Consider the following 57,671-nt stretch of genomic DNA (forward strand, 5'->3'; position numbering starts at 1 on the left):
CATCATCACCATCGCGGCCCGCCTGGCCCGACCCCAACGCAGGCCCATCTTGCACCTACCAACGCACTGGCCGTGGGCACAGCAGTGGCTCACATTGTGGCGCAACACCATCGGCTACAGCCCACCCCCGACCACCACCACCTGACCACCCGCCGCAAGGGCCCGACCGGAGCACACAGGAAAAGCTGGACAGACCAGCGGTTACAGGCTGCACACACCCGCAAGCCCGGCAAAATCACCCCCGAAACACCTCAACAAGGTCGATCCACGGATTGAGGCTAACGGCCATCGACGCGCCGCTCACCCGCACCCGGGTGTTGGCGATCGGCGACTTGCTGCGCCTACAAATAAATCGGTGGGTCTGCAGGCACGCAGACCCACCGATCCCGACCTCTCCCGGTCAGTCGAACTCGGGCTGCTCGGTGCGGGTGCGCTTGAGCTCCCAGAAATGCGGATACGACGCGAAGGTCAACGAGGCATCCCAGAGCTTGCCGGCCTCTTCGCCGCGCGGGATCTTCGAGAGCACCGGACCGAAGAACGCGACGCCGTTGACATGGATGGTCGGGGTGCCGACGTCTTCTCCAACGGCGTCCATGCCCGCGTGATGGCTCTTGCGGAGTGCCTCGTCGTACTTGTCGGTGGTGGCCGCCTCCGCCAGCTCGGCGGGCAGGCCGACTTCTTCGAGCGACTCCTTGATGACCGCGTCGAAATCCTTGTTGTCCTGGTTGTGGATCCGGGTGCCCATCGCGGTGTAGAGCGGGGCGAGGATCTCCGGGCCCTTGAGTTGTTCGGCGGCGATGGCTACGCGGACCGGGCCCCAGGCCTTCTTCATCAGCTCGACGTAGTTCTCGGGAAGGTCGCGTCCTTCGTTGAGGACGGCCAGGCTCATCACGTGGAACTGCACGTCGATGTCACGGACCTTCTCCACCTCGAGAATCCAGCGGGAGGTGATCCAGCACCACGGGCACAGCGGATCGAACCAGAATCCTGCAACATCCTTCTGAGTCATCAATGCGTCCTCTCGATGGTCCGGGCCAGAACTCCGTTCAGCTCAACTGTGCGCCCACAGCGAGATGTTCCGGCACGCGGGTAACCATCTCGCCGTGCTTCGCGATAAGCATGTCGACGTCACGGAAGTGGCACAGGAAACGCATAGTGTGCAGATTTTTATCGAACCGTGTTGTCCCTGTGACTCTGGTAAACCACTGTTTCCCAAGTGAGTAGGGCGCTGCAAGTGCCCTGCGTGACAGCTGAGGAGCTGAAATTATGGCCGCACGTGCTTTCCTGACGACCGTGAGCGTCGTCGCTGCCGGCCTCGCGCTAGCGGTGCCCGCGCAGGCCGACACGAACGACTCCTCGTTCTTGAACGCCCTGAACAACGCCGGCATCGGTTACAACGACCCGGGCTCGGCCGTCCAGTTGGGACAGCAGGTGTGCCCGATGCTCGTCGAGCCAGGCAAGAACTTCGCGTCGGTGGCCTCGCAGATGCGCGGCAACAACAACGGCATCTCCCCTGAGATGGCGTCGTTCTTCACTGGCATCGCCATCCAGATGTACTGCCCGCAGATGATGTCGTCGATCAGTGACGGCTCGATCCTGAACAATCTGGGCGGTCTGAACGACAATCTGGGCGGTCTGAACGCGCTGAGCGGGATCGCAGGCCTCCCCGGCTTGGGGCAGTAGCCCGGACCGACCTGGCGGCCAGCCGATAGGTTGGACGGGTGGCTCTTCCCAATCTCACCCGCGACCAGGCCGTCGAGCGCGCCGCGCTGGTCACCGTCGACAAGTACCGCATCGAGCTCGACCTCACCGACGGTGAGGGCCGGCCCGGCGAAAGGACCTTTCGGTCCACCACGACGGTGGAGTTCGACGCGCTTGCCGGCGCCGACACCTACATCGACATCGCCGCCGAGGACATTCGCAGCGCGACGCTCAATGGCGTCACGCTCGACACCTCCGCCTACGACGAATCCACCGGCATCGCTCTGCCGGGTTTGGCCGCGCACAACGTGCTCGTCATCGACGCGGACTGCCTGTACTCCAACACCGGTGAGGGTTTGCACCGCTTCGTCGACCCCGTCGACAACGAGGTGTACCTCTACTCGCAATTCGAAACCGCCGATGCCAAGCGGATGTTCGCATGCTTCGACCAGCCGGACCTCAAGGCAACCTTCGACGTCCGGGTCACCGCCCCGCCGCACTGGGAGGTGATCTCCAACGGGGCGACGGTTTCCGTCGAACCTTCCGCAGGCGGAACCGTCCACATCTTCGCGACCACTCCGAAGATGAGCACCTATCTGGTGGCACTGATCGCCGGGCCGTACGCGGTGTGGCGCGACGCCTACTCCGACGATCACGGCACGATCCCGCTCGGGCTGTTCTGCCGTAAGTCGCTGGCCGAGTTCATGGATGCCGAGCGGCTCTTCACCCAGACCAAGCAGGGTTTCGGCTTCTACCACAAAAACTTCGGCACGCCGTACGTGTTCGGCAAGTACGACCAGTTGTTCGTTCCGGAGTTCAACGCAGGCGCCATGGAAAACGCCGGCGCGGTGACCTTCCTCGAGGACTACGTGTTCCGCTCCAAGGTCACCCGGGCCTCCTACGAACGCCGCGCGGAGACCGTCCTGCACGAGATGGCCCACATGTGGTTCGGCGATCTGGTCACCATGCAGTGGTGGGATGACCTGTGGCTCAATGAATCTTTCGCGACGTTCGCCTCGGTGCTCTGCCAGGCGGACGCGACGGAGTACACGCAAGCCTGGACGACGTTCGCCAACGTCGAGAAGTCGTGGGCCTACCGGCAGGACCAGCTGCCGTCGACGCATCCCGTGGCGGCCGACATCCCCGACCTGGCTGCCGTCGAGGTCAACTTCGACGGCATCACCTACGCCAAGGGCGCATCGGTGCTCAAGCAGCTGGTCGCCTACGTAGGGCTGGAACAGTTCCTGGCCGGCCTGCGGGACTACTTCCGCGACCACGCGTTCTCCAATGCCACCTTCGAGGATCTGCTCGGTGCGCTGGAGAAGTCCTCGGGGCGTGACCTGTCGGGCTGGGGGCGGCAGTGGCTGCGGACAACGGGTTTGAACACGCTGCGTGCCGATTTCGACGTCGACGCGGACGGTGCGTTCACCCGGTTCGCCGTCACCCAGTCGGGCGCCGCCCCAGGAGCCGGTGAGACGCGCGTGCACCGCCTGGCTATCGGCATCTACGACGACAGCGGCTCCGGCAGGCTGACCCGCGTGCACCGCGTCGAACTCGACATCGCCGGTCCGGTTACAGAAGTCCCCGAGCTGGTCGGGATTTCGCGCGGCAAGCTGATCCTGGTCAATGACGACGACCTGACCTACTGCTCGCTGCGGCTGGATCCGGAATCGCTCGCCACGGTGCTGACCCGCATCGCCGACATCGCCGAGCCGCTCCCCCGGACGCTGGCCTGGTCGGCGGCCTGGGAGATGACCCGTGAGGCTGAGATGAAGGCTCGCGATTTCGTGGCCCTGGTGTCCGGCGGCGTCCATGCCGAAACCGAGGTCGGTGTGGCGCAGCGACTCCTGGTGCAGGCGCAGACCGCCCTGGGCTCCTATGCCGATCCGGAATGGGCGACGGCCGAGGGCTGGCCCGCATTCGCCGAACGATTGCTGGAACTGGCCCGCGGCGCCGAGCCAGGATCCGACCATCAGTTGGCCTACGTCAACGCCCTGTGCACGTCGGTGCTCTCCACCCAGCAGACTGTGCTGCTGGCCGATCTGCTCGACAAAGATCCCGCATCGCTCGGACTGGCCGGTTTGCAGATCGACACCGATCTGCGCTGGCGAATCATCACGGCGCTGGCACGCTCCGGACAGATCGACGCCGAGGGATCCGAGACGCCCTTCATCGACGCCGAGGCCCAACGCGACCCGACGGCCGCAGGCAAGCGTCAGGCCGCCGCCGCGTCGGCCGCCCGCCCGCAGGACGTCGTGAAGACCACCGCCTGGGAGGACGTGATCGAGAACGACACCCTGCCCAACATCACCACCCGCGCGATCGTCGGCGGTTTCGTTCAACCGGGCCAGGCCGAACTGCTCACGCCATTCACCACGCGCTACTTCGCGGCGATTTCCGGGATATGGGAGCGCCGGTCGAGCGAGGTCGCCCAGACCGTGGTCGTCGGCCTGTACCCGTCCTGGGACATCAGCCAGAACGGGTTGGACGCAGCGGACACGTTCCTGTCCGACCCGGAGGTGCCGCCCGCGCTGCGTCGTCTGGTGTTGGAAGGCCGCGCCGGCGTGGAGCGCTCACTGCGCGCCCGCGCTTTCGACGGCGCCTAACTAGTCACCGCGAGCGTGCGGGTCTGCCGGCCGACACACCGTCACTGGCCGACAGTCTCCGCACGCTCGCGGTGTTGGGCTGCCGGATAACGCCCTACACACTGCCCTACAACGCAGAAGTCCCGGTATCGAAACTATGGTCTCGATACCGGGACTTCACGCACGAGCGTGCGCGCAATGCTGCTACTCAACGGCGCGTCGGGCAGCAGACCCGCACGTTCGCGGTGGAAAAGGTCAGGCGGGGGAAACGCCGGCCGACAGCACGCGCACAGCGCTGATCAGCCCGTCGATCAGGTTGCCTTCCTTGAACGAGGCAGCGGCTGCGGAGATACCCAGGGGTGCGGCCGCCTCGATGCCCCGGCCCTTCACGTCGGCGCCGTAGACCACCTCGATCGCATGCTGGTCGGGCGACACCGCCAGCAGCACTGCGTTGTCCGGCGTCGGGACCTTGGCGAGGATCTCGCGGGCCGTGGCCGCAGTGTCGGAACCGAGTCCGCCGATGTAAACCGCAAACCGAGCCTTGGCCGCCCGCGACCCGTACTTCAGGGCGTCGTCGAGTACGACGAGGTCCATCGTCGGGAACGGGTAGTGCACCGAGAGCTCGCCGGGTTCGGTGACACCAGAGATCCGTCCGCTGGACGTGATCGCGTAGCCGTAAGGCAGGTCGAGCTCACCGGGCGCGACAGTCGCGACTGCACCTGTTTGGCTACCACTTGCCACTTGCGCCTCCTCCGATGGTGACTCCATGCGAATCGTGACCGCCGTGCCCGTGGTCGCTCGGCTCTTCCGACGCCCACAAGATCGGCTCGTGCGTCCACCTATCCGACATCCTGTAGGTGGCCGGGTGCGGTCCCTTGCGGGTCAGGAAGATCAGCGCCAGGATCACGAACAACAACAGCGGAACCCCTCCGAGGAGGGAATGGGTAAGTGCTGTGCTCACGCGCAAACCGTATCAGCCGCGCCCGCTCGGCGTGGGAACTGTGGGCACTCCACTATGCCGCGCCCTCGCCCAGGTAGCGGACCCACGCCGGGTCGAGCTCCTTGATGGTCGACAACAACCGCCAATGCTGGCCTTTCGGAGGCATCGGCACAGCGCGCAGCGTCCAGCCCAGCTCGGCCAGCAGCTTGTCGGCCTTGCGGTGATTGCATGCCGCACAGGCGGCCACGCAGTTCTCCCACGAGTGCTCGCCACCCCGGCTACGGGGCACCACGTGGTCGACGGTGTCAGCCCGGCCCCCGCAATAAGCGCAGCGGAAGCGGTCACGGTGCATCAGCGCGGCGCGGGTCATCGGGATCCGGGCCCGGTACGGCACCCGCACGAATGTGCGCAGCCGGATCACCGACGGTGCGGCGATGATGCGGGTCGCCGAATGGATCACGGGACCCGAGGGGTCGGCGTGCACGACGTCAGCCTTCCCGCATATGAGCATGACCACCGCCCGGCGCAGCGGCAGCGCCGTCAGCGGTTCGTAGGTCGAGTTGAGCAGCAGCACCCGGCGGCGTCCCCAGACCGAGGCATCCGGAATCGCGGTCGCCAGCGTCTCGACGCTGTGCAGGGAGCGGTTCGGCGCGTGGGGTCCCGATGGGCCGGATACGTGACCGGTCCGTCGTGTATGGCTTTTTTTGCTGTGCGCCATGGAGCCTCCGAGCACACAGTTCACCACGGATCGGGTGCAATAGCACGATAAATTTGAGTGAGTTCACCGGTCGAACCGGTGAACGGCGCGTGACGACGCGGTCAGGCGAGCTAAGCGCAGTCGGTTGTCAGCGGGCCGCCCGCACGGCTGCGGGCGGAGCGTGACCTTGAGTTTGTCGGGCCGCCGGCGGTTCGTGGCGCTGGATCTGCACAATGGAGGGCGTGACGCAGGCGCAACGAACCTTCTACGACGAGGTCGGCGGCCACGACACCTTCCACACCATCGTGTCGCGGTTCTATCAGCTGGTACGCGAGGACGAGATCCTGCTGCCGATGTACCCCGAGGACGACATCGACGGCGCCGAGGAACGACTGCGAATGTTCCTCGAGCAGTACTGGGGTGGGCCGGGCACGTATTCAGACCTGCGCGGCCACCCGCGCCTACGGATGCGGCACGCACGGTTCCGGATCGGCTTGCTCGAACGCGACGCCTGGCTGCGGTGCATGCACACCGCGGTGGCCTCGATCGACTCTGCGACGCTGGATGACCGCCATCGCAACGCGTTGCTGGAGTATCTGAACATGGCCGCAGACGCGATGGTCAACTCGGCGTTCTGATGGCGCCGTGGTGGGAACGCGCGGTCTTCTACCAGGTCTACCCGCGCTCGTTCCGGGACAGCGGTGGTGACGGCGTCGGCGATCTGGACGGGGTGATCGCCGGGCTCGACTATCTGACGACGCTCGGCGTCAACGCGCTGTGGCTCAACCCGGTGATGCTCTCGCCGATGGCCGACCACGGTTACGACGTCGCCGACCCCCGCGACGTGGACCCACTGTTCGGTGGGATCGACGCGCTCGACCGGCTGCTGGATGCTGCCCACGCGCGCGGTATCCGGATCACCATGGATCTGGTGCCCAACCACACCAGTTCTGCACATCCGTGGTTCGTCGAGGCGCTGGCCAATCCCGCCCGGCGTGACCGCTACATCTTCCGCGACGGCACCGGCCCCGGTGGTGCGGCGGCACCGAACAACTGGATCTCCGTGTTTGGCGGTCCGGCGTGGACGCGGATACCCGACGGTCAGTGGTATCTGCACCTGTTCGACCCCGCCCAACCCGATCTCAACTGGGACAACCCCGAGGTGTTCGACGATCTGGAGAAGACGCTGCGGTTCTGGCTGGACCGTGGGGTCGACGGGTTCCGCATCGACGTGGCGCACGGGATGGCCAAACCGCCCGGCCTGCCCGACATGACAGTCACCGACACCGCACTGCTGCGCAACAAAGACGACGATCCGCGGTTCGACAACGAAGGTGTACACGGCATCCACCGGTTCATCCGCACCGTGTTCGACGACTATCCCGATGCAGTGGCCGTCGGGGAGGTGTGGGTGCGGGGCAATGAGCGGTTTGCGAAGTATCTGCGCCCCGACGAACTGCACCTCGGCTTCAATTTCCGCCTGGTGCAAGCGGATTACGACGCCGACGAGATCCGCGACGCGATCGACAATGCCCTGGCCGCCGCTGCGCTGGCCGGCGCGACCCCGACCTGGACCCTGTCCAACCACGATGTCGAGCGCGAGGTCACCCGCTACGGCGGTGGCGCCCGCGGAGTGGCCCGGGCCCGCGCGATGGCCCTGGTGATGCTGGCCCTGCCGGGCGCTGCGTTCGTCTACAACGGCGAGGAACTCGGCCTACCCAACGTCGACCTGCCCGATACCGTGCTGCAGGACCCGGTATGGGAACGCTCCGGGCACACTGAACGCGGACGCGACGGCTGTCGTGTGCCGATGCCGTGGTCAGGCGCCGGGCCGCCGTTCGGCTTCTCCGCCAATCCCGACACGTGGTTGCCGATGCCCGCCGATTGGGCCGCGCTGACAGTCGCCCGCCAGGAAGACGATCCAGATTCGACGTTGGCGTTCTACCGGCAGGCAATTCAGTTGCGGGGCAGCCGAAGTGAATTCAGCGGGAACCGGATCGACTGGCTCGACGAGCTGACTTTCCGGCGGCCCGGCGGGCTGATTTGTGCGCTCAACGTCGGCGCCGCTCCCCTACCGCTACCGGCCGGCGAGGTGCTGTTGACCAGCGGCCCCCTCGTCGACGGCGCACTGCCTCCCGATACCGCCGTCTGGCTGGTCTAGTTTCCACACGAACAGACACGAGAGTTCGCGACACGCCGCGTTTTCGGTACCCACACGTCTGCTCGCGAGAGGAAGTCAGCCCAGGACTAGCGCCGGGGCTCCACGCCGACGGTACACCGAGCCGAACCGAGCATCGATGCGCAACCACGCGGCGTGTGCGCGCACCCGTACGATCTCCTCGGCGCTCGGCACTTCTCCCGACGATGGCAGGAAACCCATTGCCGTCAAAGCGAATACGCACCGCATCGGGATGCCGACGGTCAACTCGTCGGCGCTGACGACCAGGACATCTTGATCCAGCAGCGACGGCGGCGGACCGTGCGCACCACTGTGCTCACGAGCCAGTGCGGTGCCCTGCTGCACCAGATCGAGCATCACCCGCGCCGGGACGTCGTCGACATGGACGAACCCGGCCTCGGGTGGCAGTCCGCCACGCCACGCCGAGTCCATCGGCAGACCGGTGTCGACGTAGCCAGTGTGCGACATCGACAGGCCTGCGCTCAGCGCATCGGCCCCCGCGGAGAGGTCGCCCGGACGTACCCACCCGGAGAACACCCGGCAGGCCAGAACGTCGAATCCGGTTGTGACCCAAGCCACGACCTGACCGGTATCGGTTTCCCCCTCGCTACGCCCGCGGGACCGCAACCGCACCACCGCCGCATCGTCGAGCCGGAGCGCCCGGTCGATGAACGTCGCAAGGTCTTGCCGCTGCTGCGGGTCGTCGACCCACAGGCCGCGCTCCGAGCCGGTCATCGCAGATAGTGCTCCAGATACGCCCGTTGCTCGACTGAAAGCCGTTGCAGCCGTTGCTCTTCAATGTGAACGGCAGCCAATTGCGTCTCGGCGATCACCGACGGCCTGCAGTCGGGATCGGCGTTGACCGGCCGTACCTCATAGCCGATGGTGAAATCCACCGCACGCACGCGCTTGGACCACATCGTTACCTGCAGCGGTGAATCCACCAACCGCAACTGTCCCTTGTAAACGATGTTCACCTCGGCGATCAGCAAACCGATCGTGGTGATCTGGGCACCGAACGGCTCGCGTAGGAACGGGATTCGGGCCTCTTCGAGGATCGTCACCATGGTGGCGTGATTGATGTGCTGGTACATGTCGATGTCCGACCAGCGCACGTGCACCGGCGTCGTGAACCCTGCGCTGTCGTCTCCTTGCGCAGGCGCTCGTCGGTGCCTCACCCGGCTGCCCCCGTCCCACTCGTTCGCGTCATGCTACGGATTTGACGTGCCGCCACCGATAGCGTCGCCAGGTCCTGCAGTTCACCCTGATAGATCTCGGCCAGCGTCCGACGGGCGCGGGTAACTCGGGAGCTGTTGGTCAACTCCCATTCGGCGATCTTCTGCTCACCATTCTCATGCGGCTCGCCGACCGCCATGACATCGAAGCACAAAGCCCGCAGTGATCCGTAGATGTCATCGCGAATGGCCAACCGCGCCAACGAATGCCACCGGTCATCACGCCCGAGCATCGACACCGCCGTGAGCAGTCCGTCGACTCCCAGGTGGGCTATCAACGCGAAGTAGGTGTCGGCGACCTCGACCGGATCCCGCTCTACGATGTCAGCGATGTCGATCACATCGAGCAAGCCGTACTGATACAGACCGGTAGCCACCGTGTACGCCAACTCCGCCGAGACACCGTTCGACACGTACTCGCCCGCCTCCTGGCTGACGATTGCTTTGTCGGCGCCCCGCAGCCACTCGCCCATCCGCGGGGTCAGCTTCGCGACCTTGTCAGCGAACCGGTTGATCTCGGCGCCCACGGCCAGCGGCTGCGGCCGGTAGTTGAGCAGCCATCTGCCCGCCCGGTCGACCAGTCGGCGCAGATCCAGCGTCATCCGATCGGTGATCGCAACTGACACGCCCTGCTCACCTGCCACACGAATCTGCCGCCACACGTCGCCGATCCGGAAGATCGCGCTGGTGGCCACATAGCTGCGGGCAGCGTCCACCGGACCGACGCCCAGGTCCTCGGTGATGCGGTAGGCATAGCTGATGCCGCTGGTGTCGACAAGATCGTTGACCAGCATGGTGGTGATGATCTCCCGGCGCAGCTGGTGCGACCGGATCTCGGTATGGAACTCGTCGCGCAACCTGGCCGGGAAGTAGTACGGCAGGCGGGAGGCGAACACCTCCTGATCGGGCAGATCGCTGGCGAGCACATCCTCTTTGAGGGCCAGCTTCACATGGGCCATCAGCGTGGCCAATTCCGGTGAGGTGAGGCCGAGTCCAGCTTCGGTGCGGCGCCGGATCTCCTTCTCCGACGGCAGCGCCTCCAACTCGCGATTGAGTCCGCGGTCGGTGACGAAGTCCTTGATCATGCGGGCGTGCACCGACAGCATGCTCGCGGCGTTGGCGCGGCTGGTGCCCATCAGATCGTTCTGGTCGCGGTTGTCGGTGAGCACCAACTCGCCGACCTCGTCGGTCATCGACAACAGCAGATCCGTGCGTTGACTGGGCTCGATTCTGCCCGCGGTGACCAACGAGTCGATGAGGATCTTGATGTTGACTTCGTGGTCGGAGCAGTCGACACCGGCGGAGTTGTCCAGCGCATCGGTGTTGATCCGGCCGCCGGCCAGATCGAACTCGATGCGGCCCAACGACGTCACCCCGAGGTTGCCACCCTCCCCGATCACCTTGGCCCGCACCTGGTTTCCGCAGACCCTGATCTGATCGTTGGCCCGGTCACCGACATCGGCGTCGGCCTCACTCTCGGCCTTGACGTAGGTGCCGATACCACCATTCCAGAGCAGATCCACCGGGGCCTTGAGGATGGCCTTCATCAGCGCCGGCGGGGTCAGTTCATCGACATCGCCCTCGATGCCCAGCGCGGTACGGACCTCGGCGCTGATCGGGATCGATTTCTGCTCACGGCTGTAGACGCCGCCGCCCTCGCTGATGAGCGACTTGTTGTAGTCCTCCCAGCTCGACCGCGGCAGCTCGAACATCCGGCTGCGCTCCACCCACGACGCCGCGGCATCCGGATTGGGATCGAGGAAGATGTGCCGGTGGTCGAATGCGGCGATCAACCGAATGTGTTTGGAGAGCAGCATTCCGTTGCCGAACACGTCGCCGCTCATGTCGCCGATACCGACGACGGTGAAGTCCTGGGTCTGGGTGTCGACTCCCATCTCCCGGAAGTGGCGTTTGACCGATTCCCAGGCTCCCTTGGCGGTGATGCCCATTTCCTTGTGGTCATAGCCGATGGATCCGCCCGATGCGAACGCGTCGCCGAGCCAGAATCCGTAGGACTTGGCGACCTCGTTGGCGATGTCGGAGAACGTCGCAGTGCCCTTGTCGGCCGCCACCACCAGGTAGGCATCCTCACCGTCGCGGCGCACCACGTCCGGCGGGGTCACGACGGCCCCGGTTGCCTTATCTACATTGTCGGTGACGTCGAGCAGACCAGAGATGAAGAGCTGGTAGCAGGCAATGCCTTCGGCGCGGGTCGCGTCGCGGTCGACTGCGGCGTCGCCGGTGGGTTCCGGCGGATGTTTGACGACGAACCCACCTTTGGCGCCAACCGGGACGATGACGGCGTTCTTGACTGCCTGCGCCTTGACCAAGCCGAGGATCTCGGTCCGGAAGTCCTCCCGGCGATCCGACCAGCGCAGCCCCCCGCGGGCGACGAACCCGAACCGCAGATGCACGCCCTCAACCCGTGGCGAGTACACGAAGATCTCGAACTTCGGCCGAGGCAACGGTAATTCGTCGATCATCCCAGGGTTCAACTTCATCGCCAGCACACCACGCTGACGTGCCGAATCCGACTCTCGCACAAAGTAATTAGTTCGCAGGGTGGCCTGGATCAGGCCCGCGAACGCCCGCAGCACCCGGTCGGTATCGAGGCTGACCAGAGCATCGATATCCTCTGCCACCGCCGCGGCCGCGCTTTGCGCGTCGCGCGCGGGCACCGTGTCGACAGCCGGGTCGAACAGCGCTTCAAACAGCTCGACCAGCGAGCGCGCCGTGTGCGGATTGTCGTTGAGCACCGACTCGATGTGGTTCTGGCTGTACGGGAATCCGGCCTGGCGCAGGTATTTCGCGTACGCCCGCAGGATCACCACCTGCTGCCAGGTCAGCCCGGCGCGCAGCACCAGCTCGTTGAATCGGTCGATCTCGGCTTGCCCCTGCCAGATCGCGGTCACGGCATCGGCGAACCGCTGCGCAGTGGCAGCCTGAGCGGCGGCATCGTGCGCATCGGGCATATTGCGCTGTCGCGAGACCTTGAACTGGTAGATCCAGACCGGCAGACCGTCCGGTCGGGTGACGGTGTATGGCCGTTCCTCAAGCACCACGACGCCCATCGACTGCAGCATCGGCAGCAACTCGCTCAGCGATGCCGAATGCCCACCGAGATACCAGGTGAGCTGCGCAACGCGGCCGGCGCCCTCGGTGAACACCAGCTTAACCGAATTGTCTTGCAGCTGTTCGATGATCGCGATGTCACCGGTGGCATCGGCCGGTGCGAACGCCTGCCTGTAATCCTCCGGGAAGGCGGTGGCGTAGTGCTCGACAGCGGCCGGGTTGAGGCCCTTGGCCGCGCCGATCAGCCGGTCGCCCCAGCTGCGGGTGGCCTCGGTCAGCAGATCCTGGATCCGGGATTCGTTCTCCAACGAGGTGTCCACGGTGTGCGCACGGGTACCGCCGGGCAGCCGCACGGTGAAATGCACTACAGCCCAAGGAGATTCACTGATCCGGGCGGAGTAGTCGATGCCCACCCCGCCGAGTTCGCGAACCAGGATGTTCTGCATCTCCAGGCGCACCGCGGTGGTGTAACGATCACGCGGCAGATACACCAGGCACGACACGAAATGCGCGAGCTGATCGGCACGCAGGAACAGCAGGGTCCGCCGTCGCGAGCCCAGATCCACCACCGCCATGGCCATTTCGAGCAGCTCTTTGGAACTGAGCGCGAACAGCTCCGGCCGCGGAATGGTCTGGATGATGTCCCGGAGCAGCTGCCCGGGGTGGCTCGGGTCGCGCTGCGCCATCGCCAGCGCTTCCTCCGCGCGTCGCGCGATCAGCGGGATCTCCAGCACATTGGCGTTCATCGCCGCGATGGTGAACAGACCGACGAAGCGGTGCTCGATCGCACCGGAGGGGCCGCCGTTTTCGCGGACCGCGACGAGATATGGGTAGGCACCGTAGCGCAGATAGCTCGGGATCGTCGCCTGGGCCAGCACCAGCAGATCGTCGGGACTGGTCAGCGGCGGCAGCACATCGAGGCGCAACCGCAGCATTCCGAGCCGGCTCGACGGATCGACCACGGCCTGTCCGTCGCCCACCGCGCACTGCTGGTAACCCAGTAGCACGAAGTGCCCGTCGGCCAGCCAGCGCAGCAGTGCCGCCACGTCCTTGCGGTCGGCGCTGGGAAAATGCCCTTCGACGTCGGTGGCCAGATCGTTGGCCAGTCCGTGCAGGGCTGCGGCCATCGCCCCGGTGTCCAATCCGATCTGGCGCGCGTCGGCAAGGATGCCGGGTATCAGCCGAGTCGCCTCGGTGAGGGCGCCGCCGTCGGCCGCACCGGTCACTGGGACGAGAATCCAGCACTCGTCGATGCCTTCTCCCGGCGCCGCGTCAGCCACCGGCCGGATATCCAGCAGCTTCCCTTCGACGTCGCGGCGGACCCGGAACACCGGGTTCATCATGGCGCTGTAGGCGATGCCGAGCCGGTGCAGCAGCACCGTCACCGAATCGACCAGCATCGGGGCCTGATCGGTGACGATCTGCAGTGCGGGTCCGGTCTCGGCGTCACCGGGGTACACCGCGACATTGGTCTCGCCGGCGGTGCGCCGAGCGCCCAACCGGTAGTGGGCCGCCACAGCGCCATCCGAGACGGGCTGTTCGGGCGCGGCCACAGCGATCGGACCGGTCGTGATCGCGCCCGGCGCGTCGACCTGCGGTCCCCGATAGGTGGACAGGAACACAGCGGCAAGCCGTTGGGTCATGTCGGGCGTTGGCTCCAGACCTCCTGAGACACCGCTTTCGTGTTGCCCCTGAGATTGTGGTGCCGTCATACCGAACACTCCTGACTCACGCCCACGCACCGGCGCTGGTGCGTAGGAGCGACCTTAGTCGTAGCCCGACTCGTTGGGCCTGATGCCCGCCAAGTCTTGCGCGTAGCGGTCAGTCACGGGTGAGGCGTCGGTGTGTCACCCGGTGTGGGCGCGCCGCCTCGGCGCCCAGACGCTCGATCTTGTTCTCCTCGTAGGCACCGAAGTTACCCTCGAACCAGAACCATTTGGCATCATTGTCGACGTCGCCTTCCCACGCGAGGATGTGGGTGCAGGTGCGGTCGAGGAACCACCTGTCGTGAGAGATGACCACCGCGCAGCCGGGGAAGTTCTCCAGCGCATTCTCCAGCGACGACAGGGTTTCCACATCGAGGTCGTTGGTGGGCTCGTCGAGCAGGATCAGGTTGCCACCCTCCTTGAGGGTCAGCGCGAGATTCAGCCGGTTGCGCTCTCCACCCGAGAGCACACCGGCCGGCTTTTGCTGATCGGGCCCCTTGAAGCCGAACGCAGACACATAAGCCCGGGACGGAATCTCGTTCTGGCCGACCTCGATGTAGTCGAGTTTGTCGGAGACGACTTCCCACACCGTCTTCTTCGGGTCGATACCCGCACGGCTCTGGTCGACGTAGGACAGCTTGACCGTGTCGCCGACCTTGACCGTGCCGCTGTCCGGTTCTTCCAGACCGACGATCGTCTTGAACAGTGTGGTCTTACCGACGCCGTTGGGCCCGATGACGCCGACGATGCCGTTACGCGGCAGGCTGAACGACAAATCCTTGATCAGCTGCCGACCGTCGAAGCCCTTATCCAGGTGCTCGACCTCCACCACCACATTGCCCAGCCGTGGTGGCGTCGGGATCTGGATCTCCTCGAAGTCGAGCTTCCGCGACTTCTCGGCTTCGGCGACCATCTCCTCGTACCGGCCGAGACGTGCCTTGTTCTTGGCCTGCCGCGCCTTGGCGCCCGAGCGAACCCAGGCCAGTTCGTCCTTGAGCCGCTTCTGCAGCTTCTGGTCCTTCTTGCCTTGGACCTCGAGCCGCTCGGCCTTCTTCTCCAGGTAGGTCGAGTAGTTGCCCTCGTACGGGTAGGCGCGGCCCCGGTCGAGTTCGAGGATCCACTCGGCAACGTTGTCCAGGAAGTACCGGTCGTGGGTGACAGCCAGGATCGCGCCCTTGTACGCGGCCAGGTGCTGCTCCAGCCACAGCACGCTCTCGGCGTCGAGGTGGTTGGTGGGCTCGTCGAGCAGCAGCAGGTCCGGCTTGGACAGCAGCAGCTTGCACAGGGCGACGCGGCGACGCTCGCCGCCGGACAGGTGGGTAACCGGCTCGTCGGGCGGCGGGCAGCGCAGGGCATCCATGGCCTGCTCAAGCTGGGAGTCGATGTCCCAGGCGTCGGCGGCGTCCAGCTCCTCCTGCAGATGGCCCATCTCTTCCATGAGCTCATCGGTGTAATCGGTGGCCATGAGCTCGGCCACCTCGTTGTACCGGTTGAGCTTGGCCTTGATGGCCACACCGTCTTCGACGTTCTCGCGCACGGTCTTGGTTTCGTCGAGCTGCGGCTCTTGCATCAGGATGCCGACGGTGGCCCCGGGGGCCAACATCGCGTCGCCGTTGTTCGCGTGGTCGAGCCCGGCCATGATCCGCAACACGCTCGACTTGCCGGCCCCGTTGGGGCCGACAACGCCGATCTTCGCGCCCGGAAGGAAGTTCAGCGTGACGTCGTCGAGGATGACCTTGTCGCCGTGCGCCTTGCGGACCTTCCGCATCGTGTAGATGAATTCGGCCATGCCGTGATGTGCCTTTCTGAAGCTGTCCAGTCTTTCTGACGAGCGCTTGCGCGAGGAGCACAAGCACCTGACGAGCGCTTGCGCGAGGAGCACAAGCACCTGACGAGGCCCGCGCGGGGGAAGCACAAGTCCTGTCACTCGCGGCCCATCCTAGGCGTGACCGAGTGACGTCAAGCCGACAGTGGCAGCACCCCGGGATCCAGCACCGCTACCCCTTGCTCATCGCCTTCGTCGTCGGCGGTGTCGGAACGCTCGTCGTCCAACGCCGCCGACTGGTCCGTGTTGGGTGCGGTACCGGCACCGCCCGGCTTGGGCAGCAACTCGACCTTGGCGATGCACCGTGACAGGTCGGGCCCGACGGCGGTCGCCCGGACCTCGACCGATGACCGCCGCACACCGTCTTTATCCTCGTACTCGCTGGTATAGAGATGCCCGACGACAACCACGGCGTCACCCCGGCCGAGCGAGGCGCTGACGCCGCGAGCCAGGTTTCCCCAGCAGTTGACCGTCACGTACAACGAGTTTCCGGGCTCCCAGGTTCCACTGGCGCTCCGCCGGCGGGAGTTGCTCGCGACCCGGAACTTGAACAGCTCCTGGTCTCCGAACCGGAGCCGGACCGGATGGGTGACGATGTTGCCGACCACGGTGAACGGTGTCTCGAACATGGCTGATTCCCTTTCGCTGGTGATGTGGGCGCCGGGCCGGAAAGCCGCGATGCCTGACACCGCCATTGACCGCCGCGGCACCGACAACGACGGCCCACGGCAGCGGATGGATGGGAAGGCTGTGGATGAAATCCAGGTTGGGGATGAGTTCTCAGGCCGACGGCTTGTCGCGGCGGGCCATCTCGGCGAGCATCGCGTTGTACGCAGCCAGCTCGGCATTGTCGTCGCGATCGGCGGCGCGGTCGAGGCGTTTGGCGGTGCGCTGATCGCTGCGCCGCCACTGGATCAACAGCGCGAGCATCACGATGACGAGCGGGACTTCCCCTGCCGCCCAAGCGATTCCACCACCAAGGTGCTGATCGCCGAGCAGATCGGTATGCCAGGGCAGCTGCAACGACCGGTAGAAGGCCCCACCCAGCACGGTCTGCATGCCCATCATCACCACACCGAAGAACGCGTGCAGTGGCAGCGACGCGAACACCATCCCGACCTTGGCCAGATGCGGGATCGGCCGCGGGGTCGGATCTACGCCGATCACCACCCAGTAGAACAGGTAGCCCGACAACAGGAAGTGGACGTTCATCAGCAGGTGCGCGGCGTGATTGCTCACGGCCGCGTCGAAGATGCCACCGAAGTAGAGGCCGTAGAACCCGGCCACGAACAACACGGTCGCCACCACCGGCTGGGTGAGGAACTTCGACACCGGCGAATGCAGAGCGGCGAGCAACCATTCGCGCGGACCCGGCGGAGTCCCGCGGCCCGCGGCGGGTAGCGCCCGCAACGCCAAGGTGACCGGTCCGCCAAGGACCAACAGGACCGGCACCAGCATCGACAGCAGCATGTGGGCGATCATGTGCATGCTGAACATCGCAGGCATGTACCTGCCGAGACCCGAGGACGTGGTGAACAGCAGCACCGCGCAGCCGAGCAGCCACGCCACCGTCCGGCCCATCGGCCAGGCGTCGCCGCGGATGCGCAGCCGGCGCACGGCCAGCAGGTACACGACCGCCACGATGATCGCGGTGGTGCCGAAGATCAGATCGAAGCGCCAGTCGAACAACACGCGGGTGACCGTCGGCGGTCCGGCCAAGTTGTACCCGATGGCCACCTCGGTGGCGCTTGGCACCTTGGTGTCCAGCGGCGGCGGAGTGCGGCCCAGCCCCACGGCGATCCCAAAGGTCGCCCCGAACAGCGCAGCCTCACCAAGTGCCAGCCGAATCAGGGGGCGCCGTGCATCCGGGTTGGCCTGCAGCGCGGCCACCCCGCTGCGACGCTGCGCCCAGCCGAACACTCCGAGCAACCCGAGAGCCACCATCTTGGCGACGACCAGCCGGCCGTAGGGCGTGCGCACGAGATCGGCCGGTTCGATGCGCACCAGCGCGTTGATCACGCCGCTGAACGCCATTGCCACGTAACACCACAGCGCCAGCGCCGAGAACCGCCGGGCGGCCAGTGCGGTGTGCCCCCCGAGCTGCCCGCGCAGCGCGTGCACCAGCAATGCCAGCAGGCCGCCCGCCCACAGCGCAGCGGCCATGAGATGGATGAACAGACTGTTGGTGGCCAGATCGTGGGCGCCGCCCGCAGATGAGTGACCGGTCAGCGCCAGCGGCACCAGCGTCAGCATCGATCCGGCCAGCAGCGCCGGGGTCCAACCCCAACGCAGCACAGGCAGGCTCCCGACCGTCACCACGGCGGCGAGAACAGCCGTCCACCGCCATGCCCCGGCCGTATCGATCAGGCTGGCCACCGACCACACGTCGGCAGGATTGAGGTGATCAAGCAGCGGTTGCCCGGACACGTCGGACACGGTCAACGGAACGAGCAACGCGGCGCACAACGTCCATACCGCCGAGGCCACCGACCCCAGCCGCAGGGCCCGGTAGCCGGACACATCGAGTACGCCGTTGGCCTGCGGCGGCACCAGGAACGCCGCGAACAGGAACGCGCCGACCGCGACCACCGCGGCGATCTCGCCGGCCGCCCGCACGAACGGCAGACCGTAGGTGGTGATTGGGCCGGGGTCGGGCAGACCGGTGGCGGTGAGGGCGTCGACCAGCGCGAGCGCACCGATACCGGCGGCGACGATCCCCGCCAGCAGCCCGACACCGACGAGCACGGGCCACACAGCGCTGGTGCGCATGCCTGCGGCGGCCCGCACGTCGGATGAAGTCATGTTTCCAGCGTATGGCGCGGCGCGGCGCACGCTTCGTGGACTAGGGCGACTCGGTGCTCTGCCGATGTCGCAGCCGCTCCTCGACGAAGAAGCGGTCCCGCGCGATCTGTTCGACCTGGGTCATATCGGCCACGATGCCGCGGATCTCGCGCAGGAAAGCCTTACGGCGCGCCGCGAGGTCCGCAGCCGGCGTCAGCAGGTTCTGGTCGGCGGCGACTTGGCGTGCCGTGGCGAACAACAATGTCGACACTGCCTCGTTGCTCTGCACGCGCCCCTGGGCGACTTGCTGAGTGCCGAGCCCGAGCGCCCGCGTGGTCAGATCCTTGTCCGAAATCTCGGCGGGTGCGTCCCTCAGCACGTCCGCGACGATCTGATCGGCCTCGAAGAACGGCCGCAGCATGGCACCCGCGATCAAGGGCCGCTTGGCCCGCAGCAGTTGGAAGATCTCCTCACCGCCGGCCGAGACGTGCGCTTCCCAGCCCGATTCTTCTTGTCCTCCTCGCGTGCGGGGCTCCTCTTGTCCTCCTCGCGTGCGGGGCTCCTCTTGTCCTCCTCGCGTGCGGGGCTCCTCTTGTCCTCCTCGCGTGCGGGGCTCCTCTTGTCCTCCTCGCGTGCGGGTGTGCCACGACATCTCCTCAGCGATGTTCTCGCGGAACGCCGCCGAATCGGCGAAGTAGAAGTCGAACTTGAGCAAGTCGCGCAGCCGCATGGCCTGATCCCAGAACGCCCGCAGCGGATCGTCGGCGGCATGCGCGGCATGAGCCAGGGCGAGCTCGACGATCGACGTCTCCAGGAACGCATGGATCAGGGAGTTGCGGTAGAACGCCGCTTCCAGTTCGTCCTCGGGCGCGATCCGCCACACCGGCTCCCCCCCCCCGTCGACGCGTGTCACCGGATGTCCGTTGGACAGCGCGTCCACCGCCGACCGCACCCCCTCCAGCGTCCGCAGCCGCAACGCGCTGTTGGTGATCGGGGTGTTCTTACGCTCCAGATAGTCCAATGAGTCCTGCAGGGTGTGGTGCAGCTGATCGAGCGTTAACGCGATGCCCTTGGTGGTGAGCAGCAGTGCCGAGACCAACCCGGTCGCGTTGACCGGCGTGACGCGCAGTATCCGCCAGGCCACCTCGAAGGCCATCTTCTGCATGGCCAGCCGCTTGGCGGCTTCGTCCGCCACCATCGGCCCGTGCGGCTCGCCGAGGTACTGGCGCATCGAAACCGCTTCGGGGAACCGCACATAGATCTTGCCGTAGTTGCGCTCGCCCTGAGCCTTGATGAAGTTGTACAGCCAGCTGAAGCTCTCGGGCCGCTTTTCCCCGCCACGGGCGTATGCCGCGTATTCGGCGGTCTCGTGGAGCTGGTCGAAACTGATCGACACGGGCTGCAGCAGGATGTCGTCGGCGCGGCCGTCCAAATAGGCGTCGGCGACGTACGCGAGGAGACCGAGCTTGGGCGGCAACATCTTTCCGGTACGTGAGCGGGTGCCCTCGATGGCCCAGCTGAGGTTGAACCGCTTTTCGACGATATAGCCGACAAACTGACGAAGCACGTATTTGTAGAGCGGGTCGTCAAGTTTGCGGCGCAGGAAGATGACCCCTGAGTGGCGCATCAGCGGACCCATGATCCCGAAGGACAGGTTGATCCCGGCGAAGGTGTGCACCGGTGGCAGCCGGTTTTCCTGCATGGCCAACGGCACAATGCCGCCGTCGATGTAGGACCGATGGGAGAACAGCAACACGGCCGGATGGGTTTCCAGGTTGCGCCGCATCTTCTCGACCTGTTCGCGGTCGTAGTCGATGCGCGGATCGAATCCACGACTGAACAGCCGGCCCAGCGCTGGAATCAGGTCAACCGAAAACCGGCTCCACCCGGTGGACAGCTCGTCGAGCATCTCGCCGGCCTTTTCCACGGTGGCGCCGGGAATTTGCTCCAGCCCTTCCTGGAATCGCGCCGAGGCCAATATCTCCGGCTTGATCAGCCGCGGCGACTTGTACTCGGGCCCCAGCAGCCGCAGCTCCACCCGCTCGATCGCCAGCGCGGCCCGCCGCAACACGAAACGCGCGAATTCCCTTGGACTTTCGGCCGTCGTCTGCTCACTCCACTGCTGGCGCAGCTCGGAGACCTTGGCCGGCTCACCGGCCACCACCCGCGCGCGGGACGCGTCTTTGCGCAAGATTCGCCGCTGCAGGATCTCCGGTGGCCGGTAGGTGTCCCGACCGGAGATCAATCCGACCACCTTGAGCCGGGTGGGCAGTCCGGCCGGCACCCAGAACACCCGCACCGGCACCACGAGCCGGTCCTCGTCGGCCTCCAGCTCCTCGACCAGACTGGCCAGCACGCCGGGTGCGGGTTCGTCGGTGGCGGGGAGTTGCAACACGTCGATCTTGGAATCGGGATAGTCACGCCGATGTGTCCGCAGCCAGTCGTTGAGCAGTTCGAGTTCTGCCGGCGAGGACACCGACGCCAGCACCAAGGCATCGTCGGTGGTGCTGAAGCTGGCGAAGTAGTCCACGGGGGCCGTCACGGCCGACCCTTCATGGTCCGGCCGGCGCCTGAATTCGTCCCTGTCGCATCGGTATTGTTCGGCACACTGCGGATTTTCGGCTTGGGCGATCTGGGCCGGCTGTAGATCGGGAAGGTCGGGAGTTCGTCGTCGGGCCATGACTTGAGCGTGTCGAGGTAGATCTGGCGCACCTCGGCGATCCGTTCGGGCAGTTCCTCCAGCGTCCAGTCGTCCACCGGGATCGGCGGATACACTGCGACGTCCACCGTCCCGGGATTGAACGTGCTGGAGTCGCGGGCCGCGATCACCTCCGCGTTACGGATGACGATCGGCACGATGGGGACGCCTGCGGCCATGGCGATACGAAACGCACCCTTCTTGAACGGACCTACCTCAGTGGTGTCCAGCCGGGTGCCCTCCGGCGCAATGAGCACCGAAAGGCCCTTGCGGGCAAGCTCTTCGATCTTGTGCAGACTCTCGACCGCCTTCTCCGGGTTGTCCCGGTCGATGAACGCGGTGTCCATGACCTTGCCGAGAGTGCCCACCAGCGGATCGTTGGCGAGTTCCTTCTTGCCCACGCCGGTGAAGTTGTCGCTGACCAATGTTCCGGCGATCACCGGATCGGCCTGGTTGCGGTGGTTGAAGATGAAGACCGCGGGCCGCTCGGCCGTCAGGTTCTGCTTTCCCAGCACGTCAAGGCTGACGCCCGTGGCGCCCAACAGCACTCGGCCCATCCACGACGTGAACAGGTTGACCCCGCTCCGTTTGTTGCGGTTGAGCAGACCCCAGCCGATGGCACCCGCGGCCAAGGGCATCATCGAGGCGTAGCCGGCGGCCGTTCGCAACTGCGACACCGGACTGCTGCCGCTGCGGCTACTGAACCGCAGGATCGGCCAGCCGCGTTTGGCGGCGACCGCGGCCAGCTTGCCGGCCGGGTTGGTGGGGCGTGGATTGCCCACGAGGTACATCAGTGCGACGTCCTCGTCACCGTCGGCGTAAAAGTAGCTCTTCGCGAGGTCGACACCGTTCTCGGTCGAAAACTCCTGCACCGCATGAGCTTTGCCGGGACCCCAGATGACCGGCGTCTGCACCTCACCGGTGATCAGGCTGTCATCGTCGGTTTCGAACTTGTTGCACAACACATTGTCGATACCGAGGAACCGCGCAACGGGATGCACCTGAACCGTCAACGCCGACGAGCTGAGCACGACCGTGTGGCCGCGATCCATGTGGGCGCGCACCATGGCCCGCATCTCGGGGTAGATCCGGTCGCGCACGTGCTGGAGGAACAACCGCTCCCCCAGCTCGTCGAGATCGCTCATCGAATTCCCGCGCAGCATGCGGGCACCCTTGCCGATCAGATCCTCGAATTCGGACCGACCGAGCTGATGGTTCAGTCCCGCCTGCACCATCCCGATGAACTCGCCGACACCCATCTGCCCACGCCGCAGCCGATCCTGGGTCATCAGCACCCCGGTGAACCCCGCCACCAGAGTGCCGTCGAGATCGAAGAATGCCCCGACCTCGGTGCCTTCGGGGCTCGCCTCGATTTCGGCCAGCGAGCCCGGCAGCCGCTGCTTCGACTTTTCTGACCGCCCTGGTGACGTCACTGTGCTCCGCTCCCATTCGACGCGGACTCGGCCGAAGCAGGCGCCTCGGCAGTGAACGTCGCCGGAGCCGCGCGGCCGTCGCCTCCTAGCGCGAGGACCTCGTTGAAGCCATCGAGCAAGCATTGCGCGAACAGCGGTTCGTTGGTGATCGAGGCGCGGTCGTACCGGGTCGTGACGGTGACATGACCTCCCCGGGAAATCAGCACGGCCATGATCGCCACCCCGGGGAGCGGTCCAATGCCGTAGTGCCGCACGATCGTCGCGCCTACGATGAATGTCTCGCCCGGATACATCGCCACGTTGCTGGCCTGCACGTCGGAGTGCACCACGTTGCCGGCCACCGATGCCAGGAAGGTGTCCGGCAGGAAGCTGAGCACCGGAGCGATGGCACCGACCATATCGATGGCCCGCTCTTCACGTTTGCTCGTCATCTGTGCCCGCACGGCCTTCATGCGGTGCTCCGGATCGACGATGCCGACGGGCGCGGCAATGTTGACCCCGGCGAACCGGTTGCCGCCGGCCGGGTCATCCTCGGAGCGCAGATTGACCGGCACCGCCATCGGCAGGTTCTGGATCGGAATGCCCATCGTCTCGTGGTAGATCCGCAGCGCGCCGCACAGTCCGGCCAGGTAGGCGTCGTTGATAGAGCAGCCGGCGGCCTTGGACGCCCGGTGCAGATCGCTGAACTTGATGTCGATCGCTTCGGTGCGCGACGACAGGCTACGTCGACGCAGCAGCGGCGACGGGTCGGCGGCCGGGCCCATCACCCGCGCGCCCGACATGGCGTAATCCACGACGCCGCTGATCGCTGAAACCGGGTCACGCACCGCCCGGGTCGCGGCACGTACCCCCGCGCCCAGCGCACCGAGCACGCCGCCGGCAATGGTGCCGGGAAGCCGGTTGAACCCCTGGCGCATCAGGTCATTGGGCGATAGATCCTGTGGGATCGGCAGTGGCGGTGCCGGGCTGGGTGCGGGATCGCGTTCCAGGTCATAGATGCTCGCGAACATCTCGATACTGCCGACACCGTCGGTCACCGCGTGGCTCAGGTGCAAGATGGTCGCGGCGCGGCCGCCTTCCAGACCTTCCACGAGCGTCGCGCTCCACAACGGCCGGGAGATGTCCAGCGGTGATTGCATCGCAACCTCGGCCATGTCGAAGAGCTCACGCAACGTTCCCGGCGCCGGCACCCGCAGCCGCCGCACGTGGTAGTCCAGGTTGAAATCGGGATCCACCACCCAGCGTGGCGCCACCGTGGGCAACGACGGCATGACCACTTTCTGCCGTAACCGCAGTACCTTGCGCGACGCGTTCTCGAAGCGCGTGCGGAACCGCTCCCAGTCCGGGGTGGTGTCGAGAATCTCGACTCCCATGATCCCCGACCGGGTGCGAGGATTTGCCTCCCCGCGGTGCAGGAGCTGGTCGACGGCACTCAGTTCCTCGGGCAATCCCGCCGCATCCAACTCCGGCACGTTACTCATAACGCGATCCTCTTCCTCCCCGGCTGCCAAGTGCAGCGTCCACGCTAGTCCGCCGCTGATGGCCGCGGGCCAGCTTTGCCGGGTGTCACGATTGGCAGTCCACCCGGGCAGGGAAGATACACTTCAGCCTCGTTGCCTCCGTAGCTCAGCGGATAGAGCAGCCGCCTTCTAAGCGGTTGGTCGCAGGTTCGATCCCTGCCGGGGGCGCAACCTGTCTTCGCAGCTGAAACCAGCTGCCTGGGCGCACTCACAGCGTGTCGGTTCGCGGAATTGTCCCGGCCGTGACCCGCGGCGGAGCATCGGCTCGGCAGTACCGAAAAGATCACCGGCCCAGCCGCTTTCAACACGGGCGATATCCGAGCGCCGCGCCGCCGGGTAAGTCCGGCCGCGCCGGTGGGACCGCGGTGCGCAGGCCGGCGGCGCGAGCCCAGCTCGCCTTGTCCGAAGACCGATGTGCACCGGCCTTACAGACGTTAGTGTCCTGCTTGTTCACGCAAACCGACAGCTCGGAGACACCATGAGCACAGGCGGCAAGCGAGACGAGGTCAGCCGGCGGCTCGCGCAGCGCTACCGGCAACTCGCCGATCTTCGCAGCAAGGGACTGCCTGCGGCCGTGGCATCCCGGTTCAGCGAGATCGAGGGCGGCACGCTCGGGACGCTCGTCTCCGTCCAGCTGTTCACCACGGTCATTCCGTTGATCATCATAGGATTCGACTATTTCTCGGGTTTCGCCGAGAACGCCAGTCCCGGCCTGCTTTTCAGTCGGGAGGTCGGCCTCGTCAGCCCACTGACCGACCGGGTGCGCGCTGCATTCGGAGAATCTTCGGCATTCCGGTCGAGTTGGACGTTCATCGGAGTCGCCGGCTTCCTCGTGTGGGGAATCCCCATGTCGATCACCATCGCCGGAATCTTCGCCAAGGCCTGGCGTCGGGAACAGTTCGGGCTGGGTCAGCGGCTGCTGCGCGGTGTCACGTGGTTCGTGCTGTACCTGATCATGCTCGCCACTCGTGAACTGATAGCAATCGACCACGACCACCCTGGTTCGTTCCGACCACTGCTGTTCCTGGTCGCCCTGGTGCCGGTGTGGATCTTCTGGTCGCTCACCCCGGTACTTCTCGTGCGCGATGGCGGCCGAGGCCTCAGATACCTCATGCTGGCCGGACTCGCCGGTGTGGTCATCAACGGGGTCGCGCTCCCGCTCGCAGCCCGGATCGCGTTCCCACCCTTGCTCCGCGGTTGGGAAGGCTTCGGCCCGATCGGGGTGGCAATGGCTTTGATGACTTGGTGCGGGGTGAGTGGCATCGGGTGGGTCTTGACAGCATGTGTAGGCGCGGTGCTGTGGGAGCGCGCCGCTCCACCCGACACTGTCATCGGGGCAGAAGCCGACCTGGACCCGGAGCTGACGGAAGACGCGTAGCGCCAACGCCCCCAATCGGGCTGGCGTACCGCCACGTGCAGCGTGTCGACAAGGTCGGCATCGCGGAACCGGCGATGGTCCGAGAACTCATCGCGAACGGCGCACGGAGTACCTCACCGGAAGGTGAGTTTGAGATGGGCAACCAGAGTAGCGGCATCGACCCGCCCGCGAGACGCGTAACCCACGTAGCCGTCCGGCCGGACGACGTACACCGTCGGGTCCGCCGCTGCGTAGGCCCGCGCGAAATCCCCTGTGCTGTCGCAGATCAGCGGCAGAACCGTGGTACGCCAAGCCGCATCGGGGTGCGCGATCAGGTACGTGTCGACGAGTCCGTGGCAGGTTTCTACCGCCTCGGCGACCACCTGCTCGATCGCCGCGATGACATCGTCGTCGCACCGCGGCCCGACGTAACAGAGCAACGTGTGCCGGCACCCGGCCAGCAGAGTGAACAGTCGTTGGGCCGGTACGACCGCGTCGCGGGTCAGTCCGCGTGCATCCGGAGCCCGAGTACCGGGTCGCGGCGCCGAGGCGTCGACGCCGGTGCCGATGATCGGGCTGCCGCCGTAGTCGATCAGCAACTGCGCCTCACGACGCATGACCTGCTCGGGATCGGTGGCGCCCGCACCGATGCCATGCCGGGCGTGGCGGACGGTGCGGCCCACCACGTCCTCCCCCACCGGACGACGTTCGGCGTCATAACTGTCCAACAATCCGTCGGCCGCAACGCCTGACACCGCCAGCGCGAGCTTCCACGCCAGGTTCTGGGCATCCTGGATCCCGGTGTTCATGCCCTGCGCTCCGGTCGGCGGATGGATGTGCGCCGCATCGCCTGCCACGAACACCCGGCCGCGACCGTAGGAGTCGACGATGCGGTGGCTGATGCGGAACACCGAGGACCATCGCAGATTCTTCGCGGTGGTGGGCTCCGGCGCGAGCCGGTCCAACACCGCCTGGATGTGGGCCAGCTCCGGCGTGCGCTGCCCCTGAAATCCGTGCTGCACATCGCCATTCGGCACCACGGTGAGTTCGTCGGGTACCAGCATCGACATCCGGTAACGCTTGCGGCCCGGCAGTGGAATACAGACCAGCAGATCGTCGGTCTGCCCAGCTGTCTGGTGCATGGCCCGCACGGTGTAACCGGGTGGCAACGACCAGTCCACCTCGACATCGCCGAGCATGTACTGTTCGTCGAACGTCGCCCCCTCGAACGACAGGCCGAGTGCCTTGCGCACCAGCGAATGTGCGCCGTCCGCACCGATCAGATACCGCGCCCGAGCAGTCTGCTGCGTCCCGTCGGCGTCGGTCAGCGTCATGGTGACCCCGTCGACGTCCTGCGCGAACCCGGTCAGTCGCCGACCGCTCTCAATCGCGACGCCGCGAGCCGTCAACTCCTCGCGCAGAATGCGTTCGGCCGCGTACTGCGGCAGCCCGACGAAGTGGAAAGGTACGTCGTCGGGCAGCGCCAGATCCAACCGCCCGACCTGCTCGCCATTGACGTAGGCGAGCTGACCGCGCAGCGGAACCGATGCATCGAGCACCTGCCGCAACACACCCATCCGTTCAAACAGTTCGAGCGTGCGGGGCTGAATGCCGACGGCCTTCGCATACTGCGGAGGTTCCAGTAGGGGGTCGACGATTCGACATCCGATGCCGTTGCGGGCCAGTTCGATCGCGGCGGTCAGACCGATCGGCCCGGCACCAGCGATGAGCACGTCCGTGTCGGTCACGCGGAGATTATGCGCCCGCATCAGCGACGTGTCGGCGGTTACCAGATTTCTGCCGTCACAACAGCGCGCGCTGCGGCTGACCGCTGTACTCGCTCAGTGGCCGGATCAGGGCGTTGGAGCCCGCCTGCTCGATGATGTGGGCGGTCCAGCCGGTGATCCTGCTCATCACGAAGATCGGCGTGAAGCTGGGAATATCGAATCCCATGAGGTGATATGCGGGTCCGGTCGGGAAGTCCAGATTGGGCTGAATTCCGGTCGCTGCCCGCATGCTCTGTTCCAGCCGGTCGTAGATTTCGAGCCATCGCTGCCCGTCACGAACGGCAGCCACCTGCTGCAGGGCAGCCTTCATGGTCGGTACCCGGGAATCACCGTTGCGGTACACCCGATGGCCGAAGCCCATCACCTTCTCTTTGCGGGAAAGCTTGCCGTGCAACCATTCCGCGGCGTGGTCAGCCGAGCCGATCTCGATCATGTCGCGCATGACAGCTTCGTTGGCCCCGCCGTGCAGGGAACCCTTGAGCGCCCCGATCGCCGCAGTCACCGCGCTGTAGATGTCGGACTGCGTCGAGGTGACGACGCGTGCCGCGAACGTCGACGCGTTGAAGCTGTGCTCGGCGTAGAGGATCATCGATTGCTCGAATGCCTTGACGATAACGGGATCCGGCACCTCACCGAAGCACATGTTCAGAAAGTTCTGGGAGTAACCCAGGTGCGCATGCGGTCCGATCGGATCGAGCCCGCGCCGCCGGCGCATGTCCGCCGCGACGATGGTGGGCAACACCGCGAACATCCGCAGCGCTTTGGCGTAGTTGGCAGCGGCACTGCTGTCGTCCTCGTCGGGATCCTCGGCACCCAGGTAGCTGATCGCGGTCCGCACCACATCCATCGGATGGCAGTTGTCCGGCAGCTTGTCCAGCAGCGACAGCAGCGACCGGTTCAGCCGACGCGACGCCCGTTCGCGCTGCTGGAACAGCGCCAACTCCTGATCGGTCGGCAGCTCGCCGTACCACAGCAGGTAGGCGACCTGCTCGAAGCTGCACCGCTCGGCGAGATCCTGCACGGGGTACCCCCGGTAGGTCAGCGTGTTGGTTTCCGACACCACCTTGGAGATGGCGGTGGTATCGACCACCACTCCCGCCAGCCCCTTGTGGATGCGGGGAGTTCCCGTATTCTCCTGCGTCGAGGTTGTCATGACCGTTCCCCCTGTACGACGAAGTTGTAGACGTCGGAATCGAATTGGCTGTAATCCGAGTAGCGGAGGAGCTCGTAGAGCCTGCTGCGGTGTTGCATGCGGTCCAGCAGCCCGGATTGCGTCCCGGCGGTGTCAATTTCGCGAAGGCCCACCTCGACGGCGTGCATCGCCAGGCGCAACGTGGTGACCGGGTAGATGACGACGTTGTAGCCGATATCGGCGAGCTGCCGTGCGGTGAGCAGATCGGACTTGCCGAACTCGGTCATATTGGCCAGCAGAGGCGTGTCGACCGCCGAGCGGAACTGCTCGAATTCGGCAGGTGTGCGGAGCGCTTCGGTGAAGATCAGGTCGGCTCCGGCATCGGCATAGGCCCTGGCCCGGTCGATGGCCGCGGAAATCCCTTCGATTCCCGCAGCATCGGTGCGCGCACAGATCACGAAGTTCGGATCGCGCCGCGCAGCGACGGCTGCACGCAGCCGCTTGACCATTTCCGCTGTCTCGACGACGGCCTTGCCGTCGAGGTGACCGCACCGCTTCGGATTGACCTGATCCTCCAGGTGAAGTCCGGCCAGGCCGCTGTCTTCGAGCTGCGTAACAGTGCGCGCAGCGCTCATCGGCTCACCGAAGCCGGTGTCGGCGTCAATCAGGGTGGGCAGATCCGTGACCGACGCGATCTGCGCCCCGCGCGTGGTGACCTCGGTGAGGGTGGTCAAGCCGATGTCGGGCAACCCCAGATCAGCCGAGAGCACCGCGCCCGAGACATACACACCCTCGAATCCGATTTCGGCGACGAGTTTGGCGACCAGTGGCGAGAATGCGCCCGGGAAGCGTTGTAATGTGCCGGATTCCAATCCCGCACGGAAACGTTCCCGTTTCTCGGCCGCCGAACTCGCCGACGCCAGCAGCCCGCTCATCTCAATCCCTCTCTCTTCGCGCAAGCGCTCATCTCAATCCCTCTCTCTTCGCGCAAGCGCTCATCGGAAAATCCCCGCGGGGACCACCGGAGCCTTGTCCAGCACCCGCGCGTCGACTCGCACGTTCAGCGCCCGCAGCCCGCCTGGCGTGATGTCGGCGACGCCAGCGACAGCGTCTAGGAATCGTTGCTGCTCTTCGGCTTCCACGACTCCGTCGGCGAGTTCGGTGAACTTCGCCACGTACTGTTCGCGTTCGAACGGCCGGGCGCCCAGCGGATGGGCGTCGGCGACGGCGAGCTCGTCGACGATCGTGTCACCGTTCTTCAATGTCACCACGGCCCGAGCCCCGAATGCTCTTTCGGCGGGGTCGGTGGAGTGATAGCGACGGGTCCACTCCGGATCTTCGACAGTGCTGATCTTGCGCCACAATTCGACGGTGTCGGGCCGATGCGCCCGCTCGTGGGCATAGGACCGCTCGTGGTGCCAGATGCCGTCCTGCAGCGCGACGGCGAAGATGTACATCACCGAGTGGTCCAGGGTCTCCCGGGATGCGTCGGGATCGAACTTCTGCGGATCGCCCGATCCGGTCCCGATCACCACATGGGTGTGGTGGCTGGTATGCAGTGTGATGCTGGCGACCTGGTCGAGATCGCCTCCCAAACCGAGCAAGCGCTCACGCATCCGGCGGGCCAGGTCGATCGGTGCCTGGCTCTGATACTCCGCCGAATGCTCCTTGGTGTAGGTGTCCAGGATGGCGCGCTTCGGTTCGCCCGGGCCGGGTAATGGCACGTGGTAGACGTGTTCCGGGCCGGACAGCAGCCACGCGATCACACCGTCTTCGCCCTCCCAGATCGGTGCCGGCGAGCCCTCGCCGCGCATCGCCCGGTCGACGGCTTCGATGGCGACCTTGCCTGCCCACGCCGGCGCGTAGGCCTTCCAGCTGGAGATCAGTCCCTTGCGGGACTGGCGGGTAGCGGTGGTCAGATGCAGTGCCTGGCCGATGGCCGCATAGATCGTCTCCGGGTCCAGGCGCAGCATGGTGCCCAAACCTGCAGCCACCGACGGTCCGAGGTGGGCAACGTGGTCGATCTTGTGTTCGTGCAGGCAGATTCCCTTGGCCAAGTCGACCTGCACCTCGTAAGCCGTCACGATGCCACGGATCAGGTCCGCACCACGCACTCCGAGCTGCTGCGCCACAGCGACCAGCGCGGGGATGTTGTCACCGGGATGGGAATACTCGGCGGCCAGGAAGGTGTCGTGGAAATCCAGCTCGCGCACCGCGACGCCGTTCGCCCAGGCGGCCCACTCCGCCGAGACCGTGCCGTCGACACCGAACACCGAGGCACCCTGGCGGGTCCTGTGGGCGAGAGCCTGGACGCGGGCGACCGTGACCGGGTGGCGGATGACCGATGCGGCCGATACCGCCGCGTTGTCGATGATGCGGTTGATCACCATCGCCTCGGTCTCCGACGGCACGGCAACCGGGTCCGCAGCTACCTCGGCAATCTTCCAGGCCAGGTGTTCATTGCGGGGGAAGTCTTCGGCGCTGCGCCGGGTTCGGACGTCGTGAACAAGCATAATTCGCACGGTACACAGAGCCAATGAAGGACGAAAGTACCTGTAAATGCGTAATTTTGCATCCTTTACCGGCTCAGCTTGCGAATCTTGTGTAACGCATAGGCGGTAGACTGAGCGAGGTGGCGAAGACATTCGCGGGCGCGCGACTGAGACGGCTCCGCGACGAGAAGGGCCTCACGCAGGTCGCGCTCGCGCGTGCTCTCGGACTGTCCACCAGTTACGTGAACCAGCTGGAGAACGACCAGCGTCCGATCACTGTCCCGGTGCTGCTCGCGCTCTCCGAACGATTCGATCTGCCCACGCACTACTTCGCGCCTGATGCCGACGCCCGGCTGGTCTCCGACCTCCGCGAGATCCTCACCGACGCGACTGCCGCACAGATCGAAGAGCTGGTCGCCCGGATGCCCGAAGCCGCTCAGACCGTGGTGAACCTGCATCGCCGCCTGCATGACGCGACGGCCGAATTGGAGACTGTGCACGGGAGGGCCAATCTCGACGTCCAGATCGGCACCCAGCAGCCCATGCCCTTCGAGGAAGTGCGCGATTTCTTCTACGACCGCCGCAATCACATCGACGTACTCGACCGCGCCGCCGAAGAGTTGTTCGCCGAGCACCGTCTGCGGATCGGCGGCCTCGACAGCCAGTTGGCCGAGCTGCTGTCAGCCGAATTCGGCGTCACCGTGGTCGTCGACGATGAGAACAGCCTGGGCCCCAACATAAAACGTCAGTACGATGCCGAGACCCGCACGATCTACCTCGCACGATGGTTGCTGCCCGGCCAGCGAGCATTCCAGCTGGCCACCCAGATCGCGTTGCTGTCCCATTCCGACCTTATCGACGCCGTCGTCGCCACCGACGACCAATTGAGTTCAGAGGCAAGGGATGTGGCACGGATCGGGTTGGCGAATTATTTTGCCGGCGCGCTACTGCTGCCGTACCGGATGGTGCTGTCGGCCGCCGAAGAGTTGCGTTACGACATCGATCAGCTCGCGCGACGATTCGAGGTCGGCTTTGAAACCGTCTGCCATCGCCTCTCGACACTGCAGCGCTCGGACGCGCGGGGCATTCCATTCATCTTCGTCCGCACCGACAGCGCAGGGAACATCTCAAAGCGACAGTCCGCCACGGCGTTCCACTTCTCACGAGTCGGAGGAAACTGTCCGCTGTGGGTCGTGCACCACGCCTTCTCGCGCCCCGGCGAGTACCTGACGCAGGTGGCCCAGATGCCCGACGGACGCAGTTACTTCTGGATCGCCAAGACCTCGACGTCGGCACCGAGCCGATACCTCGTTACCCGCAAGAGTTTCGCCATCGGCCTTGGCTGCGATCTCGCGCACGCCGACAAGCTCGTGTACTCGGTGGGTATCGATCTCGGCGATCCAGAGGCGACGGTGCCAATCGGCGCCGGTTGTCGAGTCTGCGACCGGCCGGCATGCCCCCAGCGCGCCTTCCCGTATGTGGGCAGGCCCGTTCAGGCCGACCCGCAGACCAGCAGCAACTTGCCTTACTCGGGTACCCTCTAGGGGCAGCTGGTTTGCTGGTGTGCCTCTTGGCTTCGAGCGGGACACCGGTATCGAGTGCGGCGACCACAAGGACGTGGCACGAGAGGGAACCCGGTGGAATTCCGGGACTGTCCCGCAGCGGTATGCAGGAACGACCGCCGTCAACGGCACTGGCCTCCGGGCCGGGAAGCGACGGCCACTAGGAGCACGTGAGTGCACGCCTGCGAGTCCGAAGACCTGCCAGCTGTACCGGGCGCGCCGCGTCCGGTGGTTCATCGCCTCGTGGAATGGGCAACGACCGAAGCGCAGCGTTCCTTTGAGGCAGGCTGCTGCATTTGGTTATGTCCGCCGGTGGTGGCCGTTCCGTCGCACCAAAGGACGTCGTCGTGAATCGCCTTGTGAAGCCGACTCTCAACACCATCGCGCTCGAGCTGGTCGCCGCGAACGTCGAGCGTGGCGTCGACTATGCGATGCATGAGGCGCACAAAGTGCTGCAGCTCTCCAAGGATTCCGGAATCGAAGGCCGCATCGGTCACATCATGATTCCCGGGATGATCGAGGAGGACGACGGCCGTCCTGTCGAGATGAAACCCAAATTCGACGTGCTCGACTACTGGTCGATGCTGCAACCGGAGTTGCCCGGCATTCGCGGGTTGTGCACGCAGGTGACGTCCTTCCTGGACAAACCAGCACTGCAGGCGCGGCTGACCGAGCTCATGGACGCTGGATTCGAGGGAATCACGTTCGTCGGGGTACCGCGGTCGATGAGCGACGGGGAGGGCGGGGGTGTTGCTCCGACCGATGCGCTGGCCCTCTACAGCGACCTGGTGCAGCATCGTGGCGCAATCTTGATTCCGACGCGGGACGGCGAGCAGGGTCGGTTCCGGTTCAAATGCGACCAGGGCGCCACCTACGCCATGACGCAACTGCTGTACTCGACTGCGATCGTTGACTTCTTGACCGAGTTCGCGCGTACCTGTGACCACCGGCCGGAGATCCTGCTGTCGTTCGGGTTCGTGCCGTCGATCGAAGCCAAAGTCGGACTGGTCAATTGGCTCATCCAAGACGCCGGCAACGCCACGGTCGCCGACGAACAGGAGTTTGTCCGGCGCCTCGCAGGCACCGAATCAGCACGTCGGCGGATGTTGATGCTCGATCTGTACAAGCGGGTGATAGACGGAGTCGCGGACCTCGGATTCCCGTTGAGCGTGCATTTCGAGGCCACTTATGGTCCATCAGCGCCAGCATTCGAGATGTTCGCCGCGATGCTCGATTACTGGGCGCCGGACCGCGTTTAGTTTCGCCAAACTCAACGCCCGCCCGTCGTGCCGCCGGTGACCCCTCCCACCGGCGGCACGCGGCAACCGCCCGCGGGTTAGTTAGAGCGCACCGCGGCCGCGGCGGCGACCAGATGCTGCAGTGAGGCAGTCACCTCAGGTGTGGTCCGCGTCTTCAGGCCGCAATCCGGATTCACCCAGAGCCTTTCGGCCGGAACGGATTTCAGCGCCTCACGCAGCGACGCGGTGATCTCGTCGACTCCCGGCACACGTGGTGAGTGGATGTCGTAGACGCCGGGCCCGACGCTGTTGGCGAAGCCGACATCGTTGAGGTCGGCGAGCACCTCCATGTGTGAACGCGCGGCCTCGATCGACGTCACATCGGCATCCAGGTCGGCAATCGCTCCGATCACCTCGCCGAACTCCGAATAGCACAGGTGGGTGTGGATCTGGGTCGAGTCGGCCACCCCGGAGGTCGACAGCCGGAACGCTTCGACCGCCCACCGCAGATATGCCCTCTTGTCCTTGGATCGCAATGGCAGCAGCTCACGCAGTGCCGGCTCGTCGACCTGGATGATCGCGATGCCTGCGGACTGTAGGTCGACCGTCTCGTCCCGGATCGCGAGCGCGACCTGGTCCGCAGTCTCGGCCAGTGGCTGATCGTCGCGGACGAAGGACCACGCCAGGATCGTCACGGGACCGGTGAGCATGCCCTTGACCGGCTTGTCGGTCAAGGACTGTGCGTAGGTGATCCACTCGACCGTCATCGGCTTGGGCCGAACCACGTCGCCGTACAGGATCGGCGGGCGCACGCACCGGCTGCCGTAGGACTGCACCCAACCGTTCTGGGTCGCGAAGAATCCGTCGAGCTGCTCGGCGAAGTACTGCACCATGTCGTTGCGCTCCGGTTCACCGTGCACCAGCACGTCCAGACCCAGTTGCTCCTGCAGCTTGACGACGTCGGCGATCTCGGCCTTCATCCGCCGCTCGTACTCCGCCGCATCGATCTTGCCGGCCCGCAGGTCGGCGCGCGCAACCCGAATGGCAGAGGTCTGCGGATAGGACCCGATCGTGGTGGTGGGCAGGGTGGGCAGCTTGAGCCGATCCTGCTGCGCCGCCCGACGCTGCTCGGCCGGCCCGCGCTTGGCACCCGAGGCAAGGATGGCCGAGATACGCGCACGGACCTGCTCATTGTTGAGCCGTGGATCGGACTTCCGCGATGCAATGGCCTCGTTGGACGCCGCGATCTCAGCCGAGATGGCCTCACGGCCGTCGTTCAGCCCGCGGGCCAAGGTCACCACCTCGGTGACCTTCTCGAAGCCGAATGCCAGCCAACTGCGCAGCGCCGCGTCGAGGCCTTCCTCGGCATCGAGGGTGTATGGCACGTGCAGCGTCGAGCACGAGGTAGAGACAGCGACGGCACCCGCAGACCCGGACAATGCGGCCAGTTTGCCCAGCGCACCTTCAAGATCTGTGCGCCAGATGTTACGGCCGTCCACCACGCCTGCGACCACGAGCTTGTCGGCGAGCTCGGGCACGGCCGCCAACGCCGTCGCCGAACCTGCGACCAGATCGATGCCGATGGCCTCGATCGGGGTGCGGGCCAGCGCGGGCAACGCATCCGTGAGCTCACCGAAGTAAGTAGCGACGAACACCGACGGCCGCTTGGTCAGCGCGCCGAGCCGGGCGTAGGTACGTTCGGCCAGCTCGGCTGCGTTGTCGAGAATGTCGGTCACCAGCACGGGCTCATCGAGCTGCACCCACGTGACACCCTTGTCGGCGAGCAATTCAAGCAGCTCCGCGTACACGTCGACGAGTTCGTCGAGCCGGGCGATCGGGGCACCTGCCCCCTGGACCGCCTTCGACAGAGCCAAGAAGGTGATCGGTCCGACGATCACCGGTCGCGCCGGGATACCCTGGGCGGCAGACTCTTCCAGCTCGCCCAGCACCTTGGCCGGGTTGAGGGCGAACGAGGTGCTAGGACCGATCTCGGGCACGATGTAGTGGTAGTTGGTGTCGAACCACTTCGTCATCTCAAGCGGCGCGATCTCGTCGTTGCCGCGCGCCGCCGCGAAGTAGCGGTCCAGCTCGTCAGTCACACCGGCCACCCGAGGTGGTAGCGCACCCACCAGTACCGCGGTGTCGAGCACCTGATCGTAGTAGGAGAAGGTGTTGACCGGGACCGAGTCCAACCCGGCCGCGCCGAGCGATGCCCAGGTGTCTCGGCGCAGAGTGGCGGCGACGGATTCCAGTTCGGCGCGGTCGATACGGCCGGCCCAGTACTTTTCGACTGCGCGTTTGAGTTCCCGATTCGGGCCGATGCGGGGGGACCCGAGGATGGTGGCGGTGAAAGGTACAGCGGTTGTGCTCATGACGACGTCCTCAACGTGCGACGGGAGGGTCACCGCCAGGAGGCGTCGAGCCGAGCGCGATCACCCGCCACGAGTGAACCGCATTCGGCCACTGCCCATTCCGCGAGGCGATGAACCACCGGGCGCGGCGCGCCCGGTACAGCTGGCAGGTCTTCGGACTCGCAGGCCCGCACGGGAGTTCGTGCACCTAATGGCCGTCGCTTCCCAGCGGCAGTTGCCTGCATGCCAGTGCTGATGACGGCGGTCGTTCCTGCATACCGCTGCGGGACAGTCCCGGATTCCCACCGGGTTCCCTCTCACGTCGCACCTGTGTGAGCGTGCGGCGTTCGATGTCGACACGGGCCTGGACCAGTGCCGACAAACCAGCTGCGTGACTCAGACTACCCGTTGCCGGGTCGCGAGCACCGATCACCGAGGCATCGCGGCCTCGATCTTGTCGACGATGTCGGCGGCCTGGGTAACCGACGAGCCTTCCGGTTTGCAGGCCTGAACGTCCATGACCAAGTTGGCGGCGACCGCCAGTGCACGCTGGCAGGCCCGGGTCTGGTCGCCGTTGACGCGGGTGAACGGCATGCTGAGCTCGGAGTCGGTCTTGGTGAGGTCACCGCTCGTCCACCTCGGCAGCGGTTGACCGTTGAGGGTGATGTTCACGTGGTGGTTGGTGCACTTCGACCAGCGGTCCGCCGACTGATCCAGGAAATCGGTGGCATCCTGCGCCGAGGGGAAGATGACCACCGACTGCACCACCAGGTTGTTCCAGTCGTCGCCGTCGGGCGCACGCAGCAGCACCTGCCGCATGGCGGTCCACCTGGTGCCGTAGATGGCGGACTCGTCGACCTGCCAGGCGCCGAGGCAGTTCAGATTGGGCAGTAGGTTGCGGTGGTCGCCCATTTCGGTGACCGGCGGGTGCGCCGTCATGTCGGTGGTCCCCATCAGGGCATTGACTTGATCGGTCGTGAGCAGCAGCCCCTCGAGCGCAGACTTGGGCACGTCCTTCGGCGGCCCCTGGGACTTGTCGCCGTTGCCGGCACAGGCAGTTGCCAGCAGCACAAGCATGAGCAACGAAATCGCAAGCCGGATCACGGTTGTCCTTACCGAAGGCGCGCCCGAGCGCGCTGAGTGAGCAAATGTCGAACATGGCGAATGCCGGCGGTGAAGCGGGTGTCGGATGAACTCCGTCAGGCGTGCGTGCCCGCGGCAGCGCAGGCCATCTGCGCGTTACTGGCATCGTTGTTGAGTTGCGTGGCCGTGTCATTCAGCGATTGGCCACCGGTGCGCAGTCCCATTTTCAGCAGAAGCTTGGTGGCCCCGAAGGACCATGACCGCATCGGGTTGGCGATGTCCGGCGAAAGTCCCGGTGTGCCGGCCGCATTCATCGCCGTTCCGGCGGCTTCCCGCAGCGCGGTGCGACCGCTGGTGTTGGTGGTGCTGATGGTCGGGTCCCCGTAGTCGGGGCGCTCCAGGCCTTCGATCGAATCCGCGAAGTCGCCGTAGTACGTCGATGCGGAATCCAAGGCGTTGGCGAACTGCGAACAGGCCGTGACCGCCGGGGCGCCAGGGTCATCCGTGGTGTCGACCGGCATGGACACCGGACCCGCGGCTGGTGCACCCGCGGTGACCGGAGGCAAGTCGGGAACGGCAGGGGCCGCCGGTCCCGGGGCACTCGACGCGTCCCCAGGGTCCGCGACCGCAGCGGGCATGCCTGCCAACCCGATGCCGAATGCGATGAGCAGCGACGCAAATCCCCGCTCGTACATCTGTGACGACCTCAACGATTCCTCCGTCTATACGTTCACAATTGGACGCCTGACGTCCCACACAGTTGATCGTTGACATGTCTGAAAAGTGAACGTTCGAACAATCGATCACATCCGTATGTCATCCGTCCCGTGTTCCTGCGAACTTCCTGTGAGCTTCCTTCAGATACGTTATGTGCCAATGGAAGTGACAATCCGCGCGGATGCCAAGTGGATGGAATTGAGGCCCGAACCGTTGGCCGCTCGTTTACGGCCCGGAAACTCGACCCGTCCATGATTCGACGCGACAAATCCCCGGCATCACGGAGGATCACAAGTTCGACGTCGATCCCCGGTTTCAACCACGAGAGGCGCAATAACCCGCATGTCGAATCGTTTAGCCATCCTGGCTGCTGCCTGCATGTTGGCCCCCGTAGCGGTGGCACCCCTCGCGTCGGCCGACCCACCGCCTGACCCCGCCGCTGCGGCGGCCGATGCTGCTGCCGCGCCTGCGCTGCCTGCCCCGCCCCCACCGGACACCGGCGCCGTTCCTTCCTCGCCTCCCGGAGTGCTCGACACCCCGGACGGCTGGCATGTAGCGGTGGCCGGGTCCAATGAGAGTCTGCTGCCCGTGGCACCGCTGACCACCGCGGTGTCGTCGCGCGAGTACCTCGTCGGAGGCACTTTCACCGGAAACGTCACGGGCGGCGGCAAGACGAAGCTCACCGGCGGAACGCTGGAAGCCGGAACCCAAATCGGTTGCGGCATCATCAGCGACGAGACGGAAATCAACCCGAGCCTCAGCTTCACGCCCGGTATCAAGATTCCGTTCACCGGCGCTGGGGGCGACGTCAACGCCGGTACCGGCATCAGCTTGCAAGGCAAGGTCTACCTCAAGCCGGGCACGGTCACCATCGTCCCGATCGACAAGAAGTCGTTCAAGGGCACGGGAACCCGCGTGACCATCACGGGCGTCCGTATCAAGTTCGATCAGTGCGCCGGTCAGTCGTTCATCCGTACCTACGCAACGCTGACAAGTTCCACGGACAACACCGACGACGTTGTCACGTATCTCGGCGTGACCAAGGCCGTCTGACCGCGGCCCGGAAACGACACCGCCGATGATTCGCCACGACATCGATCGCTCGGATTCGCTACCCACGAGAGGCACAAGTTCCCGCATGTTGAATCGTTTTGCCACCCTGGCTGCTATCTGCATGTTAGCCCCGGTAGCGGTGGCTCCCCTCGCGGCGGCCGATCCGCCGCCGCCACCGCCTGACCCGGCGGCTCCGGCCGACGCCGGCCCCCCGCCGGACAACGGACTGGTCGCCTCCGCCGAACCGGGCATCGTCACGACTCCCGACGGGTGGAAGCTCACGGTGGCCGCGACCAACGAGAGCCAACTGCCGGTGGCGCCGCTGACCACCGCTGTGTCCTCTCGCGAATACCTTGTGGCGGGCACGTTTACCGGCACCGTCACCGGCGGCGGATCCACTTCGCTGACCGGCGGCACTTTGGACACCGGCTACCAGATCGGTTGCGGTATCGAGCTGGGTCAGGTCCGTCTCATCGGATCGATCGGCCTGAGCACCTCGGGTTCGACGCTGGCCGGCATCATTCCGACCGGTGTCAGCATGCCGCTGTCGGGCACGCTGGAGATCCATCCCAAGCCCGGTACCGTCACCAACGTCTCGGTGGACAAGAAGTCGTTCAAGGCTGCGCCGGTGCGCGTCACGCTGAAGGACGTCCACATCAAGATCGACGGGTGCATGGGACAGTCCTTCCTGCGCTCCTACGCCACCCTGACGAGTTCCACCACCGACACTGATGACGTCGTCGCGTACTACGGCGTCACCAAAGCAGTCTGACGGTCAACTGTGAAGGCGAAACACCAAGGCGCGAGGGCAAACTCCGGGCAAGCATCAGCGGTCAGGAATGCGACCGCCGCCCTCACCGCAGTCGGGCTGTTCGCGTTCGGGGCAGCGGTTGCCTGTTCGGCAACCGCTGCCGCCGACCCCGGACCGCCTCCTGACGTCCCAGGTTCTCCGGGTGCCCCCGTCGCGGCCGCCCCGGTCCCGGAACCGCCTCCGCCCGGCCCGACGATCCCGGTCGTCGGCGCGCCACTCGGACCGACGGGACTATCGGTTCTGGCCCAAACCGGTGACGAATCTGCGCCGGGCAAGTTGGGCGTTCCCAACGGAATCGACCTGAGTCCGGGCGGTCTGCTCGGGCAAAACTCGGCACCGTCGGCGCCGGGCGGGCCACCACCGGCCGACGCTCCGAACCTCAGGGCATTCAACAACGGCAACTTCTTCCCGCAGAACGAGAAGCCGTCGGCACCCGGTGAGGGCACCGTGGTCGGCGTCCCCCCGGGTGAGGAGAACTCCGACATCTCCGGGCTCAACTGGCTTCGGCAGATCCGCACGCTCTACCGCAATGGCAACCTGCACGGCGGGATGCTCGGGCAGGTCCCCAAAGAGCAATTGGGCGAACCGCTTCCGGGTACCGCACCCCCGCCGGGTACGAATATTCCACCGGGACTCGTCGAGAATCTGCCGGACCCGGCGAGTCCTGCCGGACCGCCACCAGCGCCGGGGCCGGGAGCACCGGTCATCCCGCCGCCACCTGGCACACCACCGGCACCGTGAGGCGTTCGGGCAGTGTTTCGGGGTTTTCCCCTGACGCTGCCCGAAACGCTTATGCTGGATACCGCGTACGCAGTCCAGCTCCCGGGAGGCCGCGATGTCGCTCGGACCGAGACGTCTCATCCTGACGGTGGTCGCTGCCGCCGTTGGCGTATCGCTGGGCTACGCGATCGCCGCCGCCGATCCCAGGGCAGGCACTCAATCGGCCGCCGACATCGTCGACGACCTCACCGCCCAGGGATACCAGGTCCAGATCAACTGGGTCAGCGGCGTCAGCTCCGAGCCACTTTCACGCTGCAAGGTCACCGCAATTCACAATCCCGACCGTTCACCGGGCACCACACCGGCCAATACCACTGTGTACGTGGATGTCTCGTGCCCCAACGAGGCCGACGATTCGTCGGTGTCCGGCGGCATCGGGATCGGATTCGGCTGACCGACTGTCCGAAGCTGGCGTCAGAACGCGCCCGCGTTGGGCGCCGTAGTGGTCTGATACGGATTGGACATGGTGGTCGTCCCGGGAGCCGTGGTCGTGGCCGGCTGCTCCCGCTCTTCCTCCGAAGACGTAGACGGTGCCTGAACCGACGGAGGCGGGGCATCAGACGTGGTGACAACGCTGGTGGAGATCGAATACGAAGCGGTGGTGGAGCTCGTGGACGGCGTAGTCGGGATGGTCGTCGTGGTCGAGGCAGGCAGATCGCCGGGCGCGAACGACCCGCTGGATTGATGTGTGGTGATGACGACTGCCACCACCAATGCCACTAACGCGACAATCCCGCCGATCCCGGCCAAGAACACCGCCGTCGGGCGTTCGTGCCACGGCACCGATTCCAACGCTTCGTTGTGATGATCTGTGTCCAACACCGGTCAGAAAATCCCATCCGCGCCGCGGACACCGTTGTCGGCCAACATCATTTCATTATCGGATACGCACCCGAGGCGTGCAGCACGCGGGTACCGAACCCTATGGTTTCCTCGCCACCCGAGGTCGCTGCGAAGCACGGATAACGAGATCTACAGGTCCAGCAGCGCCAGCTCGGGTGCCTCGATGAGGTTCCGCAGCTCGACCAGAAAGGCGGCGACCTGCGCCCCGTCGGCGATCCGATGGTCGAACGCACAGGTCAATGCCATGGTCGGACGGGCCGTCACGGTCCCATCGACCACCACGGCCCGCGGCTTGAGCGCTCCCATACCGAGAATCGCCGCCTCCGGGTAGTTGATCACCGGCACGCCGTCGTCGAGGCCGAGCGCACCGTAGTTCGACACCGTGAATGTCGAGCCCGTGAGTTGCTGCGGCTGCAACGATCCGGCCCGCGCACTGTCGATGAGCCGCGAAACCGTCTGGGCAAGTTGGCGCGTGGTGAGGTCGTGGGCATTGCCGACGACCGGTACCAGCAGGCCCCGCGGTGCGGCCACCCCGAACCCGAGGTGCACAGCGGCATGCTGATGGATGCGGGGATGCTCGTCGGTGACCACCCACGTCGAGTTCAGGATCGGATGACGACGCAGCGCGATGACAAGCATCCGCAACGTCAACACGAACGGGGTGACGGGCGGTGCGTCGTCCGCGGCCGCGAGCCTGTCCCGTAGCGCAAGCAGCGCCGCGCAATCCACCTCGACGCGCGCATGCGCGTCGGGTATCTCACTGTGGGCCAATGTCATCCGACGAGCCATTTCGGCCTGCACGCCCCGCACGTCGAGGAGTTCCGCGCCACCGGCGGCAGCCAGTACGTCGTCGCGGGTGATGATCCCCTCGGGACCGGATCCGGGTGCCAGCGCAGTGAGGTCGACGTGCAGTTCGGCAGCGAGCTTGCGCACCGGTGGTTTGGTCCGCGGCCGTTCGGATTCCGGTGCAGACGCACGACGCCGGCTGGAATCCATGGTGTCGTCGGCACCATAGCCGACCAGGACCGGTTTGCGTGTCGTGCTGGTGCCGTTCGTCGCCGCGGCCACCGGCGCGGATTCACTGGTCTCGATCCGCGCCAGCAGAGCCCCGACGGCGAGCGTGTCCCCTGCGGCACCACCGAGTTCGAGGACCTGTCCCGCATAAGGGCTGGGGATCTCGACCTCGGCTTTGTTGGTTTCGACGGTGCACAGTGTCTGGTTCAACTCGACGGTATCGCCGATGGACACATTCCAACTGGTGATGGTGGCGTCCTGCAGCCCCTCACCGAGATCGGGAACCAGGAATTCCCGGTTCACGGCTGCCCCATTGCACGCTCGACGCAATCGAGTAGCCGGTCCACGCCCGGCAACCACAGCTTCTCCAGCCGCGCCGGCGGATACGGCGTGTCAAAACCTGTGGCGCGCAACACCGGCGCTTCGAGGTCGTAGAACAGTTCCTCGGCGATGCGCGCAGCCAGCTCGGAGCCGAACCCGAGCGTGCGCGGACCCTCGTGCATCACCACCGCACGTCCGGTGCGGCGGACCGAGGCGGCTACCGTGTCGAAATCCAGTGGGTTGAGCGTGCGTAGATCAATGATCTCCAGGCTCCAGCCACGTTCGGCGGCCAGATCCGCGGCGTTCAGTGCCGTCGCGACGAGTCCGCCGTAGGTGATCACGGTGACGTCGGTTCCGGTGCGCCGCACCGCTGCCCGCCCGAGTGGCAGCCCCGGGGTGGCGGTATCGACGGCTTCGCGCGCCCAGTACCGACGCTTCGGTTCCAGGTAGATCACCGGGTCCGGACAGGAGATCGAGTGTCGCAGCAGCCAGTACGCGTCCGACGGCGTGGCGGGCACCACCACCTTGAGCCCAGCGGTGTGCAGCCAGTAGCTCTCGGTGGATTCGGAGTGATGCTCGACAGCACCGATCCCGCCGAACGACGGAATGCGTACCGTCACACCCAGACTGACATCACCATGGGTGCGAGTCCGGTATTTGGCCAAATGGCTGACGATCTGATCGAAGGCCGGGTAGCTGAACCCGTCGAACTGGATCTCCGGTACCGGAGTGAACCCGCGGATCGCCATTCCGACCGCGATACCGATGATGGCCGACTCGGCCAGCGGTGTGTTGAAACACCTTTCAACGCCGAAGGTGTCGCTCAAGCCCTCGGTGACCCGGAACACCCCGCCCAGCGTTGCGACATCCTCACCGAACACGAGCACGCGGTCGTCGGCAGCCATCGCATCATGCAAGGCTCGGCTGATCGCCTGCACCATCGTGAGTTCGGTGGTGGCCGGGACCGGCCTCAGGATAGGTTCCCAGGGCTCCGGCGAATCACCCTGCGCGGCGGGCCGGTCGATGATTTGTGTCATCACGCCTCCTTCGCCAACTCAGCCAGCAGCTCATCGCGTTGGCGCGCCAGCTCCGGCGTGATCTCGGCATAGACGGTGTCGAACAACTCGGCAGGATCGTGATCCGGTCCGCCCACGATCGCCTCGCGCAGTTCAGCGCACAAACGATGCGATCGTGCGGCGACCCGCTCCTGCAAGCGCTCGGTGTACACCCCGACGGATTCCAGATATGTGCGGTAGCGGGCGATCGGATCACGGGCCGCCCAGTCCTGCACGTCGTCGGCGGACCGATAGCGGGTGGGGTCGTCGGATGTGGTGTGCGGACCCATCCGGTAGGTGATCGCCTCGATCAGCGTGGGTCCGCCACCGTGGCGGGCACGTTCGGCGGCCTCGGCCATCACCGCGTAACAGGCCAACACGTCGTTGCCGTCGACACGGATGCCAGGCATGCCGTATCCGATGGCCCGGTGTGCGATGGACGGTCCGGCCATCTGCTGACAGACCGGCACCGAGATGGCCCACTGGTTGTTCTGAACGAAGAACACGCACGGCGCCTTGAACACCGACGCGAGGTTGAACGCCTCGTGCGCGTCGCCCTCGCTGGTCGCGCCATCACCCATGAAGGCGACCGTCACCGAGTCCTCGCCGAGCCGCTGAGCGGCCATCGCTGCACCCACCGCGTGTAGACCGTGGGTGCCGATCGCGATCGCGATCGGGGCGACGCAATGGTTGGTGAATTCGAGGCCACCGTGCCAGGCGCCGCGCCACACCGCACCGACTTGCCCCGGGGTGATACCGCGCAGCAGGAAGGCGCCGATCTCCCGGTACTGCGGGAACAACCAATCGGTTTTGCGCAGGCAGGCCGCTGCGCCGATCTGCGCAGCCTCCTGGCCGCGGCACGACGCGTACAGCGCGAGTTCGCCCTGGCGTTGCAGGTTGATGAACTCGGTGTCCAGGTCGCGGGTGACGACCATCGACTCGTAGAGCCAACCCAGCGTTTCGGGCGGCAGATCACGGCTGTAGCGCGTCTCAGATGTTGGTGACCCGTCAGCCTCAACCAGCCGCACCGGGTCCAGATCGACGCTCTGCGGCGTCGCATATGGCTCAGCCATACCGCCTCCTGTTCGGTGACGGCATGTTCCGCCGTCAGTCCGCGAGGTGCTCAGCGCAGCGGCGGTACGAACAAGACCCCTGGTGAGGGGCCGCCGGCTAGCCACCTGGGTATGGCGCTAGCTGGACGATCCGCTCGGACGTCGCAGCGCTGGGGCATCACCGCCATTATGCGCCCGATTTGAATACGGCCGCTGTCAACGCTGATAACAGATTGGCGGCGTGTCGACAACAGCAAGCCCCGCGAGCAGGCGCAGAGTCGCACGTTTTCGACCGAAAACGTGCGACTCTGCGCCTGCTCGGCAAGGGAACTAGGGAGCCAGGGCGACGATGCGCTCAGCACGCCGCAGCACGGGCGCATCCACCATCAGGCCGTCGTGCTGGAACACACCACGCTCACCTGCCACCCGATCGAGCACTGCTCGCGCCCACACGATCTGCTCGGCAGTCGGGATATACCCCGACCGGATAACCGCCACCTGGGACGGATGAATGGCCACCTTGGCATCGAATCCAACGGCCACCGCGTCGTCGACCTCCGCGCGCAGCCCGTCGAGATCTTTGATGTCCAGATACACCGAATCGAGTGCCACTTTGCCGTACGCCTTGGCCGCCAACAAGGTTTGCGAGCGCACGTGCTGGGCCACGTCGCGATAGCTGCCGTCGGGCCGGCGGTTGGCGGTGCCGCCAGTCACGGCGAACAGATCCTCCGCACCCCACATCACCGCGAATGTGTTGTCGGGTTGCACGAGGTCAACCACGTTGAGGGCGGCCAGCGGGGTCTCGACAAGGACCACCACGTCCAACGGTGCGAGCGCCCGGACCTGGTCGGGATGCTCGGATTTGGCCAGCATCACCGTGGTGTAGTCGGTCGCTGCCACGGCTTTGAGATCGCGGGCGTGATCGGCGGTGTTGGTCGGGTTGACCCGCACCACGGTACGGGCCGGATCGAGACGTGTGTCGATCAGCGCCTGCCGAGCTGCCTCGCGGTCCTTGTCCGCCACCCCGTCCTCGAGATCGAGGATCACCACGTCGGCTGCCGCTGCGGCCTTCTCGAATCGCTCGGGCCGGTCGGCCGGGCAGAACAGCCAGCCCGGTCCGGCTGCTGAGAGTGTCACCTATGCCTCCCCCTCTACCGGACGCATCCGGACCATGGTCTTACGTGACGCCGTCGCGACGACGTCGCCGTGCTGGTTGCGTCCGGTGTGCGCAAAGGTGACGATGCCCTCCCCCGGGCGGCTCTTGGAGGCGCGCTTCTCGGTGATCTCGGTTTCGGCGTAGAGCGTGTCACCGTGGAAAAGTGGTTTGGGGAAGGAGATTTCGGAGAATCCGAGGTTGCCGACGATGGTGCCCTGGGTCAGCTGCGCGACCGACAGGCCGACGAGCGTCGACAGCGTGAACATCGAGTTGACCAGGCGGGCGTGGAACGGCGGAAGGGCATCGGAGAAGGCCGCGTCCAGATGCAGCGCCTGGGTGTTCATCGTCAGCGTGGTGAACAGGACGTTGTCGGCCTCGGTGATGGTGCGGCCCGGCCGGTGCAGGTAGCGCACGCCGATCTCGAACTCCTCGAACCAGAGGCCGCGCTGCTCTATTGTCTTCTTTTCGCTCACAGACCGGCCTCCCGCGCGATCAGCATGAGTTGTACTTCGGTTGTCCCTTCCCCGATTTCGAGGATCTTGCTGTCGCGGTAGTGCCGGGCGACCGGATATTCGTTCATGAAACCGTAGCCGCCGAACACCTGCGTGGCGTCGCGGGCATTGTCCATCGCGGCCTCACTGGCGACCAGCTTTGCCACGGCTGCGGCCTTCTTGAACGGCTTGCCGGCCAGCATCAACGCGGCCGCGTCATAGTAGGCCGTGCGGGCGGTATACGCACGCGCCTCCATCCGCGCGATCTTGAAGGCGATGGCCTGGTAGGTGCCGATGGCCGCCCCGAAGGCCTGGCGTTCCTTGGCGTATCTGACACATTCGTCCACGCAGCCCTGCGCGACGCCGACCGACAGCGCGGCGATGGCGATGCGGCCCTCGTCGAGGATGCGCAGGAAGTTGGCGTAGCCGCGGCCCCGCTCACCGAGCAGGTTCTCGGCGGGCACCTGGACATCGTCGAAGCTCAGCGGGTGGGTGTCCGAGGCATTCCAGCCGACCTTGTTGTAGGCCGGTTCAGCGGTGAAACCTTCGGTCGGCACAGGCACCAGGATCGCCGAGATCTCCTTACCTCGGGGCGTCTCCCCCGTCACCGCGGTGACAGTCACGAGCTTGGTGATATCGGTGCCGGAGTTGGTGATGAACTGCTTGGAACCGTTGATAATCCAAGATGGTCCTTCCAGTTTCGCGGTGGTCTTGGTGGCCCCGGCGTCGCTGCCACCGCCGGCTTCGGTCAGGCCGAACGCGCCCAGCGCCTTACCGCTGGCCAACAACGGCAACCATTGCTGCTTCTGTGCGTCGTTGCCGAAGCGGTACACCGGCATCGCGCCCAGCGACACCCCGGCCTCCAGCGTGATGGCCACGCTCTGATCAACCTTGCCGAGTTCCTCAAGTGCCAGGCACAACGCGAAGTAGTCCCCGCCCATACCGCCGTATTCCTCGGGGAACGGCAGGCCGAACAGGCCCATATCGGCCATGCCCGCGACGACCTCGTACGGGAACGAGTGCTCCTCGTCGTGCTTGGCGCTGACCGGCGCGACCACGCTCTGGGCGAAGTCGCGGACCGTCTTGGCCAGCTGCTCGTAGTGATCGGGCAGGGTTCCGGTGGACAAGAAGTCGCTCATGATTGGGTCTCCTCGGTTGCAGCGGTGATTCGGGCCAGCGGCTGACCCACTTTGACCTGGTCGCCGACGGCGACGAGTAGTTCCACGGTGCCGTCGACCGGGGCGGTCAGTGCGTGTTCCATCTTCATGGCCTCGACCGTGACCACCATGGTGCCCGCAGCGACCGCGTCGCTGTGGTTCACGCCGACGGCGACGACCGAACCCGGCATCGGGCTGGTCAACTCGGCGTCTCCGCTGTGCTCGTCATCGGGTCGCACCGGCGCCTCACGTACCTCTTCGACCTCCCACACGCGACCGCCCCCGGTCAGCCACAACCGGCCGTCGGTGGCGGCGACCAGATACTCGGTGCGCAGGCCATCCAATGTGACGGCCAGCAGCCCATCATCGAAAGCCGCGCTGACAGTGTGGTTTCCACCGTTCTCGACGGTCGCCGTGGCACGGTCCGGGGTTCCGGTGAGATACACGTGATCGGTGCGGCCGACGGCCTGCAGCCGGAACGCCGCGGGAGCCCGTCCGCCGACACGCCATCCGGACGGCAACTGCCAGAGGCTGTCCCCCGCCTCCGCCCAGTGCCGCAGCCACCGGTATGCCGCGGCCGCGATCATTTGTTCGTCACCCACGGCGGCCGGAACGAAATCGGGTGCGCGACGGTCGAGCAGTCCGGTGTCGAGCCGCCCGGCGGCGACATCGGGGTCGGCCAGCAGGAACCGCAGAAACTCGATGTTGGTGGTGACGCCCAGGACCGCGGTGTCGGCCAGCGCCCGATCGAGTGCGTGCAGTGCTGCGGTCCGATCGTCGCCGTGGGCAATGACTTTGGCGAGCATCGGATCGTAGTCACTGCTGACTATGGCGCCGGCCGCCAGACCCGAGTCGACGCGGATGCCCGCCCCGACGGGTTCGCTGAGTCCGAGCACCGGTCCGCCGGTCGGCAGGAAGCCGTTGGCAGGATCCTCCGCGTAGACCCGTGCCTCGACGGCGTGCCCGGTCATCACGATGTCGTCCTGACTCAAGGCCAGTTTCTCACCGGCCGCGATCCGGATCTGTTGCTCGACCAGGTCGATACCGGTGACCATCTCGGTGACCGGGTGTTCGACCTGCAACCGGGTGTTCATCTCCATGAAGAAGAACTCGTCGGGCCGGTCGGCGGAAACGATGAACTCCACCGTGCCCGCGCCGGTGTAGTCGACGCTGCGGGCGGTATCGCATGCGGCGGCGCCGATCCGGGCCCGGGTGGCGGCATCCAGCAGAGGCGACGGCGCCTCCTCGATGACCTTCTGGTGACGGCGCTGTAGGCTGCATTCGCGCTCGCCAAGGTGGATCACGTTGCCGTGGCCGTCGGCGAGTACCTGAACCTCGATATGGCGGGGCCGCAACACAAACCGCTCGAGAAACAGCGTGTCGTCGCCGAACGCGGCAGCGGCCTCGCGGCGCGCGGACGCCAGCGCAGCCGGCAACTCAGCGGCCTCGTGTACCACCCGCATGCCCTTGCCACCGCCACCGGCGGACGGCTTCACCAGTACCGGGAAGCCGACCTCAGGGGCACCGCTAATCAGGTCGTCGTCAGTGAGTCCCGGGCTTTCGCCTTTGGTCCTCCTCGTGTGCGGGACAATGCCAGGCACGACAGGAACTCCGAAGGCCGACACCGCGGCCTTGGCCGCGATCTTGTCTCCCATGGTCGCGATCGCGGTCGCGGTCGGCCCGATGAACACGATGCCGGCGTCCTGCAGTGCGGTGGCGAATTCTGCGTTCTCGGAAAGGAATCCGTAACCGGGGTGCACGGCTTGGGCTCCCGTGCGGCGTGCGGCGCCGACGATGGCCTCGATATTGAGGTAGCTCTGCCGCGCCGCCGCCGGGCCGATGCACACCGCGACATCGGCTTCCATGACATGCCGAGCACCGGCATCAGCGTCGCTGAACACGGCGACCGAGCGGATCCCCATCTCGTGCAAGGTGCGGATGACCCGTACCGCGATTTCCCCGCGGTTGGCGACGAGGACTGTGTCGAAACTCGTCATCTTTGCCTCACATCCGGAAAACGCCGTAGGAGACCGGCTCCAGAGGAGCCTGGCCGACAACCGAAAGAGCCAGTCCCAGGACGGTTCTGGTATCGGCGGGATCGATCACGCCGTCATCCCAGAGCCGCGCCGTCGAATAGTAGGGATTGCCCTGGTGTTCGTACTGGGCGCGGATCGGCGCCTTGAACTCCTCCGCCTGCTCATCGGTCATCTCACCGCGCACGGTGGCCAGCACGGAGGCGGCCTGCTCGCCGCCCATCACCGAGATGCGGGCATTGGGCCACATCCACAGAAACCGCGGCGAGTAGGCGCGGCCGCACATGGAGTAGTTGCCTGCACCGTAGGAGCCGCCGATCACCACGGTCAACTTCGGCACCCGCGCGCAGGCCACCGCCGTGACCATCTTGGCACCGTGCTTGGCGATGCCGCCGGCCTCGTAGTCACGGCCGACCATGAAGCCGGAAATATTCTGCAGGAACAGCAGCGGTGTCTTGCGCTTGTCGCACAGTTCGATGAAATGCGCGCCCTTGAGCGCGGATTCGCCGAACAGCACACCGTTGTTGGCGATGATGCCGACCGGGTGACCGTGGATACGAGCGAAGCCCGTGACCAGCGTGGTGCCATATTCGGCCTTGAACTCGGTGAACCGGCCACCTTGGGCAAGCGAAGCGCCAGGGAAAGGCCCGTCGACGATCCGGGTGATCACCTCGTGCACGTCGTAGGGCACCCGGGGGTCGACCGGTACGACGTCGTAGAGCTCGGTCTGATCGGCGACGGCGTCGACGGCGGGCTCCACCGCCCAGGGTGGCGCCTGGGCCGGACCGAGCGTCGAGACGATGTTGCGCACGATGCGCAGCGCGTCGCGGTCGTCGTGCGCCAGATGATCTGTGACACCGGAGATCTTGGAATGCAGGTCGCCACCACCGAGGTCCTCGGCGGTCACGACCTCGCCGGTCGCGGCCTTCACCAGCGGCGGGCCGCCGAGGAAGATGGTGCCCTGGTTGCGGACGATAACCGCCTCGTCGCTCATGGCCGGCACGTACGCGCCGCCGGCGGTACACGACCCGAGCACGGCCGCGATCTGGGCGATGCCCTTGGCGCTCATGGTGGCTTGGTTGTAGAAGATCCGGCCGAAGTGCTCACGGTCCGGGAACACCTCGTCCTGGCGCGGCAGGAACGCGCCGCCGGAGTCCACGAGGTAGATGCACGGCAGCTGGTTCTGCAGCGCGATCTCCTGTGCGCGCAGGTGCTTCTTGACCGTGATCGGGTAGTACGTACCGCCTTTGACCGTGGCGTCGTTGGCCACGATCACGCATTCCCGGCCGGAGACCCGGCCGATGCCCGCGATCATCCCGGCGCCCGGGCACTCGTCGTCGTACATGCCGTCGGCAGCCAACGGCGCGATCTCCAGGAACGGACTACCCACGTCGAGCAGGCCGTCTACTCGGTCACGTGGGAGCAACTTGCCTCGGCTGACATGTCGCTCCCGAGCCCGCTCCGGTCCACCGAGGGCCGCGGTGGCGAGTTTGGTGCGCAGCTGCGCAACCAACGCCAGATGGTCGTCTGTATGGGATGACAAGGCAGCTCCGTTTGAGTTAATGACGACTAACTCATGATATGTTAGTCACGCTTAACCGAGGTGTCCACCCTCAGGAGGTGCCATGTCGACCAGCGCTGTGACACGTCGCAGCCAGGCTAAGTCCGACCGGCGCAGCCAGCTGATCGCCGCCGCAGAACGCCTGGTGGCCGAGCGCGGATACCTGGCAGTGCGGCTGGAAGACATCGGCGCCGCGGTCGGTGTCAGCGGACCCGCGATCTACCGGCACTTCCCCAACAAGGAAGCGATGCTGGTCGAGCTACTGGTCGGGATCAGCACCCGATTGCTCGCCGGTGCACGCGACGTCATCGCCGAGAACGACGATCCGCGCGCAGCTCTGGACAGCCTCGTGGGCTTCCACCTCGACTTCGTGTTCGGCGAACCCGACCTGATCCGCATCCAGGACCGCGACCTCGCACACCTGCCCGACACCGCCGCGCGCCAGGTCCGCCGCTCGCAACGGCAGTACGTCGAGATCTGGGTTTCGGTGCTGACACAACTCGATCCCGAGCTGGCCGAGGATGACGCTCGGGTGATGGCTCACGCCGCGTTCGGGTTGCTCAACTCCACCCCACACAGCGTGAAACCTGCTGTGTCCAAGGCACGCTCACGCGAGGTGCTGCGCCGGATGACACTCGCGGCGCTGCACGCGACCCGTTAGCCGCCGAACGCCGCCAGCAGCCAGCGGGTCATGGCCTCGCCCAGCACCGCCCGGTTCTCCCGTTTGACGATCTCGTGGCCGTCGTCGTCGAACATCAGCAGTTCCACCGTCCGCCCCAGCCTGCGCAACGCGTCGAACATCTGCTCGGATTCGCTGACTGGCACGTTGGTGTCGTTGGCGCCGTGCACCAGCAGCAGCGGCGCTGTCAGCGCGTGCGCTCGCAGCAACGGCGAAAGCCGCTCCAACAGTTCGCGATCGGCAACCGGATGCCCGTACTTGGGATGCGCCGCGGCAGCAATCCAGGGTTCGGTGTTGCGGTAGAAGGTATTCAGATCGCTCATCCCGCAGATGCTGATGCCCGCGGCGAACAGTTCGGGGTGAAACGTCAGCGCCGCCTGGGTCAGATATCCGCCGTAGGACCAGCCGCTGCAGGCGATGCGATCGGCCCGGATATGTTCGTGCTCGACCAGGTAGTGCACGCAGTCGGCGACATCGTCGATGGCCGCGAACCGCAGTTCCTTGTCGTCCGCGTGCATGAATGCCCTGCCGAATCCTCCGGATCCGCGCACGTTCGGCGTCAGCACTGCGATACCGGCCTCCAGCAACCGCGGATAGAACTCGTTGTAATCAGGCCGCGCCTGCCCTTCTGGACCGCCGTGCAGGAAGATCATCGCCCCGATAGGTTCGCCGTCAGGACGGTACAGCCAGGAGTTGAGTTCCAGCCCGTCGCGGGCCGTGATGCGCGCCAAAGTGGGTGTGCCGGTGCGGGGTCCGCGGCTGGGTTCGCGGTCGATACGTTCCCATTCCCGGGTACGTGGGTCCACCAGTTCCACCGTCGGTGGCAACGCCGGTCCCTGGACCGTCACCGCCACCATGGAACCGCCCGCACTGATGCTCAATTCGCTGGCCACCATGCCGGGCAGCGCGAGCGGCTCGGACAGGGTTTCGTCGGCGTACTGCAGGATCTGCAGTTCACTGCATCCGTCGACGTTCCACAGCATGGCCACCGTGGACAGGTCGTCGCTGACCACAAATTCGTCGAGCTCGTATCCCGGTCGTTCGGCGACGACGTGATAGGACACGCCGTCGGCGGTCACCGTGACCTCCAGCAGCCGCGCATGGCCGGCGCCGTTCTCACTGCGGATGAGCGCCCGGACATAGCCTTCCGAGCTACCCAACGGGTAATTCTTGGCCGGTTCGATCAATGCGGTCTCACCCTCAAGACCACTGCGCAGCCGCCGAGGTTGATGATCATCGAGAATCACGCCGGCATCAGTGGTGGATCCAGGGTCGAACGGCAGCAAAGCGATCTCCCGCAGACCCCACAGCATGATCAGCTCGCGGTAACCACGCGGACCGACCCGCACCAACGAGGCACCCGCCCACGAATCCACCAGGCGACCCGCCGACCGGCGGTCCAACACGATGGTGTCCCCGGTTGCGGGGTCGATCAGACATGAGCTGCCGACGCCGTCGTCACCGGTCAGGATGGCCGCAACCTGGGTGCTGTCCCACCCGATCAGTTCGGCGGTGCCCTCTGGAGCATCGGGGGGCCAGCTGTCGACGCGGCGGGCGGCTCGGTCGTCAGGATCGGTTGTCACGACCCATATCTGAGTGCGGGTACCGCCCTCAGGAGCGACCTCGCAGGCCAGCCAATACCCGTCGGCAGAGTGAATCACCCGGGTCACGGGGCCGACCACCGGCAGTTCCACATCCCGCGACGAGCTCGCCCGCCAGCCGCGCAGGAACCGCTGGACGGCGCGCGGGTAGCCGCCATCGTCAACCAGGTGGGCGAATGCTGTCGCATCCGGCGACAGTGACGCGCCGTAATTCACCCGAACGTGCTGCTCCACTCGCACTACTCCTCTCCCCACTGCCGACCACATCCACCGGGCGGCCCGCCGCCACATCCACCGGGCGGCCCGCCGCCGAAGCGCACCGGGGGCCCGCACAGGTACCCTGCTGCCATGAGGTGGACATGACCGATTCACCACGCCGCGAAGGTTCCGATCCGACCCAACCGCTGGGCAGCGGATACCCGGTGGACTATCCCGAGCCGGCCTACGCCGACTCGCCGCCGTACCAGCCACCCGGTTATCCGGCCGGGCCGAGTTCGACGTCGAATCAGACCCAGCAGCTGCCTCCCTATCCTTCCTATGGGTACAACCCCGGCTCCTACGGGTACAACCCCAACGCAACCGGGCAGTACGGCACGGGCTACCCGCCAGCGGGGCCGCCTCCGGAACAGGAACCAGATGAGGAGCGGCCACGGCTGTGGCTGTGGATCCTTGCCGCCGTGGCGGTGCTGCTGGTCGTCGGTCTGGTGATCGCCCTGGTCATCATCAACAGCTCGCAGCAGGAAACCGTGGTCGCACCGCAGCCGGTGACTCCGTTGCCCGGCGCCACCACAACCAGGACCGCACCGCCGACGACCTCGCGTACCCCGCGGCCGACCGCGGCGCCCCCAGCCACCACGCCGACCTCACCCACCGGGCCGTCGACGCCAGGCGCCACCGACACCGTCACCTACGAAGTCACCGGTTCGGGCCGGGCGATCAACATCACCTACATCGACACAGGCAACATGCTGCAGACAGAGTTCAACGTGATGCTGCCGTGGCGAAAGCAGGTCGAACTTCCTCAGCCGGCCACGGGTACCGCCAGCGTCACCGTCATCAACTTCGGCCCGGACGTCAGCTGCTCGGTGACCGTCAACGGCGTGCCGACCCAGCACCGCACCGGAACCGGCCTCACGGTGTGCGCGGGCACGGCACCGTAGCGGGGGTCCACGCTCTACACCGGATCGTGCACCCGCTGCGGTGTGCGCACCGCCAGCATGGCCATCAGGCCCAGCGCAAGCACCAGGCACAGCCCGCCCAGGCCCGCCCGGTCGGCGCCGAACGCATCGATGAAGGTGAAGAACAGCCACGGCGCGATAAAGGACACTGCACGACCCGTCGTCGTGTAGAGGCCGAACGCGACACCTTCCTTGCCCTGTGCGGAGATCCGCAGCATCATGGTGCGCGCCGAGGACAGCGTCGGGCCGATGAACAGACACAGCAGCAAGCCACACACCCAGAAGGCCACCGGTCCCGACAGGGACAGCATCGTCAGTCCCACCACAATCAGGCAGACCAGCGAGCCGACGATGACCGGTTTGGAACCCACCCGGTCATCGAGCAGCCCACCGACGACGGATCCGAACGCCGCGATCACGCACGCACTGATGCCGAATAACAGCACATCTGACTGGGACACGCCGTAGGCGTTGACGCCGAGCACCGCGCCGAATGCGAACACTCCGGCCAACCCGTCGCGGAACACCGCGCTTGCCAGCAGGTAGTAGACGACGTTGTGATCGCGGCGCCATTCGCTGCGGATCTCGTCCCACAGCTTGCGGTAGGCGCCGAGTAGGCCCACCCGGTCGAGCGAACCGACGACCGGCACACGCGGAACCGCCACGAACACCGGCAGTGCGAACAGGACGAACCAGACCGCGGTGAGCAGCATCACGGCCCGCACGTTCTGGCCGTCTTCGGCCGGGATGCCCAGCAGCCCGCGGCTGTCGCCGTCCCCGGCGATGAACCCGACGTAGGCCAGCAGCAACAGCACCACGCTGCCGCCGTAACCCATCGCAAGGCCGAGTCCCGAAATCCGCCCGGAGGTCTCCGGCGTGGACAATTGCCGCAGCATGGCGTTGTAGGGCACGGTGGCGAGCTCGTTGCAGGCAGCTGTGCAGGCCAACAACACCAATCCCGGCAACAGGTAACGGTGGTCGTCGCGGATCAGGCTCATCGCCGCCGTAAGCACCACGGCCGAACCAGTCATCACAGCCAGCACCCGACGCCGACGTTGCGGCGCATCGACCCAGATTCCGGTGGCAGGTGCCAGAAGCGCCACCACGAGACCGGCAACCGTCATGGCCCGGCCCAGCCAGCTCGCGGGTGTGGTGTCGCCGGGGAGGTCCGATCCGACGCTGCCGGTCAGGTACACGGAGAACACGAAGGTGACGACGATTGCGTTCAGGCCCGTGGCGCCGCAGTCCCACAGGGCCCACGCGACCACCCGCGCCTGCCCGGGGTTGATCATGACCGACACTTTATGCGGCTGCTTCTAGGATGAGCGCCATGCCAGTTCCCGCACCCAGTCCGGACGCCCGTGCCGTGGTCACCGGCGCCTCGCAGAACATCGGTGAGGCGTTGGCCACCGAACTCGCCGCCCGCGGACACCACTTGATCATCACCGCACGGCGCGCGGACGTGCTGAACACGTTGGCGCAGCGGCTTACTGAGCGCTACGGCGTGACCGTCGAGGTACGCGCGGTCGACCTCGCCGACCCGGCCGCCAGGGAGACCCTGTGCGATGAACTCGCTGCCCGCGAGATCTCGATCCTCTGCGCCAACGCCGGCACGGCGACGTTCGGCCCGGTCGTGAACCTCGACCCCGCCGGCGAGAAAGCGCAGGTGCAACTCAACGTCCTCGGCGTACATGACCTTGTCCTCGCAGTGTTGCCGGGCATGGTCAAGCGCGGGGCCGGTGGAATCCTGATTTCCGGTTCGGTGGCGGGTAATTCACCGATTCCCAACAACGCCACCTACGCCGCCTCCAAGGCCTTCGCGAACACCTTCAGCGAGTCGCTGCGCGGCGAAGTCAAGGGCTCCGGCGTGCACGTCACCGTGCTGGCACCCGGCCCGGTGCGCACCGAACTGCCCGATCCGTCCGAGCAGTCGCTGGTCGAGCGGCTGATCCCGGATTTCCTGTGGATCTCCACCGAACACACCGCGAAGTTGTCGCTGGATGGCCTGGAACACAACAAGGTCCGAGTAGTGCCCGGCGTCACCTCCAAAGCCATGTCGGTGGCCACCGGCTACTCTCCGCGCGCCATCGTCACACCCATCGTCGGCGCCGTATACAAGAAGCTGGGCGGCAACTGACCGCCCGTTTCACCGGAACTCAGCGGCGACGGCCGACGCCGAAGATGCTGCGGGTGATCTCGCGGCCGGCGACGGTGGCCGCCGAGCGCAACGCACTCTTGAACGCCGAGCTCGCTAGCACCTGCTGAACGATGCTCGGCTCGGCCCGCTGAGCCGGCGCAGGCATCGGTGCCACCTCACCGGACGCCTCAATGCCGGCGAACCCACCGGCATCGCCCTCCTCGGGCGCGGAGGCGGCGTTCAGCTTGGCATTGAGGATCTCGTACGCCGACTCACGGTCGATGGTCTGCCCGTACGTGGCCTGCAACGGGCTGGCCTGGGCGGCCGCCTTGATGGCGTCGTCGCCGATCGCCCCCATCAGCGAACGCGGCGCCCGCATCCTCGTCCACGCCACCGGCGTCGGCGCCCCCTGCTCGGAGAGCACCGTCACGATCGCCTCACCGATGCCCAGCGAGGTCAACGCCTTCTCCAGGTCGTAGACGTCGGTCTTCGGATACGTGCGCACCGTCTTGGACAGCGCCTTCTGATCGTCAGGGGTGAAGGCCCGCAGAGCGTGCTGGACGCGGGCGCCCAGCTGCGACAACACGTCGTTGGGCACATCGGTGGGCAGCTGTGTGCAGAAGAACACCCCGACGCCCTTGGACCGGATCAGCTTGAC

46 protein-coding genes, 1 tRNA gene, 1 pseudogene and 2 riboswitches (1 of these 50 running past the window's edge) are annotated in these 57,671 nt (G+C 66.0%); of the genes and pseudogenes, 16 read left to right on the plus strand and 32 right to left on the minus strand.

Annotated elements, in window-relative coordinates:
* Positions 1–145: pseudogene (locus H276_RS24540) on the plus strand (IS1380 family transposase); the annotation flags it as partial.
* Between the two features lie 255 nt (positions 146–400).
* On the opposite strand, the gene H276_RS0107265 reads toward H276_RS24540, so the two are convergent.
* The gene (locus H276_RS0107265; protein ID WP_019970640.1) at positions 401–1,009 is read right to left on the minus strand and encodes a DsbA family protein; all 609 of its coding nucleotides are present in this window, start codon (positions 1,007–1,009) and stop codon (positions 401–403) included.
* 257 nt (positions 1,010–1,266) lie between these two features.
* Here H276_RS0107265 and H276_RS0107275 point away from each other — a divergent pair, with 257 nt between their 5' ends.
* Both H276_RS0107275 and pepN read left to right on the plus strand, forming a co-directional pair.
* Entirely contained in the window at positions 1,267–1,683 is a 417-nt protein-coding gene (locus H276_RS0107275; RefSeq protein WP_019970642.1) for a DUF732 domain-containing protein, read from the plus strand.
* 38 nt (positions 1,684–1,721) lie between these two features.
* Positions 1,722–4,307, plus strand: a complete 2,586-nt coding sequence (pepN, locus tag H276_RS0107280; protein WP_019970643.1) for an aminopeptidase N — start codon at positions 1,722–1,724, stop codon at positions 4,305–4,307.
* Between the two features lie 234 nt (positions 4,308–4,541).
* Here pepN and H276_RS0107285 read toward each other — a convergent pair whose 3' ends face one another.
* The 3 genes from H276_RS0107285 to H276_RS0107295 are packed head-to-tail and all read right to left on the minus strand — an operon-like array spanning position 4,542 to position 5,944.
* Positions 4,542–5,027, minus strand: coding sequence for a DUF5130 domain-containing protein (locus H276_RS0107285; protein ID WP_019970644.1), 486 nt, complete (start codon positions 5,025–5,027; stop codon positions 4,542–4,544).
* Entirely contained in the window at positions 5,014–5,247 is a 234-nt protein-coding gene (locus tag H276_RS0107290; RefSeq protein ID WP_019970645.1) for a hypothetical protein, read from the minus strand. Before H276_RS0107290 ends, H276_RS0107285 begins: the two co-directional genes overlap by 14 nt.
* A 52-nt stretch (positions 5,248–5,299) precedes the next feature.
* A complete protein-coding gene (locus H276_RS0107295) occupies positions 5,300–5,944 on the minus strand; it encodes an HNH endonuclease (RefSeq protein WP_019970646.1) in 645 nt (214 codons plus the stop codon).
* 212 nt (positions 5,945–6,156) lie between these two features.
* Between H276_RS0107295 and H276_RS0107300 the strand changes: the two genes are divergently transcribed.
* Both H276_RS0107300 and H276_RS0107305 read left to right on the plus strand, forming a co-directional pair.
* Complete coding sequence (locus H276_RS0107300; RefSeq protein WP_019970647.1) at positions 6,157–6,561, plus strand: globin; 405 nt, start codon at positions 6,157–6,159, stop codon at positions 6,559–6,561.
* Positions 6,561–8,084 carry an alpha-amylase family glycosyl hydrolase gene (locus H276_RS0107305; RefSeq protein ID WP_019970648.1) on the plus strand — a complete coding sequence of 508 codons (1,524 nt, stop codon included), beginning with the start codon at positions 6,561–6,563 and terminating at the stop codon, positions 8,082–8,084. The genes H276_RS0107300 and H276_RS0107305 overlap by 1 nt, the downstream gene beginning before the upstream one ends.
* Positions 8,085–8,159: 75 nt before the next feature.
* Here H276_RS0107305 and H276_RS0107310 read toward each other — a convergent pair whose 3' ends face one another.
* The 9 genes from H276_RS0107310 to H276_RS0107350 all read right to left on the minus strand — a co-directional run bounded on the left by H276_RS0107310 (position 8,160) and on the right by H276_RS0107350 (position 24,333).
* Positions 8,160–8,837, minus strand: coding sequence for a hypothetical protein (locus tag H276_RS0107310; protein WP_019970649.1), 678 nt, complete (start codon positions 8,835–8,837; stop codon positions 8,160–8,162).
* Positions 8,834–9,280: a thioesterase family protein gene (locus tag H276_RS0107315; protein ID WP_155942995.1), complete on the minus strand. Its 447-nt coding sequence runs from the start codon at positions 9,278–9,280 to the stop codon at positions 8,834–8,836. The genes H276_RS0107310 and H276_RS0107315 overlap by 4 nt, the downstream gene beginning before the upstream one ends.
* A complete protein-coding gene (locus H276_RS0107320; RefSeq protein WP_019970651.1) occupies positions 9,277–14,052 on the minus strand; it encodes an NAD-glutamate dehydrogenase in 4,776 nt (1,591 codons plus the stop codon). The genes H276_RS0107315 and H276_RS0107320 overlap by 4 nt, the downstream gene beginning before the upstream one ends.
* Before the next feature lie 178 nt (positions 14,053–14,230).
* Positions 14,231–15,904, minus strand: coding sequence for an energy-dependent translational throttle protein EttA (ettA, locus tag H276_RS0107325; protein WP_019970652.1), 1,674 nt, complete (start codon positions 15,902–15,904; stop codon positions 14,231–14,233).
* Positions 15,905–16,074: 170 nt separating this feature from the next.
* Positions 16,075–16,569 (minus strand): single-stranded DNA-binding protein, encoded by a 495-nt coding sequence (locus H276_RS0107330; protein ID WP_026356689.1) that lies wholly within the window; start codon positions 16,567–16,569, stop codon positions 16,075–16,077.
* Positions 16,570–16,720: 151 nt separating this feature from the next.
* Entirely contained in the window at positions 16,721–18,742 is a 2,022-nt protein-coding gene (locus H276_RS0107335; protein ID WP_026356690.1) for a cytochrome c oxidase assembly protein, read from the minus strand.
* 40 nt (positions 18,743–18,782) lie between these two features.
* Positions 18,783–21,263: a glycerol-3-phosphate 1-O-acyltransferase gene (locus tag H276_RS0107340; protein ID WP_019970655.1), complete on the minus strand. Its 2,481-nt coding sequence runs from the start codon at positions 21,261–21,263 to the stop codon at positions 18,783–18,785.
* On the minus strand, positions 21,260–22,852 hold the full coding sequence (locus H276_RS0107345) for an HAD-IB family hydrolase (RefSeq protein WP_019970656.1): 1,593 nt from the start codon (positions 22,850–22,852) through the stop codon (positions 21,260–21,262). The genes H276_RS0107340 and H276_RS0107345 overlap by 4 nt, the downstream gene beginning before the upstream one ends.
* Entirely contained in the window at positions 22,849–24,333 is a 1,485-nt protein-coding gene (locus tag H276_RS0107350) for a wax ester/triacylglycerol synthase family O-acyltransferase (RefSeq protein ID WP_019970657.1), read from the minus strand. The genes H276_RS0107345 and H276_RS0107350 overlap by 4 nt, the downstream gene beginning before the upstream one ends.
* Positions 24,334–24,467: 134 nt before the next feature.
* On the opposite strand from H276_RS0107350, the gene H276_RS0107355 reads away from it, so the two are divergent.
* Positions 24,468–24,540: transfer RNA gene (locus tag H276_RS0107355), tRNA-Arg, on the plus strand.
* Between the two features lie 310 nt (positions 24,541–24,850).
* Positions 24,851–25,750, plus strand: coding sequence for a hypothetical protein (locus H276_RS0107360; protein ID WP_019970658.1), 900 nt, complete (start codon positions 24,851–24,853; stop codon positions 25,748–25,750).
* A 113-nt stretch (positions 25,751–25,863) separates the two neighbouring features.
* On the opposite strand, the gene H276_RS0107365 is transcribed toward H276_RS0107360, so the two are convergent.
* Genes H276_RS0107365 through prpD form a run of 4 tightly spaced genes read right to left on the minus strand, consistent with a single transcriptional unit; the run spans position 25,864 to position 31,161 of the window.
* Complete coding sequence (locus H276_RS0107365; RefSeq protein ID WP_019970659.1) at positions 25,864–27,477, minus strand: FAD-dependent monooxygenase; 1,614 nt, start codon at positions 27,475–27,477, stop codon at positions 25,864–25,866.
* 55 nt (positions 27,478–27,532) lie between these two features.
* Positions 27,533–28,669 carry a bifunctional 2-methylcitrate synthase/citrate synthase gene (locus tag H276_RS0107370; RefSeq protein ID WP_019970660.1) on the minus strand — a complete coding sequence of 379 codons (1,137 nt, stop codon included), beginning with the start codon at positions 28,667–28,669 and terminating at the stop codon, positions 27,533–27,535.
* Complete coding sequence (prpB, locus tag H276_RS0107375; protein WP_019970661.1) at positions 28,666–29,583, minus strand: methylisocitrate lyase; 918 nt, start codon at positions 29,581–29,583, stop codon at positions 28,666–28,668. Before prpB ends, H276_RS0107370 begins: the two co-directional genes overlap by 4 nt.
* A gap of 60 nt (positions 29,584–29,643) precedes the next feature.
* On the minus strand, positions 29,644–31,161 hold the full coding sequence (gene prpD, locus H276_RS0107380; RefSeq protein WP_019970662.1) for a 2-methylcitrate dehydratase PrpD: 1,518 nt from the start codon (positions 31,159–31,161) through the stop codon (positions 29,644–29,646).
* A gap of 110 nt (positions 31,162–31,271) precedes the next feature.
* On the opposite strand from prpD, the gene H276_RS0107385 reads away from it, so the two are divergent.
* Together H276_RS0107385 and H276_RS0107390 are read left to right on the plus strand one after the other, a co-directional pair.
* Entirely contained in the window at positions 31,272–32,684 is a 1,413-nt protein-coding gene (locus H276_RS0107385) for a short-chain fatty acyl-CoA regulator family protein (RefSeq protein WP_155942997.1), read from the plus strand.
* Between the two features lie 41 nt (positions 32,685–32,725).
* Positions 32,726–32,923: riboswitch (cobalamin riboswitch) on the plus strand.
* A 126-nt stretch (positions 32,924–33,049) separates the two neighbouring features.
* The gene (locus H276_RS0107390; RefSeq protein ID WP_026356691.1) at positions 33,050–33,961 is read left to right on the plus strand and encodes a mycobacterial-type methylenetetrahydrofolate reductase; all 912 of its coding nucleotides are present in this window, start codon (positions 33,050–33,052) and stop codon (positions 33,959–33,961) included.
* Positions 33,962–34,038: 77 nt separating this feature from the next.
* On the opposite strand, the gene metE is transcribed toward H276_RS0107390, so the two are convergent.
* The 3 genes from metE to H276_RS0107405 all read right to left on the minus strand — a co-directional run bounded on the left by metE (position 34,039) and on the right by H276_RS0107405 (position 38,069).
* Positions 34,039–36,312 (minus strand): 5-methyltetrahydropteroyltriglutamate--homocysteine S-methyltransferase, encoded by a 2,274-nt coding sequence (gene metE, locus H276_RS0107395; protein WP_026356692.1) that lies wholly within the window; start codon positions 36,310–36,312, stop codon positions 34,039–34,041.
* Between the two features lie 126 nt (positions 36,313–36,438).
* Positions 36,439–36,648, minus strand: a riboswitch (cobalamin riboswitch).
* A gap of 72 nt (positions 36,649–36,720) precedes the next feature.
* The gene (locus H276_RS0107400; RefSeq protein WP_019970666.1) at positions 36,721–37,395 is read right to left on the minus strand and encodes a sensor domain-containing protein; all 675 of its coding nucleotides are present in this window, start codon (positions 37,393–37,395) and stop codon (positions 36,721–36,723) included.
* A 95-nt stretch (positions 37,396–37,490) separates the two neighbouring features.
* Positions 37,491–38,069 (minus strand): hypothetical protein, encoded by a 579-nt coding sequence (locus tag H276_RS0107405; RefSeq protein WP_019970667.1) that lies wholly within the window; start codon positions 38,067–38,069, stop codon positions 37,491–37,493.
* 364 nt (positions 38,070–38,433) lie between these two features.
* Between H276_RS0107405 and H276_RS0107410 the strand changes: the two genes are divergently transcribed.
* The 4 genes from H276_RS0107410 to H276_RS22685 all read left to right on the plus strand — a co-directional run bounded on the left by H276_RS0107410 (position 38,434) and on the right by H276_RS22685 (position 41,129).
* Positions 38,434–39,144 carry an MspA family porin gene (locus H276_RS0107410; RefSeq protein WP_026356693.1) on the plus strand — a complete coding sequence of 237 codons (711 nt, stop codon included), beginning with the start codon at positions 38,434–38,436 and terminating at the stop codon, positions 39,142–39,144.
* 85 nt (positions 39,145–39,229) lie between these two features.
* Entirely contained in the window at positions 39,230–39,916 is a 687-nt protein-coding gene (locus tag H276_RS0107415; protein WP_026356694.1) for an MspA family porin, read from the plus strand.
* A gap of 9 nt (positions 39,917–39,925) precedes the next feature.
* The gene (locus tag H276_RS22680; protein ID WP_019970670.1) at positions 39,926–40,696 is read left to right on the plus strand and encodes a hypothetical protein; all 771 of its coding nucleotides are present in this window, start codon (positions 39,926–39,928) and stop codon (positions 40,694–40,696) included.
* A gap of 94 nt (positions 40,697–40,790) precedes the next feature.
* A complete protein-coding gene (locus H276_RS22685; RefSeq protein WP_019970671.1) occupies positions 40,791–41,129 on the plus strand; it encodes a hypothetical protein in 339 nt (112 codons plus the stop codon).
* A 20-nt stretch (positions 41,130–41,149) separates the two neighbouring features.
* Here H276_RS22685 and H276_RS0107430 read toward each other — a convergent pair whose 3' ends face one another.
* The 9 genes from H276_RS0107430 to H276_RS0107470 form a co-directional block, all read right to left on the minus strand.
* Entirely contained in the window at positions 41,150–41,557 is a 408-nt protein-coding gene (locus H276_RS0107430) for a hypothetical protein (protein ID WP_019970672.1), read from the minus strand.
* Between the two features lie 150 nt (positions 41,558–41,707).
* Positions 41,708–42,895: a dihydrolipoamide acetyltransferase family protein gene (locus H276_RS0107435; RefSeq protein WP_019970673.1), complete on the minus strand. Its 1,188-nt coding sequence runs from the start codon at positions 42,893–42,895 to the stop codon at positions 41,708–41,710.
* A complete protein-coding gene (locus H276_RS0107440; RefSeq protein ID WP_019970674.1) occupies positions 42,892–43,950 on the minus strand; it encodes a transketolase C-terminal domain-containing protein in 1,059 nt (352 codons plus the stop codon). Before H276_RS0107440 ends, H276_RS0107435 begins: the two co-directional genes overlap by 4 nt.
* On the minus strand, positions 43,950–45,041 hold the full coding sequence (gene pdhA / locus H276_RS0107445) for a pyruvate dehydrogenase (acetyl-transferring) E1 component subunit alpha (protein WP_019970675.1): 1,092 nt from the start codon (positions 45,039–45,041) through the stop codon (positions 43,950–43,952). The genes H276_RS0107440 and pdhA overlap by 1 nt, the downstream gene beginning before the upstream one ends.
* A 309-nt stretch (positions 45,042–45,350) precedes the next feature.
* The gene (locus H276_RS0107450) at positions 45,351–46,157 is read right to left on the minus strand and encodes a CoA ester lyase (protein ID WP_019970676.1); all 807 of its coding nucleotides are present in this window, start codon (positions 46,155–46,157) and stop codon (positions 45,351–45,353) included.
* Positions 46,158–46,649 carry a MaoC family dehydratase gene (locus H276_RS0107455; RefSeq protein WP_019970677.1) on the minus strand — a complete coding sequence of 164 codons (492 nt, stop codon included), beginning with the start codon at positions 46,647–46,649 and terminating at the stop codon, positions 46,158–46,160.
* Positions 46,646–47,806 (minus strand): acyl-CoA dehydrogenase family protein, encoded by a 1,161-nt coding sequence (locus tag H276_RS0107460; RefSeq protein ID WP_019970678.1) that lies wholly within the window; start codon positions 47,804–47,806, stop codon positions 46,646–46,648. The genes H276_RS0107455 and H276_RS0107460 overlap by 4 nt, the downstream gene beginning before the upstream one ends.
* Entirely contained in the window at positions 47,803–49,821 is a 2,019-nt protein-coding gene (locus H276_RS0107465; RefSeq protein WP_019970679.1) for an acetyl-CoA carboxylase biotin carboxylase subunit, read from the minus strand. Before H276_RS0107465 ends, H276_RS0107460 begins: the two co-directional genes overlap by 4 nt.
* A 7-nt stretch (positions 49,822–49,828) precedes the next feature.
* Positions 49,829–51,421: a carboxyl transferase domain-containing protein gene (locus H276_RS0107470; RefSeq protein ID WP_196807871.1), complete on the minus strand. Its 1,593-nt coding sequence runs from the start codon at positions 51,419–51,421 to the stop codon at positions 49,829–49,831.
* A gap of 61 nt (positions 51,422–51,482) precedes the next feature.
* Here H276_RS0107470 and H276_RS0107475 point away from each other — a divergent pair, with 61 nt between their 5' ends.
* Entirely contained in the window at positions 51,483–52,079 is a 597-nt protein-coding gene (locus H276_RS0107475) for a TetR/AcrR family transcriptional regulator (protein ID WP_019970681.1), read from the plus strand.
* Here H276_RS0107475 and H276_RS0107480 read toward each other — a convergent pair.
* Positions 52,076–53,965 (minus strand): alpha/beta fold hydrolase, encoded by a 1,890-nt coding sequence (locus H276_RS0107480; RefSeq protein ID WP_051111401.1) that lies wholly within the window; start codon positions 53,963–53,965, stop codon positions 52,076–52,078. The two genes, H276_RS0107475 and H276_RS0107480, sit on opposite strands and share 4 nt — an antisense overlap.
* A gap of 92 nt (positions 53,966–54,057) precedes the next feature.
* On the opposite strand from H276_RS0107480, the gene H276_RS0107485 reads away from it, so the two are divergent.
* Complete coding sequence (locus tag H276_RS0107485) at positions 54,058–54,858, plus strand: MmpS family transport accessory protein (protein ID WP_026356696.1); 801 nt, start codon at positions 54,058–54,060, stop codon at positions 54,856–54,858.
* A gap of 14 nt (positions 54,859–54,872) precedes the next feature.
* Here the strand turns inward: H276_RS0107485 and H276_RS0107490 are convergent, their stop codons facing one another.
* Positions 54,873–56,168, minus strand: a complete 1,296-nt coding sequence (locus tag H276_RS0107490) for an MFS transporter (protein ID WP_036460721.1) — start codon at positions 56,166–56,168, stop codon at positions 54,873–54,875.
* A 38-nt stretch (positions 56,169–56,206) separates the two neighbouring features.
* On the opposite strand from H276_RS0107490, the gene cmrA reads away from it, so the two are divergent.
* The gene (gene cmrA, locus H276_RS0107495; protein WP_019970685.1) at positions 56,207–57,013 is read left to right on the plus strand and encodes a mycolate reductase; all 807 of its coding nucleotides are present in this window, start codon (positions 56,207–56,209) and stop codon (positions 57,011–57,013) included.
* Positions 57,014–57,032: 19 nt separating this feature from the next.
* On the opposite strand, the gene H276_RS0107500 is transcribed toward cmrA, so the two are convergent.
* Positions 57,033–57,671, minus strand: partial view of a helicase HerA-like domain-containing protein gene (locus H276_RS0107500; protein WP_019970686.1) — the end only. The gene runs 939 nt beyond the window's last position; only the last 639 of its 1,578 coding nucleotides appear in the window; its start codon lies off the right edge, out of view; its stop codon occupies positions 57,033–57,035.

Origin of the sequence: Mycobacterium sp. 141, assembly GCF_000382405.1 — a bacterium.
Classification (GTDB): domain Bacteria; phylum Actinomycetota; class Actinomycetes; order Mycobacteriales; family Mycobacteriaceae; genus Mycobacterium.

What these genes read in the sequence shown, in the direction of transcription:
- pdhA (WP_019970675.1), bottom strand. Translation starts at nt 45,041, where the DNA reads ATGGCTGAGCCATATGCGACGCCGCAGAGCGTCGATCTGGACCCGGTG.
- H276_RS22685 (WP_019970671.1), top strand. Translation starts at nt 40,791, where the DNA reads ATGTCGCTCGGACCGAGACGTCTCATCCTGACGGTGGTCGCTGCCGCC.
- H276_RS0107480 (WP_051111401.1), bottom strand. Translation starts at nt 53,965, where the DNA reads ATGTGGTCGGCAGTGGGGAGAGGAGTAGTGCGAGTGGAGCAGCACGTT.
- prpD (WP_019970662.1), bottom strand. Translation starts at nt 31,161, where the DNA reads ATGCTTGTTCACGACGTCCGAACCCGGCGCAGCGCCGAAGACTTCCCC.
- H276_RS0107440 (WP_019970674.1), bottom strand. Translation starts at nt 43,950, where the DNA reads ATGACACAAATCATCGACCGGCCCGCCGCGCAGGGTGATTCGCCGGAG.
- cmrA (WP_019970685.1), top strand. Translation starts at nt 56,207, where the DNA reads ATGCCAGTTCCCGCACCCAGTCCGGACGCCCGTGCCGTGGTCACCGGC.
- ettA (WP_019970652.1), bottom strand. Translation starts at nt 15,904, where the DNA reads ATGGCCGAATTCATCTACACGATGCGGAAGGTCCGCAAGGCGCACGGC.
- H276_RS0107265 (WP_019970640.1), bottom strand. Translation starts at nt 1,009, where the DNA reads ATGACTCAGAAGGATGTTGCAGGATTCTGGTTCGATCCGCTGTGCCCG.
- H276_RS0107310 (WP_019970649.1), bottom strand. Translation starts at nt 8,837, where the DNA reads ATGACCGGCTCGGAGCGCGGCCTGTGGGTCGACGACCCGCAGCAGCGG.
- H276_RS0107335 (WP_026356690.1), bottom strand. Translation starts at nt 18,742, where the DNA reads ATGACTTCATCCGACGTGCGGGCCGCCGCAGGCATGCGCACCAGCGCT.
- prpB (WP_019970661.1), bottom strand. Translation starts at nt 29,583, where the DNA reads ATGAGCGGGCTGCTGGCGTCGGCGAGTTCGGCGGCCGAGAAACGGGAA.
- H276_RS0107460 (WP_019970678.1), bottom strand. Translation starts at nt 47,806, where the DNA reads ATGAGCGACTTCTTGTCCACCGGAACCCTGCCCGATCACTACGAGCAG.
- H276_RS0107465 (WP_019970679.1), bottom strand. Translation starts at nt 49,821, where the DNA reads ATGACGAGTTTCGACACAGTCCTCGTCGCCAACCGCGGGGAAATCGCG.
- H276_RS0107275 (WP_019970642.1), top strand. Translation starts at nt 1,267, where the DNA reads ATGGCCGCACGTGCTTTCCTGACGACCGTGAGCGTCGTCGCTGCCGGC.
- H276_RS0107350 (WP_019970657.1), bottom strand. Translation starts at nt 24,333, where the DNA reads ATGAGTAACGTGCCGGAGTTGGATGCGGCGGGATTGCCCGAGGAACTG.
- H276_RS0107415 (WP_026356694.1), top strand. Translation starts at nt 39,230, where the DNA reads ATGTTGAATCGTTTTGCCACCCTGGCTGCTATCTGCATGTTAGCCCCG.
- H276_RS0107360 (WP_019970658.1), top strand. Translation starts at nt 24,851, where the DNA reads ATGAGCACAGGCGGCAAGCGAGACGAGGTCAGCCGGCGGCTCGCGCAG.
- H276_RS0107405 (WP_019970667.1), bottom strand. Translation starts at nt 38,069, where the DNA reads ATGTACGAGCGGGGATTTGCGTCGCTGCTCATCGCATTCGGCATCGGG.
- H276_RS0107320 (WP_019970651.1), bottom strand. Translation starts at nt 14,052, where the DNA reads ATGACCCAACGGCTTGCCGCTGTGTTCCTGTCCACCTATCGGGGACCG.
- H276_RS0107485 (WP_026356696.1), top strand. Translation starts at nt 54,058, where the DNA reads ATGACCGATTCACCACGCCGCGAAGGTTCCGATCCGACCCAACCGCTG.
- H276_RS0107475 (WP_019970681.1), top strand. Translation starts at nt 51,483, where the DNA reads ATGTCGACCAGCGCTGTGACACGTCGCAGCCAGGCTAAGTCCGACCGG.
- H276_RS0107410 (WP_026356693.1), top strand. Translation starts at nt 38,434, where the DNA reads ATGTCGAATCGTTTAGCCATCCTGGCTGCTGCCTGCATGTTGGCCCCC.
- H276_RS0107330 (WP_026356689.1), bottom strand. Translation starts at nt 16,569, where the DNA reads ATGTTCGAGACACCGTTCACCGTGGTCGGCAACATCGTCACCCATCCG.
- H276_RS0107370 (WP_019970660.1), bottom strand. Translation starts at nt 28,669, where the DNA reads ATGACAACCTCGACGCAGGAGAATACGGGAACTCCCCGCATCCACAAG.
- H276_RS0107305 (WP_019970648.1), top strand. Translation starts at nt 6,561, where the DNA reads ATGGCGCCGTGGTGGGAACGCGCGGTCTTCTACCAGGTCTACCCGCGC.
- metE (WP_026356692.1), bottom strand. Translation starts at nt 36,312, where the DNA reads ATGAGCACAACCGCTGTACCTTTCACCGCCACCATCCTCGGGTCCCCC.
- H276_RS0107490 (WP_036460721.1), bottom strand. Translation starts at nt 56,168, where the DNA reads ATGATCAACCCCGGGCAGGCGCGGGTGGTCGCGTGGGCCCTGTGGGAC.
- H276_RS0107295 (WP_019970646.1), bottom strand. Translation starts at nt 5,944, where the DNA reads ATGGCGCACAGCAAAAAAAGCCATACACGACGGACCGGTCACGTATCC.
- H276_RS0107300 (WP_019970647.1), top strand. Translation starts at nt 6,157, where the DNA reads ATGGAGGGCGTGACGCAGGCGCAACGAACCTTCTACGACGAGGTCGGC.